The sequence below is a fragment of the Faecalibacterium sp. Marseille-Q4896 genome (assembly GCF_017377615.1).
Lineage (GTDB): Bacteria > Bacillota > Clostridia > Oscillospirales > Ruminococcaceae > Faecalibacterium > Faecalibacterium taiwanense.
This window is the reverse complement of sequence record NZ_JAFREG010000005.1, coordinates 115,344-161,643: the sequence shown is the minus strand read 5'-3', so window position 1 is coordinate 161,643 and position 46,300 is coordinate 115,344. Positions and strand designations below refer to the sequence as shown.

Here is a 46,300-nt window from a genome sequence, read left to right as displayed (position 1 = left end):
GCGCTCATGAAGGTAGCGGGCACAGCGGTGATCCAGTAGTTCTTCTTCTCCTTGAACAGGTACATGGATGCAGCCCACAGAACGATCATGGCCAGCGTCTGGTTGGTCCAGCTGAAGTAGCGCCAGATCACGGTGTAGTTGATGAAGCCCAGTGCGTTGCCGATGCCAAGGAAAGCGCCAACGCCCAGAACCGGAATGCAGAGCTTCAGGCGGTTTGCGTAGCTGTCCTGATCGATCTTGAGCCAGTCGGCCAGGGTCAGACGAGCGGAACGGAACGCGGTATCGCCGGAGGTGACGGGGCAGATGACAACGCCGATCATTGCCAGAGCAATGCCAACGCCGCCCATGGTCTTTGCACACACGTCGTAGATGGCAGCAGACTGACCAGCAGCCAGAGCCTCGGCCAGACCAGCCATCTTGCCGTCGGTGATGGTGTACAGTGCGCAGCCGGCAGCGGCCCAGATCAGAGCGATGACGCCCTCGCAGACCATTGCGCCGTAGAACACGAAGTGGCCCTGCTTCTCACTCTTCATGCAGCGAGCCATCAGAGGCGACTGGGTGGAGTGGAAGCCGGAGATAGCGCCGCAGGCAACGGTGATGAACATGAAGCTCCAAATGGGAGTGCCCGACGGATGCATGTTGCCGAAGTTTGCCCAGATCTCGGGGATGGTGTAGGCGGGGTTGGTAAAGATGCCGAAGATAACGCCCACAGCCATGATGATCAGGCAGATGCCGAACACGGGGTAGATCTTACCGATGATGGCATCAATGGAAATAAAGGTTGCGATGAAGTAGTACACCAGAATGATGATCAGCCAGAACAGGGTGGTGGTCAGCAGACCGGACATGCCGCTGTTCTTGCACAGGGTAACGATCAGGCCTGCGGGGCCCACTGCGAACACGGTACCAACCATGATCAGCAGCACAACAGAGAACACACGCATGATGTTCTGCATGACAGGTCCGAGGTATCTGCCGGTGACCTCAGCGATGGATGCGCCATCGTTGCGCTCACTCATCATACCGGAGAAGTAGTCATGCACACCACCTGCAAAGATGGTGCCGAAGGTGATCCACAGGAACACCACGGGACCCCACAGAGCACCCTGCAGTGCACCAAAGATGGGGCCCAGACCTGCAATGTTCAGCAGCTGGACGAGGAACAGCTTCCACTGGGGCATCACAACGTAGTCAACGCCGTCGTTGATGCGCACAGCAGGAGTTTCGCGGTCGTCCGGTCCGAACGTGTTGTCAACGATCTTGCCATAGACAAAGTAGCCGATGATCAAGAGCGCCAGACAGAGTAAGAAACTAATCATACCAGAAACCTCCTTTTTGATTCAAACCACAGCCAGCATTTTGCGTGCCCAGCTGCGGCTCTGACCAATCTCTGGCTTCATGTTAACACTTTTTTCATAAAGCAGTTAATATTTTTCTGGTATGGTTCCCATATCAAAAAGTATATGGCAAGATGCTTCCGCGGAATACCCGCAAAGAATTTTTATCGCGTTCACGACAAATTTTCTTAATTCCCCGGCAAAGACCTTTCCCGGAACCGGTCAAAGCCGCTGCTGCCAAACTTTCTGGCCTGCTTTTGTGCAAGTTGCTCAATCGTTTTCAATTTTCTCCGCAAATCGTGATTTCTTTGCCTGAAACGCCGCAAAATACAAGGCACCCTCCGCCGAGCCATTTCAGCGGAGGGTGCCTTATTCAGCAGATCATTTGTATATATCTTTGTATATATCGTGTCATGCCTTCTGGGCTGCCTTCTTCGTTGCGTGGAGGAAGACTGCCAGCATTGCAATGGCAAAGATGATGCCGATGGGGTATGCAACGGCGGTGTTGTAGATGGTTGCGCCTTCTGCGGTCTTGGCGTTCAGCAGGCCGCCCAGGCATTCGGGAGCCAGAATGAAGTAGGTGGAAGAGACCGCGCTCATGAAGGTAGCGGGCACAGCGGTGATCCAGTAGTTCTTCTTCTCCTTGAACAGGTACATGGATGCAGCCCACAGAACGATCATGGCCAGCGTCTGGTTGGTCCAGCTGAAGTAGCGCCAGATCACGGTGTAGTTGATGAAGCCCAGTGCGTTGCCGATGCCCAGGAAAGCACCAACGCCCAGCACAGGAACACAGAGCTTCAGGCGGTTTGCGTAGCTGTCCTGATCGATCTTGAACCAGTCGGCCAGAGTCAGACGAGCGGAACGGAACGCGGTATCGCCGGAGGTGATGGGGCAGATGACAACGCCGATCATTGCCAGAGCAATGCCAACGCCGCCCATGGTCTTGGAGCAGACATCATAAATAGCCTTGGACTGGCCCATGGCCAGTGCTTCGGCCAGACCGGTGTTCAGGCCGCCGGTCACCTCGTACAGGCTGCAGCCAGCAGCGGCCCAGATCAGAGCGATGACGCCCTCGCAGACCATTGCGCCGTAGAACACGAAGTGGCCCTGCTTTTCACTCTTCATGCAGCGAGCCATCAGGGGCGACTGGGTGGAGTGGAAGCCGGAGATTGCACCGCAGGCCACCGTGATGAACATGAAGCTCCAGATGGGAGTGCCCGACGGATGCATGCTGCCAAAGTGATCCCAGATCTCCGGGATGGTGTAGGCGGGATTGGTGAAGATGCCGAAGATGACACCGATGGCCATGATGATCAGGCAGATGCCAAAGATGGGGTAGATCTTGCCAATGACGGCATCAATGGAGATAAAGGTTGCAATAAAGTAGTACACCAGAATAATGATGAGCCAGAACAGCAGCGAGGTGAGCACGCCGGAAGCGCCGCTCTGACTGCACAGCTCCACGATCAGGCCTGCGGGACCCACCGCGAACACAGTACCCACCATGATGAGCAGCACCACCGAGAACACACGCATGACGTTCTGCATCACAGGGCCTAAGTACTTGCCGGTGATCTCGGCGATGGAAGCGCCGTCGTTGCGCTCGCTCATCATGCCGGAGAAGTAGTCGTGCACGCCGCCTGCAAAGATGGTGCCGAAGGTGATCCACAGGAACACCACAGGCCCCCACAATGCGCCCTGCATGGCACCAAAGATGGGGCCAAGGCCGGCGATGTTCAGCAGCTGAACGAGGAACAGCTTCCACTGGGGCATCACAACGTAGTCCACACCGTCATTGATGCGCACAGCAGGCGTTTCGCGGTCGTCCGGGCCGAAGGTGTTGTCCACAATCTTACCATAGACAAAGTAGCCCACGATCAGGATCGCCAGACAGAGTAAGAAACTGATCATACCAGAAACCTCCTTTTTCTTTGTGCCGGAATTATGGAAGCATTTTCCATATTTTCCATTCATCCCGGCCAGCTTTCTGGGTCTATGTTAACATATTTTTCATAAAAATGATAATATGCTTCTGGTATGGGGGCATATCAAAGACCATATAGCCGCAAAGTTTTTTAGCCGATGTTTCGTCTCTTTTTCGCTCGATTTATCAGCAAAAAGACAGCCGCAGCGCATAAAGCGCTGCGGCTGTCGGCCAAATTCCTTTGCTTTCCGGTTTTTCCGCATTCCGATGTTTTGCCAGTTCTTAACCGGTTTCGGCGGTCATTTCACGGTCAGCGCCGCCTGCTTGTGCAGCAGCTGCACAAAGGTCTGCTCTTCCGGGCGCAGGGTCCCCCTTTCCGGATAGACCAGAACATCCTTCATGCGCTGGCGCTGGGCCGGGCATTTCCTGAGCACCAGATGGTATTGTTCCAGCGCCCGCTTTGGCATGGGCGAAGCCCACATATAGGCATTGGGCAGGTTCTGTAGGATGGAAAACTGGCTGCACCGCTCATACACATGGATGCGGCGGTTGGGGTTCGTATGCCAGCGCAGGCCGCTGTCCTCACCGCCGGGCAGCTGGAAATCACCGTGCAGGACTTCCATATAGCTGTTCAGCTGGGTGATGTCGGTCACTTCGCACTTTGCCAGCGGGCCTTCGCGGTTGGTCAGCAGCCGGTATTCAAACTCCATCACCGGCTCCCGGTGCAGGCCGTGACGGTCGCAGTAGCGGTGGTAATAATCTTCATCCTCCTCCGCGTAGCGCAGCAGGGCCAGATGATAGCCCCGCCGCAGTACATGGTCCAGCGCTTCCATGGAGCCGGATTCCCGGATATGCACCCGCAGCTGCTGGCTGTCTGCCATCTGCTGCAAAAAATCCACCGTCGCGTAGGAAGCGTAGGTGGCGTGGGGCAGCACCACCCGCAGCTCCGCACAGCTGCTCTGCCGGCTGCGGGCATCCAGATCCAGCCGGTCCACCTCATCCAGCACCCGCTCTGCCTGCCGGATAAAATGCCGTCCCTGTTCGGTGGGGATCATGCCGGTGGACGAGCGCTCAAAGATGCGGATGCCATATTCCTCTTCCAGATTCTTGAGCGCCTTGCTCACATTGGGCTGGGCCGCATACAGCTGCTTTGCCGCCGCGCTCACCGAGCCCCACTTGCGGATGGCCACCAGATAACGCAGTTCCGTAATATTCATGTGACTGCCCCCTGTTCCAAAAATCATTCCTATTTTATCAAGCCGGGCGGCCGGCTGTCAAGCCAAATGCGGTTGACGCGCCCCTCGCAGAGCTTTATAATAAAAATGCTGTATTTACAAAAAGGAGTTTAGCTGCTATGGAGACTACCTACCGCGTTCTGCGCATTGAAGAGCAGATGTATGGCTGCGAGGAGCTGCCCGCCGGTCAGCCGGTGCTGTGCGATGTCACGCTGGCCGATCCCGCCGGGGAGCGGCGCACCCTGCCCTACCCGGACAAAGAGCTCACCCGCCTTGGCATCGACGAGGGCAGCATGGTCGTCCTGACCGCAGACGGAACGCTGAAAAAGGCATAAACACAGGAGGAACACATGAAAAAGATCAAAACCTCTGCCCTGATCGGTCTGGGCGCACTGGGCATCCTGTTCGGCCGCAAAATGCCCGGCGTGCAGGTCATTGCCGATGAGGACCGCATTGCCCGCTACTCTGCCGAACCGGTCGTCTGCAACGGCGAAGCGTGCAGCTTCCGTTACGTCACCCCTGCCGAGGGCAAACCGGTAGACCTGCTTCTGGTGGCCGTCAAGGCTACGGTGCTGGAACAGGCCATTCAGGACATTGCAAAGTTCATTGGCCCGGACACCGTGATCCTCAGCGTGCTGAACGGCATCACCAGCGAGGAGCACATTGATGCAGCCTATCCCGGCCACACCCTGTGGAGCGTTGCCATCGGCATGGATGCCACCCGCACCGGGCGCACGCTGGTGTTCAATCAGGCGGGCAAGATCCAGTTCGGTGAGCGCAGCGGCGAGATGACCGACCGTGTGCAGGCCGTGGCTGACTATCTGGACGAGTGCGGCATTGCCAACGAGCCCTGTGGGGATATCCTTTACAAGCAGTGGAACAAGCTGATGGTGAATGACGGCCTGAATCAGGCCGCAGCCGCCTTTGATCAGCCCTACGGCGGCCTGCGCCAGCCCGGCGAAGCACAGGACATGATGCGCGCGGCCATGCAGGAGGTCATCCGGCTGGCGAACCTTGAGGGCGTGCCCCTGCCGCCGGACAACGATGTGCAGTTCATCGATGCCATGATGCCCACCTTTAACCCCGAGGGCATGCCCAGCATGCGGCAGGATGTGCTGGCAAAGCGCCCCACCGAGGTGGAGGAGTTTGCCGGTGTGGTGCGCCAGCGGGCCAAGAAGTACGGGATGCCCACCCCTGCCAACGACTTTTTCTACACCCGCATCCGCGAGATCGAGGCGGGATACGACCAGTAAGGAGCTACCCATGCATACGCTTTATTTCACCCGCCACGGAGAGACCGTCTGGAACGTTGAAAACAAGATCTGCGGCATGACCGACAGCCCCCTCACCGAGCGGGGCCGCCAGCAGGCCCGGAAGCTGGGCGAAGCCGTCAAAGCCAGCGGGGTGCACATCGATGAGATCCTGTACTCTCCCCTGTCCCGCGCCGCCGACACCGCCATGGCCATTGCCAAGGCCACCGGCCTGCCCGCCCGGTGTGAGCCGCGCCTGCGGGAGCAGTGTTTTGGCAAATACGAGGGCACGCCCCGCAACGGCGGCGAGTTCCGCGTTTCCAAAACCCACTTCGCCGACCGCTACGACGGCGGCGAGAGCATGATGCAGCTGGCCCAGCGCATCTATAATCTGCTGGACGAGCTGAAGGCCGACACCGGCAAGACCTATCTGCTGGTAGCCCACAACGGCATCGCCCGGGTGGTGCAGTCCTATTTCTACGATATGACCAATGAGGAATACGCAGCTGCGGGCATCAAAAACTGCGAACTGGTGGAATATCATTTTGAGTGATATCAGCGGGAAGCAGACGATTTAAAATGCCCTCCGCTTCGCTCTGGGCATCTTTAGCGGAACGATTATTATAGAAAGAAAGCCGGAAAATCTGCGGATTTTCCGGCTTTCGCTTTTCACGGGAGAGGACTGGACGGCAAACGGCAGCGCGGGAGAAAGCAGGCTAGCCTTCTCCGTCAGTTCGTTACACTCACTGCCACCTCTCCCAAAGGGAGAGGCCTTGGCATAGCGGCAAAGTTACTGGCTCGAGTACAAAGCTTACGAGCGCGCCCGCTCCCCTGCGGGGAGCTGCCGCAGCAGCGGCTGAGGGGCCTTGAAATCGGCGTAACACAAAAAATCCTTTAGCGAAGCGACTTGGATTTTTGGTATGGAGCCCATCTTCTTTGGGGTTACTAGGGGCGTGTAGCCCCTAGTTCGTGCCTCCCGCGCCTCGAAAGTAGCGGGTGCTTTTCTGGTTCTCTTTTGGCACGCAAAAGAGAACATACCCGGCGGCGATGCATTTTGCAAAAGGCATCAAACTTTAAACACGCGACCACTCTCTGTGCGGGAAGCATTCCCCGTATCATAAAAATCAGCCTTTATACAGTCCAAACAGCTTGAGCAGCTTCTGCCAGAAGGTCAGGGTCACAGCCGCCGGTTCCGGCTGGGCAGCCGGGGCCGGAGCCGTGATGGCAGTGGTCTGCAGCGCAAACTGCACCGCGCCCACCTCGGTGTTCTCTGCCGAGGTGAAGCTCTGCACCTCCCCGCCGCCGGAAAGACTGTTCAGCAGGCTGTCCAGCTGGGCACCCATGTCGATGCCGGAAACGCTGCTGCGCAGCTCGCCGGTGCCGCCGGTCAGCTGCGATGCACCCTCCGCCAGCTGCGCAACGCCCGCCTTCAGCTGGGCTACACCGTCGGTGTAGGCGTTCAGGCCGTCGTCCAGTTGGACATACTGGGCGGCAAGCTGGTTCACACCGTCGGTGAGCACCGAGAGATTGCCCAGCATCCCAGTAAGCACACCGGCCAGCTGACGCACCCCGGCATCAAACTCGCCGTAGCTGCCGTTCAGGGTGCTGCTGCCCTCGTGCAGCTGGGCAATTCCGCCGTTCACGGTGTCGAGATAGGTCTGCATGGCATCGATGTTGGCCGTAGACCCCTGCAAAAGCAGGATCACATCCTTGAGCTGCGGCATCATCCATACCATGCCCTGCAGCTGCTGGATGGCCTTGGCATTGCCATCCTTTACCACGTCAAGGTCAAGGCCGTTCTCTTTCAGGATGGCCTTGTAGGCTTCAAAGCTCACCTGCTGTTCCAGCTGTGCCGCGCCCTCATCCAGCCGGGCAATGCCGTCCCGGATCTGGGTAGAGGCATCCAGCAGGGTGTTCAGCTCGTCGGTGGAGGCAGAGATGCCGTTCAGCGCGGTCTGCATCTGGGTGAGGGCGGCACGCACCCGGGCTGAGCCGCCGGTCAAGGCACCGGAATTGCCGTTCAGAGTGTCGATGCCCGCCTGCACCTGCGCAATGCCGTCTGCCAGCGCGTTGGCACCATCGTCCAGCTGAACAGAGCCGCTCTGCAGCTGTTCCAGCATCCCGGTCAGGTCCATATCCCCGAGGTCGAGGTTCAGGTTCAGCCGCACGCCGTTCAGGGATACGGCGTCCATGGCAAAGTCCGTCACATCGGCGGTGACGGTCACCTCGCTGTCCGCGCCCGGCAGCAGGATGTAGGAAAGCTGCTTTTTGCTGCCCACATTCGCCACCGTAGCGCCCGGCGCGCTGATGTTCCGGGCAAGGCCGGTGTCCAGACTCATGGTCACCTGCAGCGCGTAGTCGTCAAAAAAGCTGCCGGTGCAGTCCGGGTTGCGGCTCACCTGCAGCCGGATGGAAAGCGCACCGCTTTTGCCGCCCAGCTCGTCGGGGCTGATTTCTGCCCCGTCCAGCGTATAGGTCAGCTTTACCACCCATGGCAGGGCCGTGGCGGCGTCCATGGTGCCCTCATAATAGAGCTTGCCGTCCTCCGTCACATGCACTGTGACCGTATCGCCGCTCTGCTCCACGGCATCGCTCGTAGTCATGTTGCGCACGGCAGTGTAGCTGCCGTGGTCCGCAACGGTGTCCCCCGCCTGCACGGAAAAGCTGTTCACGGCGTACACGCCGGTCACAGCACCGGAGGCCGTAAGATTTGCATAAATGACCTCTTCCTTGGCAGCGGAGGCTGCTGCAAAGGCCGGCAGACTGCTGCCCGCCAGCAGGCAGCCTGCCAGCGCCAGCGCCGACACCCGGCGCACAAATCGATGTTTCATCTCGGTCAAGCCTCCTTCGGCTGTTTTTTCTTTTTTATAATGAGCGGGTCGGCCAGATACAAAAAGCCCGGCAGTGCCGAAAGCACGATGGCCAGTGACACCAGACTGCCCACGCCCAGAAAATTGCCCAGCTGGCCCAGCAGCTGGTTTGTGGAAATGGCTCCCATCAGGAAGCCCACCACCGCCATAGCGCTGCCAGTGGTGCTGACCGAGGTGGTCACAGCGGACACCGTGGCCGCAACGGCTTCTTTGCGGCCCAGCGTCTCGCGGAACTCCTGATAGCGGTCGGAGAAGAGGATGGCGTAATCCACCGTAGCGCCCAGCTGCACCGAGCTGATGATGAGATAGGCAATGTAGAACACGTACTGGCCCCGGAAGTACGGGATGGCCAGATTGATCCAGATGGCGGTCTCGATGCTGAGCACCAGAATGATGGGCAAAAGCAGCTGGCGCTTCATGAGGAGCAGGATCAGGAACACCGCGCCGATGGCCAGCAGGTTCACCTTGACCATGTCAGCCGTGATGGTGTCCATCAGGTCATAGGTGCTCACGCCCTGACCGGCCAGATAATAATTGTCCGGGTAATATTGCTGCACCGTGGCGCGCACCCGCTCCACCAGCGCAAAGGCCCCATCGCCCTCGGTGTCGGCATCCACCGTAAGCACCATGCGGGTGTAGCCGCCGGAGACCAACAGCCCCAGCGTATCCCCGGGCACGAACTCCGGCGGAATGGACGCGCCTGCGTTGTCCACATAGGAAAGGATGCCGGTCACCTCCGGGATGGCGTGCAATGCATCCGAAAGCTTTTGCTGCGTGGCGGTGTCGCCCTCCGGCACCAGTACAACGTAGGTGTCGCTGCGGCCAAAGGTCTCTTCAATGGCGGCGGTGTCCGCACCCAGACGGGTGTTCTCGCCAAACATGTGGGCGGCACCGTAGTAATACTGGTTCGAGTTGGAGGCCAGATAGCTGGGCACCATCAGAATGACCAGCACCAGCGCCATGGGCAGCATGATGCGGGCCACAAAGCGGCCAAACTTGTCAAAGCTGGGCAGCAGGGGCCTGTGGTGGGTCTTATCCATCCACTGATACGCTGCCAGCGTGAGCGCGGGCATAAAGGTGAACACGGTGACAAGGCTCAGCACCACGCCCTTTGCCAGCGCAAGGCCCAGATCCGGGCCGATCTGGAACTGCATGAGCACCAGTGCCAGAAAGCCGATGACGGTGGTCAGGCCGCTGGACAGGATGGAGCCGGTGGATCTGCACAGGGCATCCACCATGCACTCCTCCGGGCTGGCATCCGGGTTTTCAGCCCGGCACTCCGCAAAGCGGTGGATCAGGAACACCGAGTAGTCCAGCGACACCGCCAGCTGCAGGATGCTGCCCGCCGCATTCGTCACAAACGAGATGGTGCCGAAGATGAGGTTCGTGCCGTTGTTGAGCAGGATGGCCGCGCCAAGGCCCGTCAGCACCAGCAGCGGCTCCGCCCAGGAATCGGTGGTCAGGATCAGGATGAACAGCACATACACCACCGCGATGGCGGCGATCTTTGCCACCTCGGTCACGGTGGAGTTGGTGGCAACGGCAGTGGAGACCGCCGCGCCCTCCAGCGCGTTGCCCTCCCCGATCAGCTCCCGCACGGCAGCCACGGCTTCCAGACGCTTCTCGTCCTCCACCGTCACGGTGAACAGGGCGCAGCCATCCTTATAATAGCTCTCCACCGTGGCGGTGTCCTGCATCTGCAAAGGCACCGTCACATCCAGACTGTCGTCCAGCCATGCAACGGAGGACACTCCGTCGATGGCGGCAAGTTTTTCCTTGTACTCCAGCGCCTGCGGCACCGTGACATCCCGCACCATGACCCGCATGTTGGGGATGCCGCCGGTGAAAGCACCGTTCATCACCTCGATGGCGGTGGTGGAGGGGGATTCCGGCGGCAGATAGTCGTTGATATCGTAATCCACCTTTACCTGACGCACAGCGAACACGCTCAGCACAGCCGCCAGTGCAAACACCGCCAGCACCAGCCTGCGGCGGCGCACGATGGCGGTATAAAAACGTTTCATCAAAACAGGAGTTCTCCTTTCCGGATCCATAAAAAAACTTTTATCAGTTTAACAGGTTTGATAAACGTTGGAAAGAGACAGTTTATGAATTTTGACCCTCGAATGCCGATTTTTTGATTTTTCTGCCTTGACAACAAAAATAAATTCTGATATACTCTTTTTTGGTTCATCGGAGGACCGTTTTCAACGTAATTTGAAACGGGCCGGATAAGATGCCGTGCAGACAGCGCCCCGCCGGAGGTTTCGTTGCCGTAGTGACGAAGCAGATCGAGGCCGGGCGTGCACTCACGGACATTTATCCGGCCCGTTTTTTGCACCTTGTGCAGAAAGGAGGACGCCATGTCCAAGCAGCGGATCCAGCTTTCCGACCATTTCACCTATTCCCGCCTTTTGCGGTTCGTACTGCCCTGCATCGGCACCATGCTGTTCACCTCCATCTACGGCATCGTGGACGGCCTGTGTGTCTCCAACTTTGTGGGCAAGACGGCCTTTGCGGCGGTCAACCTCATCATGCCGCTGCCCATGCTGCTGGGCACCATCGGCTTTATGCTGGGCACCGGCGGCAGCGCCATCGTGGGCATCACGCTGGGCGAGGGCGACCAGAAAAAGGCCGACCGCTATTTCACCCTGTTCCTGCTGGCGGCTCTGATCTCGGTCAGTGTGCTGGCGGTGCTGGGCATTGTGTTCCTGCGGCCCATTGCCGTGCTGCTGGGCGCAAAGGGAGAGCTTTTGGACTATGCGGTGCGCTATGGACGCATCCTGATGGTGTCCCTGCCCACCTTTGCGCTGCAGAATATGTTCCAGAGCTTTTTCGTCACCGCCGAAAAGCCGCACCTCGGCTTCTGGTTCACCGTGGGCGCGGGCTGCACCAACATGGTGCTGGATGTGCTGATGGTGGGTATCTGGGGCTGGGGCGTGGAAGGCGCGGCCATTGCCACCTTTATCAGCCAGCTGGTGGGCGGCGTACTGCCGGTGTTCTACTTCATCGACCGCAGCAACTCCAGCCGCCTGCACCTGTGCAAGACCAGTTTTTACAGCAAAGTCCTGCGGGATGCCTGCATCAACGGCTCTTCCGAGCTGATGACCAACCTTTCCATGTCGCTGGTCAATATCCTGTACAACTACCAGCTGCTGCGTCTGGCCGGTGAGAACGGCGTGGCCGCCTACGGTGTCATCATGTACGCGGCCTTCCTGTTCGTGGCGGTGTTCGTGGGCTATGCCGTGGGCAGTGCACCCATCGTCAGCTTCCACTACGGTGCCCGCAACCACGCCGAGGTGCACAACCTCTACCGCAAGAGCCTGCGGCTCATCGCCGTGGTGGCCGTGACCCTGACGCTGGCTTCCATGTTCATCATCCCCTGTGTGGCGCGCATTTTCGTGGGCTACGATGCGGAATTGCTGGCCCTGACCAGCCGGGCCTTCCGGCTGTATGCGCTGAGCTTCCTCATCATGGGCTTCAACGTGTACGCGTCCTCCTTCTTCACGGCGCTGGGCGACGGCGTGACCAGCGCGCTGATCTCCTTTTTGCGCACGCTGGCGTTTCAGGTGATCGCCATTCTCCTGCTGCCGCTGCTGCTGGGCATCGACGGCATCTGGCTGGCCGTCACCGCCGCCGAGCTGGCGGCTCTGGCCGTGAGCGCTGCCATGCTCCTCACCAAGGACAAGGTATTCCATTACCGCAAGGCATGATAAGATCCCCTGCTTTCTGCGAAACGGCGAAAAGCGGGGGATTTTTTTGGTGATTCTGGCTCTGCCGCTGGCAGCAAAATCGTGTTAAAATGGACACAGCCTTTATTCACTTTTTATGAGGAATCATTATGACATTGTTTTTGACCAGCAGCCCCAGCGGCTGCCCCTTTGAGCCGGGGCCGGATATTCCGGTGCTGGACACGCGCAACCACTTTGTGGCGAACCTGCGGGCCGTCTGGCCGGATCACGCCGTGCTGGGCCTTGCCATTGCGGCAGACCCCTATGCCTACGAGCAGAACGACGAGATGTGCCGGGTGTTTGCCCAGAGCTTTGCGAACGCCCACCTGCCCCTGACGGCGCTCATCCCCTGCGATGCCCGCAATGCCGAGGAGATCGGTTCTCTTCTGCCCCAAAGCGGCTTTGTGATGCTGTGCGGCGGGCACGTGCCCACCCAGAACCACTTTTTTGCTCAGCTGGGCCTGCCGGGGCTGTTCCACAACTACCACGGCATCGTGCTGGGCGTGAGTGCCGGCAGCATGAACGCCGCCCACATCGTGTACGCCGCGCCCGAGGAACCGGGCGAAGCCGCCGACCCGCACTACTCCCGCTGGATGAACGGCCTTGGCCTGACCGAGACCCGCATCCTGCCCCACTACCAGTTCATCCGGGATCATGTGCTGGACGGACAGAAGGTGGAGGATATCGCCCTTGCCGACAGCAAAAAGCGGCATTTTCTCGCTTTGCCGGACGGCTCGTATATCCTGTGCGCCGACGGCAGCGAGGCGCTGTACGGCAGAGGCTGGTACTTTGCGGACGGGATGATGGAAGAGATCAACGAAGATGAAGATGTGCTTCCACTGCGGTAGCAATAAAAAAGAAGCACGCAGATGCGTGCTTCTTTTTTTATGATGTTCTGCTGCGCAGAAATGAGGTTGCTGCGCAAAATGATGTGTGCTATCGCACATTCTATCATGCCCCGCAGGCAGACATCATTGCGCATACAATGCGCACATCATTCCGCCGCAAGGCGGACAAAGGGCGCTATGGCGTTGGTGTCGCCGTGGCGGACGATGGAGTAGGTGATGTCGCAGTAGGGCTGGATGGCGGTACTCTTTTCCACGGTGGAGATGAGCAGCACCTGCAGCTGCAGGCGGCGGAACAGCTCCATCATGGGGCGGATGCGGTCGCTGGTCATCTTGCTGAAGGCTTCGTCCAGCAGCACAAGACGGATGCTGTTCTCGCTCTTCTCATAAATTTGCAGCAGAGACGCGCAGATGGCCACATAGAAGGGGGCCTGATTCTCGCCGCCGGAGGAGTCGCGGCTGACGCGGGACAGATACGCCTGCTGGCCGGTGACCCGGTTCGTCACCTTGATGTCATAGTCCAGATAGGTGCGGTAGTCCACATAGTCCGAGAGGGTCACGCCGCCGGTGCGGCCCTCCTGCCGGGCGCGGGTGTTCTCGTCCACATCCGCCATGATCTTTTCCATCAGCTCGTCCACCTGACGCTCATAAGCAGGGTCGGCGGTGGCGGCAAGGTTGTCCAGCGAGTCGCCCTCGGTCATCTGCTGGTTGCCCTTGTCCACGATGACCTGATAGAAGGCCGCCAGCTGCGGGTCACGGCTGGGCTCCAGCTCAAAGCGGTAGACCTCCTCGCCGTAGGTCAACTGCTCCATCACCTTGTTCAGCTCCCGGAACTGCCGCCGTGCGTTGAAGATATCGTCCTTCATGCGGAACAGGATATCCTTGCGGAAGCGGTCCTTGCAGTCCCGCTGGGCCTGTTCCAGACGGGCGGCGTAGCGTTCCAGATCGATGCGCACAAGGCTCTCGTGCTGGGCGCGGTACTGGTCCAACCCCGCAAGGCCCAGCGGATAATCGCACACATAGTGCTCGTTGTAGGCTTTCTGGGCCGGTTCCAGCGTGCCGGTCAGATAGACGGCCAGCGCATCGTCCAGCTTGGCCTGCGCCTTTTCCGCAGCCTGTGCGGCGGCGCGGGGCTTATCTGCCGGGGCCAGCGCCAGCATCCGGGTGCGGGCCAGCGGCTCCACCAGCGGATGCGCCGCAAAGAAGCTCCGGGCAGCATCGGCGCTCTGCCGGGCCGTTTCCCCTGCCTTTTTCTGCTCTGCTTCGCAGGAGGCGATCTGCTTTTGGCACACGCGGATGTCACCGCCCGCCTGCTCCACGGCGGCGCGGGCAGTCTCCCACGCGGCTTCGCGGGCTTCTTCCTCCTTGTAAAGCTGCTGCAGCAGCGGGTTCTCGCGGCACTCGGTGAGCTTTGCTTCCTGTTCGGTCACAGCATTCTGTGCGGCAGTCAGTGCGGCGCGGGCATCCCACAGCGCAGCCAGCTCGTCCAGTGCCGTGCCCCGCAGCAGGGTCTGGTACTGGTTATAGGCGGCTTTCAGGTTCTGTTCTGTCTGGGCGGCAGCACGGGCGCTTTCCCCCAGAGCTTCCAGCTCGGCCGCCAGCGCCCCGGCGCGGGCGCGGCGTGCGTCCAGACCGATATACCGCTGCGGGGTGCGCAGCCGTTCCAGCCGGAAGGGGTGGTGGCGCAGAAGGTCGCGGGTGGCGCTGTCGGGATGCTGTTCCAGCGTATCGGGGGTGTCGCAGCAGACGATGCGGCCCAGAATGGTCTGGGCATACTGTGCAGCCAGCGGGTTTTCGCTGCTCACCTGCGCGGCAAGGCTGTCCGGGCCGTACTTGTCGGCGCGGCGGTTGGCCTTGCGGATGCCCGGGGGGTCCAGCAGGCTGATGGGCCCGACTTTGTCCTTCAGAGCCACAAAGGCGCTCTTGGCGGCTTCGTAGTGGGCGGGCGGCACAAGGATGTCAAAGCGGCGGTCCCCAAGGCAGGCTTCCACGCAGTCCTGCCAGCTTTCGTCCTCCACGTTCAACAGTTCACAGAAAATTTTCGCATCCGGCTGCATGCCCCGGCTCTTGAGTTCCGCATTCACGGCATCCCGCACCCGGGTGGCGGCATCGCCGTGGGGGTAGACCCACTTGCCGCCGGACACGGCGTCCAGCTCGGCGCGCTTGCCGGCCTGCTCCTTCTGCAAAGCAGCAGTGTTCTGGCGGGCAGCAAAATAGGCTTCCTCCAGCGGTTTTTCCTGCGCGGAGAGCCATGCGGTGAGCTGCGGCAGAGTGTCCGCCGTCAGCTCTTCGGCCTTGATGCCGGCAGCAAAGCCGCTGCGGCGCAGCACAGCCAGCAGGCTCTGGGTGCGGGCAAGGGCACTTTCTGCCTTTTCGGCTTTGCGTGCGGCGGTATCCAGCGCCGTTTTGCGGCGGGAAAGCTCCTCGGTCAGGGTGTCCAGTGCCCGGCCCTCGCCGCTGGCGCTGGCGGCACCGTGGGCGGAAAGATAGGCCCGGCGGGCTTCCGCTTCGGCATTTTTGGCCTCGGCATAGCGGGCGTTCAGCTGTTCCAGCTGGCGGCGGCCCGCATCCAGATGCTCCTGCCAGACGGTCTGTTCGCTGCCGTCGGCAGCGGCGCGGGCCAGCAGCGCCGCGCCCCGGTTCACAAGGGTCTGGGTCTGCTTTTCGGCAGCTTCGCGGCCAAAATCCACGATCTCTTCCAGCGCGTTGGCGCGGGTCTGTGCTTCGGCCAGCACGGCGTGCAGATTTTCCAGTTCCAGCCGGTCGCCCTGCAAAGCGTCCAGATCCAGCTCCGGCTGGGGCAGGATATACTGGTACAAAAACTCCCGGAAGTTGGGGATCTCGTCCATGCTGGTGCCCATCTGGAACACCTCGTTGAACTTTTTGCCCAAGGGGCTGGAGGCGCGCCCGATGCCCAGCGCACGGCAGATGCGGTCCCGCGCTTCGCTGGGGCTGCGGGTGTAGGAGAGACGGCCCGTTGCGGGCTTGAAGTCCTCCTTTGCGCTGGGTGCACCGGTCTTGGGGTCGATGAAGGGCAGCTGTTCCAGCGTGCAGCCGTCCTCCGAAAGATACCATGTCTGATCGCCGGGGTGCAGCTCCTGCATGGGGCCTTCGGACTCCACCCGCACCGCGATGACGAAGGGGGTGCGCTTGACGCTGTCCCAGAACTCCGCCCCGATGTAGGCCACAGTATGGCCCGGGCGGCGGTAGGCGTTCTCGCCGCGCTGCTTTGCGTGCACCGAACCCTGCAGGGTGCGGCCGCTCTTTTTATTGCCCAGCGCATTGAAATTGCGGTTGGTGGTCAGGCAGTAGCGGATGGCATCCAGAATGGTGGTCTTGCCCACGGCGTTCACGCCGATCATATAGGTGAGCCGTGCGCAGTCGAAGGTGACATTTTCAAAGTTGTGCCAGTTGATAAGCTTCAGCCGTTTGAGTTCGATCATTCTTCACCCTCCCCTGCTTCTTCCGGTCGTTCATAAAGGCCAAGCTCTGTGCGGGTGCGCCCGCTCTCGGCGGCGGCGTCCGCAAGGTCGGCATCCGGCAGGGCCAGCAGCACAGTGGGAAATACCTCAATGCGGCTGTCCAGCCCGGAAAGCCGCCCCACAGGCCGCGCCAGATTGTACCGGCGCAGGGTGCGCATGAGGTTTTCCAGCGTTTTCTGGTCCAGACGGCGGGGCAGATTCATCTTCTGCAGTTCGGTCTGCACCTCTTCCACCGTCACCAGCACCTCGTCGGCATTGGCCGCAAGGCTCTCGCGCTTTTGCAGGTACAAAAGCCGCAATACCAAAAGCAGGATGCTCTCGTATTTCAGCAGCCGGGCCTGACTGCCCTCGTGGCCGTTGACCAAAGCCGCTGCCTGCAGGGGTGCCGGGTACAGCAATACAGAATAGCCCAGCGGGGCGAACACAGCGCGCACCTCGTCCAGATGGTCCTGCACATAAAGATATTTTGCCCGCTGATCCTCCACGCTGCCCAGCACGAAGCAGTGGTTCAGCAGGTAATTCGCGGTTTCTTCCAGTATGTTAATGGTTGCCATTTTCTTCCTCCCTGCGGCGGGTGAGGACAAAGTCCTCAAAGCGGAAACCGCCGCGCTCCACCCAATTGCCGGTGAGCTGAATGTCATAATCCCGGTGCGGCGACTGCGAGTAGGTGTGCAGGCCGATGATGCGGGCAAAATCGTTCGGGTATTCGTCTGCCAGAAGTGCCGCGTTCACCTGCGGGCGGGCGGCAAGGGCCTGTCGGGCCAGCAGGGCCACGTTCTCCTCGGTAACGGCAAGGCGGGCGTAATCCAGCAGCAATTGCTGCTCTTTTTTGAGCTGTTCCGGATCGAATACTTCGGCGCGCACCGGGGCCAGCGGCTCGGCGGTGCGCTGGGCAGCGGGCGGGTACAGAAATTTTTCCCCGAACACTGCCGCCGGGTACAGATGCAGCCGCTTTGCCACCGGGCCGTCGTCCGGCTCAAACAGCTGCTCCGGGGTGCGGATGTCCTCGGCGTAGCGGCGCAGCAGGGCGGTGACGCTGCCCTGCGAAGAACGGTCGCTCAGCAGCAGGAACTGTGCCCGCTGCACAGCCCGCTTGCGGTAGCGGATGTGGCTTGCATCGATCTCGCGCATGAGCAGGCTCATCTCTTCCAGCGCGTCCCGCTGCTTCTGGATGAGTGCACGCACGGCAGGTGTCGCTTCGTTCGGGGCACAGCGCTCCACCCGGGCATAATCAAAGGCCAGCTGCGGCAGGTAGTTCTCCTCGCAGTCGTCCAGCTCCTCTTCCAGATAGGCGCGGTAGTTGAACAGGTTGTCGCTGGTCTTGAAGCGGTGGTAGGCCGCCGCCACCACCTTTTCCTCGTACTGGTCGAACAGTTCCAGCACCTCCTGCGGGGTGCGGTTGCGGGTGAGCCGGTCGATATAGTGGCCGATGGAGGCATTGAGTGCCCGGAGAGAGCGGTTCAGCGCGTCAAGGTCTGCGTCCACCTCCCGCAGAACGTTCTCATAGGGGCTTTTTTCCTGCCCGATGCTGCCCAGCAGCTGCCATGCCTTGTACAGCTTGCCGGTATAGGTAACTACGCGGGGGTTCAATATTTCTTCCAGCGCTTCCAGCAGCGGCGTTACCTCCGGCACAAAGGCAAGGGACGCTTCTCCCTCGTAGCTGCCGGGCTGCTCTTCCAGCCAGCCGGTGCGGCGCAGCCGCAGCAGAAAGCCCACGGCCAGCGTGTGAGGGTCGCGGGTGGGCTGCTCTTCTTCATCGCCCGCACCGTCGGCATCCAGCGCAAGGGGCTTTGCCAGTGCGGCAAAGTAATCCTCGGCACGCCAGACGGCCTCCGCACGGGAAATGCTGTAATCCGCCGTGTGGCGGCACTCCTCCCAGAGCAGAAGCAGCAATTCTGCATAAAAAGCCCGGTTCGGCCCCGCCAGCGGGCGGAACAGCCGCGGGGACACCAGTTCAAACAGCTGCATGGAAACGTCCTTTCCTGTTCACATCAGAATACGTTTTTATTGTACCACAAAACGACACGGTTTGACAGAGAAACCATTCAGAATTGCCGCCGGGAGGGGCGGGGCAGACTCCTTCCGTCAAACCCTTCGGGTTTGCCACCTCCCTCAGTGAGGGAGGCTCTGGCGAAACCGGAAGCTTTGCACCTGAGCCGGAAGCTTTGCCGATGCGAAAGGCTCCCTCTTTGAGGGGGCTGTCGCCGCAGGCGACTGGGGGAGTTTGCCCTAAACGCAAAAAAGCCCCGGGGAGCGGGGTGCTCCTCGGGGCAAGTCAATTCTTCAATTTTGCGAATTAAGCTTTACGACACAGACTGGACAATTTCCATTGCTATTGCTGCGTAGGTTTTGCCATTGATTACTTTAGTGGCAATACCGATTTTCTTAAGTGCCCGCAGAGCTTCTACAACATCAGCACCAGCACTATCTGTGGTAATTTCATCCAAGGATTCGGCGGTGATTTCTTTTGCCTGACACACACCCTTATCGGGTTCGCCCTTCGTTCCTACGCTAATCACTACAGCTGTTACAGATTTTCCATCAGCATTGGGCGTTACAATAGAAGTGTTTGCATCAATAGCCGCAATCGTGCCATCATCCTTGATTTTCTGCAACTGAGCCAGAGCCTTGTTACGCAGGTCGGTATCATTTTCCAGTTTTTCTGCATTCTCGCCACGGAGAGTGTTAATCGCTGCGATGTATTTGTTTTCAAATTTCTCGCCAATCGTGGATGCACCAGAACCAGCGCCACCGCCGCAGGCGGTGAGCATTGCCAGAACCATCACGCCGGCCAGAAGGGCGGCTGCGAAACGTTTGAACATTTTCATTGTAATGTTCCTCCTGTTTTCAAATTCTGACGGTTTGGGCGACCCCAAATCGCTTTACCCGTCTGAATTTATTTTATCCATACCCCCCCCCCCCCGCATGTCAACAGGCAGATCGCCCAAATTCCGCCCTTCTTTTTGGCAATTGTCCCCAAACACAAAAAAGCCCCGGGGCAGGGCGAACTCCTTCCGTCAAACCCTGCGGGTTTGCCACCTCCCTCAGCGAGGGAGGCAACCCTCTCAGTCATCGCTGCGCGATGCCAGCTCCCCCGAGAGGGGGAGCTTATTTGCTGCAAACCGTCAGATGCCTAAAAGCTCCCCCCTTTGGGGGAGCTGGCACGCCGTAAGGCGTGACTGAGAGGGTTCAAACGCAAAAAAGCCCCGAAGGGCGGCCTTGCGGCCACGCTCCGGGGGAAAAAGGTGAGGAGTTTTAGTTTTTGGGGTATGCAAAGTTCTTGAGCTGGAGTGCCACGGCCAAATAGGTGCCCTTCTCATCGCTCTGAACAACAACGGCAACCTTGGTCCAGCAACCATTCGCATTTACATCGACATTCGTACCGGGATACATTCTATCAATGTAGTTGGTAATCATCTTAATCAAGTCTTGCAAGCGCTCACCGTACCGGTAATCCGTCATTACCTTGATTGTAATGTTTTTGTCTGGGGGGCTAATACCCGTCACCTTAACGTCGCTCTTGAATCTGCCAGTATTAAGCTGAGCATTCAGATCCGTCAGCAGCGTATTGCGAAGCTCCGGATCATTGGTTTTAGCGGTTTCGCTGCACTGAGAACTACTCGTGAGCGCCGTCAGCATTGCCGCCTCTTTCTGTTCATCTGTGGAGCCGCCGCCACCGCCGCAGGCCGTCAGCAGGGCCAGAGCCATCACACCCACCAGAAGCAAGGCAGCAAATTTCTTCAGCTTTTTCATTGTAAAGCGCCTCCTGTCATTTCAAGATTTTGTTGATTTGTCTCATTTCAGTGCTGTGTTTTCGCACTACAGAACGGGTGTCGTTCTGGCCTGATTATATCCGACAGCAGTTGGTTTTGTCAATCGAGAAGATGCATAAAGTTTCCGAAACATTTTCGTTCAAAATCAATGAAACAGCGATTTTTTTGTTGCAGTATTGAGATACACTGTCCTTACTTCGCAAAGGTTCTTTACCGTGCTGGAAAATCTTCTTCCGGCCGGAAGCTCCATGCTGTTTTTTTCCGGGGCACAGTCCTTCCCGGTTTGAACAGATGTTGTGTTCCGATCCATCCTTCAGAATTCTTTCAAAAAATTACGATTTTACACAATTCTACCATTTTTGCATGGTAAAATAAGGTCGTAGAAAAAACAAAGGATGTGGCTCAATATGCAACACTGTCCCGCCCGCGCGGCACAGCGGCTGGCGGCGGCAGTTCTGGCGCTGTGCCTTGTGCTGGCTCTGGCCGTTCCCCACGCACACGCAGCTGCCCTGCAGGAAACGCACGGCATCCGGATGCTGGACTTCAGCACCAGCCAGATCCTTTCCATCGGCAACCAGACCTCCGGCAAATGCAGCTGGTACGCCTTGCGCTATGCACGCACCATTCTGGATGGAAAAGTTTCCTCCGGCAGCGGCATGTGGTCAAACGGTGCGGTCTGGTCTGCGGGCGGCTACTACGGTTATTCCGGCAGCCTGTCCGAGTGCCTGCAGAAGCTTTACACCGAGCTTTCCGCCGGGAAGCCGGTGATCGTGCATCTGAAAAACACTGCGGTGAGCGGTGTAAAACGGCACACGAACCGCACCTCCAGCTATGAATACCACCTGACCAGTTCCGGCTGGAACAAGGTCAATTACCCGCACATCGCCACCAGCGCCGCCTATGGCCACTGGGTCTGCGTGGTGGGCATCCGCCCGGATGCAGACCCCGCGAACCTGAAGGAAAGCGATTTCTACGCGCTGGACCCGGCCCGTGTTTCCGCAAACGGCACTCTGGCTGTGACCCGGCTGCTGGACGGCACCATCTGGACAGACAATTCCCCGCTAAAAACAGCAGGTTGATAAATTTAGAAAGAGCAAAAAAGCTGACGCTTTCGCGTCAGCTTTTTTGTTTGTACGAACCCTCTCAGTCTCGCTTTGCTCGACAGCTCTCCCGAAGGGCGAGCTTTATAAGCGGGGATCATTCAAGATCCTCTTCCCGAGAGGCAGTGCTTGCCAAAAAATGTCAAAAAGCTCCCCCATCGGGGGAGCTGGCAAAGCCGACAGGCTTTGACTGAGAGGGTCTCGCATCAATACCCTTTTACCGAGAAGCCCCGCTCCCATGGGTCGGGCGGCAGATCCTTCTGGCGGATGCCGGTGATCTGGATATAATCGCTTTTCTGGATCATGGCGAACAGCCGCAGGAACTTTTCCGGGTCGCCCTGCACTTCCAGCGTCACGCTGCCGTCGTCCTCGTTCTCCACCCAGCCGGTCAGTTCCAGCGTCTGGGCCGCATAGCGGGCGCGGTAGCGGAAGCCCACACCCTGCACCTGCCCTTCGATGGAGTAGCGGCGGCGCACAGTGCCTTCCGGCAGGGCGGGCGGCGTGGCATCCTGTGCTTTTTTATGCAGAAAATCAAACATCTTACAGCTCCTGATAGGCGGTCATCAGCGCCGGGATGAACTGCTTTTTGCGGCTCACCACACCGGGCAGGGTAAAGCTGCCGTCCTCGGCAGGCTGGGTCTCAAAGCCGTCCGAGAGCACCTCGGAAGCATAGCGGCCATCGCTGATGACCACGCTCTCCTCCTTGGGCACGTCGGTGAGCAGCATGTAGATATCTTCCACGTTCTGCTTGTTGCGGGCTTCTTCCAGATAGGGCTGCAGCAGCGCTTCGGCGGCAAGCAGGTTCTTGCGGGTCATGTAGCTGCCCTGCGCCACGCCAAAGCGGATATCGCCGCACATGAACACCTTGAAGTCCTGCAGGAACACCTCCTCGGCGGTCTTGCCGTCCAGCTTTTCGCCTGCTTCAAACATCTCGCTGGCAAACTCGTCAATGTCCACACCGGCAATTTTTGCCAGACGCTTTGCAAGGGCCTCATCCAGCGGGGTGCAGGTGGGGCTGCGGAACACCAGCGTATCCGAAAGGATGGCCGCCAGCAGAAGGCCTGCGATCTGCGGCGGGATCTCCATACCGTTCTCGTCGTACATCTGGGTGATGATGGTGGCCGTGCAGCCCACCGGCTGGTTGCGGAAGTACACCGGGCCGCTGGTCTCCAGACTGCCGATGCGGTGGTGATCGATGATCTCCAGAATTTCGGCCTGATCGAAGCCCTCCACGGCCTGCGTTGCTTCGTTGTGGTCCACCAGAATGATGCGGCGTTTTTGCAGATTGATGATGTTGCGGCGGCTGACCATGCCGCAGTATTTGCCGTCCTCGTCCAGGATGGGGAAATAGCGGTGGCGCACCTTGGCCATCACACGGGTGACGTCTGCCACCGGGGTGACGAGGGTGAACTTCATGATGTCGCTGCGGGTCATATAGTAGGAGATGGGAGCGCACTGGCTGATCAGCTTACCGGCGGCGTAGGTGTCCACCGGGGCCGACATGATGGCCACGCCCATTTCCTCGGCAATGCGCTGGATGGTGCGGCCCACCTTGGAGCCGTTGCAGATGATGAGCAGCGACGCTTCTTTTTCAATGGCGCACAGCTGGCTTTCGTAGCGGTTGGTCAGGATGACGATGTCGCCTTTTTCCACGGTATTTTCCAGCATTTCGGGCGTGGCGGTGCCGATGCGGATGTGGCCGGTGGTGCACACGTCGTCCTCGCGGCCCACCACCATGGTGCCGCCCAGCGTTTCCAAAATATTGCGGTAGGTGGTCTGGCTCTTGGCCAGGATGCCGGTGTCGAACACGTCCATGTTGGCGGTGGCGATATCCTTCACGGTGATCACGCCCTCCAGCTCGTTGTCCGGGCTGGTGACCGGCAGGGTGTCGATCTGCTTGTCACGCATGATCTCCCACGCCTTGCGCAGGCTGGTGGAGCCGGGGATGCCGGGCATCTCGCGGTAGTCCACATCGCGGATCTTCGGGTTCACGTCCGTGCACATGCGCGGGGGCTTTACCCCGAACTTTTTGAGCACGAACTCGGTCTCCTGATTCATTTTGCCTGCACGGCGGGGCTCACAGACCAGATCACTGGTCTTGTTTTTCAACTCTGCATAGGCAATGGCCGAGCAGATGGAATCGGTATCCGGGTTGCGGTGGCCGATCACGACCACCTTATGGGCTGCTTTTGGCATATTGTTCCCCCTTTGGGTTCTGATTTACCTTTTATTTCTTATCTCATTTACCACAGTGCACTCCCCTCTCCTGCAAAGCGCAGTGCACCTCAGGTTTATTTTAGCACAATTGCCTGCACGGGTAAAGTGGAACAAACACGCTGCGGCGCGGCTTTTCCGCCTGCCGCAGTCCTTGACAGACCCTGCAAAAAACGGTAAGCTTTACCTGAAAAAAAAAACACAAATGGAGTCATCTATGAAAAAACAGTTTTTCCGCATCCTCTCCTGCTGCGTGCTGCTGGCCTGCCTGTGCGCCCTGCCCGCCTACGCACAGGAACCCAAGGCCGCACAGCCCGCCGCAAAAGAGGATAAGGTGGTAACAGACGTCACCGGTTCTGCCGACCTGATGCGCAATGTCGTTGGCTTTACCACCAACTTTGGCGGGCCGTACCACTTTGCGCAGGCAGACCACAAGTCCCCTGCGCAGGCCTACGGTGATGCCCCTGCCGAGGGAGCCGTTGCAGTACTGCGGCTTTTTGCCCGCGCCGATGACCACGGCGATGTTCCCCTCAACACCAGCGGACACAGTTTCCTCACCATCACCAATGTCTCGGAGCAGGATATCAATGTGGGCGGACTGCTCATTGCGCCGGATACGTCCATCACCGTAAGCACCCGCGGCAACCGCTGTGAGCATTCCGGCATCTGGTACAATCTGGAGGGCTACTACAAGTATTACCTGAACGCTTCTTACTATCAGAATCTTTACGGCATTCAGGTCTCACTGGACCAGAGCCAGCTAGACACTGTAAATCAGGCATTGGCCAACGCAGACCACTGGTCGGCCATTTACAACTGCGCCTCGTTCTCTGCGGGCCTCTGGAATGCCGTGTGCTCCGATACGCTCTGCGCCGGTGTGCCCGAGACCCCGGCCGACCTGAAAGCGGACATGCTGAGGAAGTACCCAGACAAGACGGTATTCGGGCCGACCGTCCCGTATGATTATATCGTATATTACGGCACCAGCCTGACCCCCAGTCAGGAATTTTCCTGACAGAAGATTTTCTCTTGTAATTCTGCGCGTTCCGCTGTATGATATAGGTCATGTATCCAAGTGTATCTTGTCACCGTTACGGAGGAACCTATGACAGCAACCAAAACGCCCGCGTTCCATAAGCCGCCGCTGTTCACCCGGCAGCAGCTCATTGCCCTGCTGCTGCCGCTGATCGCAGAGCAGGCGCTCAGCGTGACCATCGGTCTGGCCGACACGCTGATGGTCTCCTCGGTGGGGGAAGCCGCTGTTTCCGGCGTGAGCCTTGTGGACAGCTTCAACACCCTGATGATCCAGATCATGAGCGCCCTTGCCACCGGCGGCGCGGTGGTCACCAGCCAGTACATCGGCCGGCAGGAGCCAAAGGATGCCAAGAATGCAGCGGCGCAGATCCTGTTCATCCTGTCCAGCTTCAGCCTGCTGGTGGCCGCCGTTGTGGTGGCGGGCCGCCATGCCATCCTGCGCGGCATCTTCGGCTCCATCGACGTGGACGTGATGCGCTATGCCGAGACCTACTTCCTGCTCTCGGCCCTGAGCTACCCGTTCATCGGCCTGTACAACGCCGGTGCGGCCCTGTTCCGGGCGCAGGGCAACAGCAAGATCAGCATGATGTCCAGCCTTGTAATGAATGTGGTGAACATTGGCGGCAACGCCGTTCTGATCTACGGCTTCAAAATGGGCGTGATGGGTGCCGCACTGGCCAGCCTTGTGTCCCGCGCCATTGCCTGCGTGGCTGTGCTGTACCTGCTGCAGCGGCCCGCCTGCCCGCTGCGGGTGGACGGCCTGCAGGCCCTTGCCCCGAAGGCACGGCTCATCCAGCAGATCCTGCGGGTGGGCATCCCTGCCGGTATTGAAAACGGCATGTTCCAGATCGGCAAGCTGTCCGTTTCCAGCTTGACCTCCACTCTGGGCACCGCCGCCATTGCGGCCAACGCCGTGGCAAACACCACCACCACCTTTTTGAACATCCCGGCCAACGCCGTGGGCATGGCTGCGCTGACCGTGGTGGGCCAGTGCCTTGGCGCAGGCGAAAAAGATCAGGCCGTGTATTACTCCCGCCGCCTGATGCTGTTTGCCTACTGCGGCGCATGGTTCATGAACCTTTCGGCCTTCCTGTTTGCCAACAAATTTGCACTGGGCCTGTTCAGCCTCTCGCCGGAAGCCTACGCCATGGCGCTGGAAGTGATGGTGTGGTTCAACATTGTTTCGCTGTTCATCTGGCCTTCCAGCTTTACCATGCCCAACATCCTGCGTGCGGCAGGCGATGCCCGCTTTACCATGACCGTGAGCATCGTGTCCATGTGGGCCTTCCGGGTGGGCTTCTGCTACCTGTGTGTGCTGGCCTTCCGCGGCGGCCTGCTGGCCATCTGGATGGGCATGTATCTGGACTGGGCGTTCCGCTCCCTGTGCTTCTTTGTACGCTTCGTGCGCGGCAAGTGGCTGGAACAGCAGGTCATCTGAATCTTTCCTCTGCATTTTATAAGAGCCTGCCGCGAAGGCAGGCTCTTTTTTACGCAATACGCACAAATAATTTATCTGTTTTTCAGCAATGTTGTCTGCTTTCATTCTTGTTTTTGTCACATTCCCGGCGTATAATTTCACAGTGCTAAGAGCTTTCACTTCTGCAAAAAGGAGGCTTTTTCAATGAAACGCAGTTGGTTTTCGCGCCATCCGCTTTGCTTCATGGCGCTGTATCTCATACTTTATCTTTCCGCATTCAATTTCCTGAACACCCAGATCCATATGCCGCACATCCTCGTGCACTGCCGGCTGGACGATCTGATTCCCTTCTGCAAATATGCGGTCATCCCCTATTTTGCATGGTTTCTATGGATCCCGTTCACCCTGTTCTTCCTTCTGTGGAAGGCACCCCGGGAGGACTTCTGGCGGCTGTGTATGCCGCTGTTCAGCGGTATGACCATTGCGCTGGCCTGCTACGTGATCCTGCCCACCGGGCTGAATCTGCGCCCCTGCTATGTGCCGGGCACAGACATCTTCGCCCGTGCGGTGCGGTTCCTGTACAGCACCGACACACCCATCAATGTCTGCCCGTCCATCCATGTGTTCAACTCGGTCACGCTGATGCTGGCCTATCACCGCTGCCGCATCTTTGAGCAGCCCCGGTTCCGCTGGATGCGCCCGGCCGCTGATGTGCTGTGCATCTCCATTGTATGCTCCACCATGCTGCTCAAGCAGCACAGCTGCATCGATGCAGCGCTGGGCGCTTTGCTGGCGCTGGCACTGGATACCGCGTTCAGCCGTATGATGGACACCAACGATCTGCCGCAGATGCGCCGCATCTGAATCTCTATAAAAAAGAAATGCGCTGTCATCAGGGGCAGCGCATTTCTTTTTTTGTTCAGAACAGATCCTCCGGCAGGCAGACATCCTGCTTTGGCACCTTTGCCCAGGAAAAGTCCTTAATCAGGCTTTCCGGTGTGCGGGGCGCAGGCTCCGGCTGCAGGCCGTAGGCGTAGGCAAGCTTGCCCACGATCTCCTGCGCGATATACTTTTCCCGCAGGTTTTCCAGACTCTGGTCGCCGTCGCGCTTGGAGAGCCGCCGCCCATCCGGGGCCAGCAGCAGCGGGCAGTGGGCAAACCCCGGTGCCTGCAGGCCCAGCAGGCGGTACAAATACAGCTGCCGTGCCGTGGACGAAAGCAGGTCTGAACCGCGCACCACTTCGGTAACGCCCATGCGGGCATCGTCCACCACCACGGCCAACTGATAGGCGAACACGCCATCTGCCCGGCGCAGGTAGAAGTCACCGCAGTCGTGCAAAAGATTTTCGGTGTGCGGGCCCATGCAGCCATCCACAAATGTGATGTCCTCGTCCGGCACCATCAGACGGTAGGCAGGGGCCTTCTTTTTGCGTTTTTCCTCAATTTCGGCAGCGGTCAGGCCGCGGCAGGTGCCCGGATAGACCACGTTGCCGTCCGAGGTATGGGGCGCGCTGGCCGCGTGCAGCTGGGCGCGGGAGCAAAAACACGGGTACACAAGGCCGCGCTCTTCCAGCTTTTTGTAGCTTGCGGTGTAGATCTCCGCGCACTCACTCTGGTAATAGGGGCCGTTCGGCCCGCCGGTGCTGCCGCCCTCGTCCCACGCAAGGCCCAGCCAGTCCAGATCCTGTTCCAGCAGGTCAGCATAGATGCGCGGGCAGCGCTCGGCATCCAGATCCTCAATGCGCAGCACGATGCGCCCGCCCTGACTTTTTGCGCTGAGCCACGCCAGCAGGCTGCAGGCCAGATTGCCAAGATGCAGCCGCCCGCTGGGGCTGGGGGCAAAGCGGCCGGTTGGCGGTACAGGCTCTGTTTTTTGCGTAAAAACTGCTTGTTCTTGCATGTGTATCCTTTCAGCCGCCGGACGATTTAAAATTGCCGACGCGTTCGCTTTGGCAATATCAGCGGAAATATTATTTTTAAATTTGTAACTCCGAAACGACTGCGGTCGTTTCGGAGTTACTTTTTCACGGGAAAAGTCGTAACGGGAAACGGCATGTTGCTGCTGTCGGCTTATCGCCGTCGCGCAGCGACTATAAATCGGTGGAACACAAAAAATCCTTTCGCTCTGCGCGGGAAGCCGCTTTTTCCCTATTATAGTTGCCCGTCCGCCAAAGGTCAACAGACCACCCTGTTCAGCCGCCGCTCCACCGCCTGCCGCACCTCCGGCGCGCGGATGCCGTACACGATCTGCACATCGCAGCCGCTTTGCACCACACCGCTGCAGGGCAGGGCTTTCAGGGCCTGCTCCTTGACGAAGTCCGGGTCGTTCACCGTGACACGCAGGCGGGTAAAGCAGTTATCCACCGTGCGGATGTTCTCCCGCCCGCCAAAGGCTGCAATGAGCTTTTCTACTCCCTGCTCGTCCAGCGGCAGGGCCTTTTCCGGCCGGGACGGCTCTTCCGGGCGGCGGCCCGGCGTGGGCAGGTCCAGCGCCTTGATGAGCACAGTGAACACCACAAAATACACCGCGATCTGGGCAAGGCCCAGCAGATACAGCACCGGGTAGTTCGTGCGGGCCGCACCAGCGGAAAGGTTCATCACAAGCGACCCCAGAAGGTTCGAGGTAAACGCCGTGACTCCGCACAGGTGCAGCAGCACGATGAAGCTGCCGGAGATGGCTGCGTGCGCCAGCCACAAAACCGGTGCCGAGAAGCAGAACAGAAAATCCAGCGGCTCCGTAATGGAAGCCAGCGATGCCGTAAAGGCCAGCGGCAGCAGCTGAAGGGCAGTCTTTTTGCGGCTGCCCCGTCGGGCACAGAAGATGAATGCCGCCGCAATGCCAAAGTAGCCGAAGGTCTTGGTAAAGCCGGTGTACATCCACACGATGCCATCCGAAAACGGCAGGCCGAGGTTATATTCGGTCATCATGACCACATAGGCACCGGTATAGGTGACGCTGCCCACCATAAGCTGACCGCCCAGCTGCGAGAACTGGAACGGCATATACACCAGATGATGCAGTCCTGTAGGGATGAGCAGCCGTTCCAGAAAGCCGTACAAAAACAACCCGATATTGCCGGAAGCGGCAATGAAGCCGGTGACGGCCGCAATGGCCTTCTGGATAGGCGGCCAGACAAAGCAGGCCCCACAGCCCAGCACCGCCGCCAGTGCCGCCACGCAGGCAAAGGACCACCGCACGCCGGAGAACACACCGCCCAGAATGCCGCGGTGGGCTTTTTCGCAGGTGCGGTCATACACAAAGGCGGTGAGCAGGCCCAGCAGAATGCCGCCGAACACGCCGGTGTCCACAGTCTGGATGCCCAGCACCATGGTCTGGCCTGCGCTGTACAGGCCGGTAAGCGCATCCGGCTGCGCCAGCAGGCCCAACTCGGTCAGCGTTACATTGCCCGCTGTCAGGTAGACAAGATAGCTCATCAGGGCGATGAACGCCGCCTGATGCTTTTCCCGCTTTGCCAGCGCCGCCGCAAGACCGGTGCAGAATAGCACGCTCAGATTTGAAATGACCGCCGTGAGGCATTTGTAAATGATCCTGCCCGCCAGCTGCACCGGCTCCCACCGCAAAAAGGGCAGCACCCCGGCCAGCGGCGCACTGGTAAGCAATGCGCCCACCACCAGCAGCAGGCCCGCCGCCGAAAGATAGCTCAGCGGTGCCAGCATTGCGCGGGAGAACCGCTCCAATGCGGCTGTGATGCGGTGCTTCATGGGCGTTTCCTTCCTTTCCGGCTGACGTGGGCAGACACTATACTTGTAGTCAACCGATTTTTGCAAAAAATGTCAAGAATGCAAAGTTCCCAAAAATGCGTTTTTTCTTTGTGCAGGGTGCATATTTCCCGCTTGAAATTCGTTCTGCGCTGTCCGATTGACAACCGCCGCGGCAGAACGTATACTTAAGGTGTATCGTTTTGAAGTGCTGCGGCCCGGCTGCGGCACCGCTCAAGGAGGACACTACTATGAAATTGAGATATACCCGCATCCTCTCGCTGCTGCTCTGCGCAGCGCTGGCCTGCAGCATTCTGGCAGGCTGCGGCGGCTCAACCGCCAGCAGTTCCGAAGCGCCAAGCTCTGCCAGCAGTTCTGCAAGCTCCGCTGCTTCCGGCGAAGACCTGCCTGATTCCACCACCCGGGCCGACACCTCCGGCCTGAACCCCGGCGATTTTGACGAGAACTCCATCTTCTCCATCACCGGCACCGCTGCCGCCTTTGAGCCTTGTCTGGGCTGGGGGCCGGGTGTTTCCGGCTGCTCGCTCAAATCGGTGATCGCAGCGGCATCCCTGCTGCAGTGGGCAGAAAACGCCCGCCTTGCCTCCCGCACCCCGGAAGCCGTGCAGGAAGCTTTCTACAGCTGGTACGACACACTGGACGCTGATGAGCAGGAAAGCTTTGCCGAAGCCTGGACGATGATCGAGCCGGACGCGCTGAGCCTTTTGAGCGACAAGGACAGCATGGCTGGCCGCATTGAGGATGCCGGCCTTGACCCGGACACCCTGCCCGGCTGCACCCTGAAGAACTGGCAGGCCCTGCAGACCGTGCTGGACGACTGCGTGCCGGAGACAAACGGCGAGGCTTAATAAAACAAAAAAGCATCTGCAGCCATCGCTTCTGAATTTCAGAATCAGCGATTTTGTTGCAGATGCTTTTTTCTTTAGCGGGCTCGCCCTCTCAGGCTCACATTCGTTCGCCAGCTCCCCCAAAGTGGGAGCCCTTGGCAGTCCACGCAAAGTCCATTTCTTTGCCAAGGCCTCTCCCTTTGGGAGAGGTGGCACCGTAGGTGACGGAGAGGGCGAGGATGCTGACCATGTGCAGCATTCCTTCTGTTTCTGATTTTTATACCTTCTTCAGCACATACTGGCGGGTGCCCATGCCGATCTTTTCGGCCTGCTCCAGCGTGGCCTTCCACTCGATATTGGGGTTGGAATCCTTGAAGTTGTCGTGGTGGCAGTTCCAGCCGGGCTTTGCAAGGTTCTGGCCCAGCTGGCTGTTCGGCAGCGGCTGTGCATTCAGGCAGGCGTCCGCGCAGGCCTGATCCAGCGCCACCGGGTCAAAGGACGCAAAGATGCCGATATCCGGCAGGATGGGAGCATCGTTCTCGCAGTGGCAGTCGCAGTTGGGGCTGATGTCCTGCACCAGAGAAATATGGAAGCAGGGACGGCCGGCGCACACGGCAGCCGCATACTCGGCCATCTTGCGGTCCAGCATCTCATTGGCGCTGTCGCACTGGGAATAGATAGCGTCAAAGTTGCAGGCACCGATGCAGCGGCCGCAGCCCTTGCACTTGGTCTGGTCAATGACGGCCTTGTTGTTTGCATCGTAGGTAATGGCATCGGAGCCGCACTCCTTGGCGCAGCGGTGGCAGCCGCGGCACAGGCTCTGCTGCACCTCCGGATGTCCGGCGGCGTGCTGTATCATCTTGCCCGCGCGGGAGCCGCAGCCCATGCCGATGTTCTTGAGAGTACCGCCGAAGCCGGTGGATTCGTGGCCCTTGAAATGGGTCAGGCTGATAAAGATATCTGCATCCATGATGGCGCGGCCGATCTTTGCCGTCTTGCAGTATTCGCCGTTCGGCACCGGCACCTCTGCTTCATCGGTGCCGCGCAGGCCGTCCGCAATGATGACCTGACAGCCGGTGGTCATGGGCCAGAAACCGTTCAGCTGGGCGCAGGTGAGGTGCTCCAGTGCGTTCTTGCGGCTGCCCGGATACAGGGTGTTGCAGTCGGTCAGAAACGGCAGACCGCCCTGCTCCTTGCACAGATCGGCCACCACCTTGGCGTAGTTGGGGCGCAGGAATGCCAGATTGCCCAGCTCACCGAAATGCATCTTGATGGCAACGAATTTGCCATCCATATCAATATCCTTGATCCCGGCAGCAATACACACGCGGCGCAGCTTGTCCAGCAGGCTGGTGCCCACGGGACAGCGGAAATCTGTATAATAGACCTTGGATGCTTCCATAGCAGTTTCCTCCATTTTGTTTGCGCGGCACGCTGCCGCATACTCTCTTATTTTGTAGTATAGCACATCTTTTTGCAAAGAAAAAGTGCGGCGTAGGTCGGCAGGTGCGCCCTCTGCGTCCCACGATCAAAATGGCCTCCTCTGATGCTCTGGCCATATTTAGCGGAACTATCATTTCCTAACGAAAGAAAGCCGGAAATCTGCGGATTTCCGGCTTTCTTTTTTCACGGGAAAGAATCGTGGCGGGCAGCGGCATCTTGCAGCGCCGGCTCCCTGCGGAAGCGTTCGCGTAGCAGAAAATGCACAAGCTTATCCGCACGGCTCGTCGCGCAAGCGACTCAAAATCGGCGGAACACAAAAAATCCTTTAGCGGAGCGGCTTGGATTTTTTGTATGGAGCCCAACAGCTTTGGGGTCACTAGGGGCGAGCAGCCCCTAGTTCGTGCCTCCCGCGCCTCGAAAGTAGCGGGTGCTTTTCTGGTTCTCTTTTGGCACGCAAAAGAGAACATCCCCGGCGGCGATGCATCTTGCAAAAGGCATGAAGCCCGCCCCACACGAATGCGCTCTGTGCGGGAAGCATTCCAAATCAGAAGATTGCCGTCGCAGCCGCCACTGCCAGCACGATGATGCCCAGCACGATGCGGTAGGCACCAAAGAACTTGAAATCGTGGCGCTTGACGTAATCCATCAGGAAGCGGATGGCGGCAAGGCTCATGCCAAAGGCCACCACACAGCCCACTGCCAGCACAGCCACCTCGGTGCCGGTCATCACAGAACCGCCGACAACGAACTTGACCACCTTGAGCAGGGATGCGCCCGCCATGACCGGAATGGCCAGATAGAAGGTGAACTCTGCCACACAGGCGCGGGACAGGCCCAGCAGCAGGCCGCCCACAATGGTGGCACCGGAGCGGGAGGTGCCCGGAATGATGGCCAGACACTGCCACAGGCCAATGATGATGGCATCGCGGTAGGTGATCTGCTCCAGCCGGCTCACGTGCGGCGCGGCGCGGCGGTTCTCCACAACAAAGAACAGCGCGCCGTACAGAATGAGCATCGCGGCAACCGTGATGTAATTGTAGAAGTGAGCTTCCATCCAGTCGTCCAGCGGGCTGATGATGAGCACCGGGATCGTAGCCGCTACCACCTTGAACCACAGGTTCCACACGCTGGGCTTGGAAATGACTCTGCCCTGCTTCATGCCAAAGGGCCACAGCTTGCCCCAGAACAGCACCACCACGGCCATGATGGCACCCAGCTGGATGACCACACGGAACATGGACATGAACTCTTCGCTTGCGTTGAATTTGATGATCTGTTCCAGCAGGATCATATGACCGGTGGACGAAATGGGAAGCCACTCGGTAATGCCCTCCACAATGCCCATCAGGATGGCTTTGATGATCTCAAAAAACGTAAGTACCCCTCCTTGTGCACAAAGGCACAGCAGCTTATTTTCTTCCAGTATACCATACTATGTCTCTGCACGCACGCAGAATGCGAAAATTTTTACGCCCGCCGCCACTTTTGCCCTGCAGGCTGTTACTGCGCTGGGAAATGTGTTATACTGATGCAAAGACCCTTTTCCTTCTATTTTATCCGCAAATCAAAACAGAGTTTAAACACCCTTGGTATTTTTGTTGAACCATTCTACAACGAGGTGAATCCATATGAATATTCTGGTGATCGGCTGCGACCAGGTGGGCGCTTCCCTCATCCGCGATCTGGAACGCATCGGCCATGATATCTCGCTGATCGAAAAGGATCCCGAACAGCTCAAGCGTCTGGATGCCTTTGACGACTACAGCTTTGGCGGCACGGCTCTGGTGGGCGACCCCACCGACCCGGATACCCTGCGGCAGGGCGGCATTGACAGCTGCGATGCCGTGGCCGCTGTGAGCGAGGACGACTCGGTAAACCTGATGGCGGCACAGATCGCAAAAAGCATCTTCCGCCGTGAGAAGGTGATCTGCCGCGTATCCGACCCGCACCTGCAGGTGCTGTACCACAAGGCTTATGAGATCGACACCATCTGCCCCACGGTGCTCACCGAGCAATCGGTGTTCCGCGCACTGGCAAAGTAAAAAGTGAGGGAAGCATATGAAAGTTTGTATCGCAGGCGGCGGCAAGGTTGGTATGTATCTGGCCCAGAGCCTGCTGGCCCACCGCCACAAAGTGACCATCATTGAACCGCAGGAAATGCTGTGCCGTTCGCTGGCCGATTCGCTGGATATCCCGGTGATCTGCGGCGATGCCATCAGCTTTGACACCATGCGCACGGCCGACGTTGCCAGCTGCGATGCCTTTGTGGCCGTGACCGGTGCGGACGAGAACAACCTTGTTGCCTGCCAGATCGCAAAGCGGGAATTTGGCGTGAACCGCACTGTGGCCCGGGCCTCCAACCCCAAGAATCGCGAGCTGCTGCACACCTTAGGTGTGGACACCGTAGTGTGCGGCACCGACAACCTGAGCCACATTCTTGAGCGCGAGATCGAGACGGATACCATCCGCCAGCTGCTCTCGCTGGGCGGCGGCACTGCCAGCCTGAACGAAATTTTGCTGCCGGAGAACTTCAAGTTTGCAGGGCAGGCGGTCAAGGACATTCCCATGCCGGGCGACGTCATTCTGGTGTGCATCACCCGCGATGCGGAGTTCATCATCCCCCACGGCAACACCACCTTACTGCCGTGGGACCGCATCCTCTGCCTGACGCAGGATGACACCCTGCACCTGCTGATGGATGCCTGGGGCCTTTCCGGCAAATGACCGAACGTGACCTGCTGCGCACGGCGCTGATCATCCCGCCCAAGGGCCGGGCCGTGCTGTGCGTCTGGGCCGCTGTTCCCGGCGTGTTCTGCGCGCCTTTTGTGTTCTGGCAGAGCCTGTTTGCCGGGTGTATTTTCTGTGCCCTGTGGGCGTGCCTTGTGTTCGCCGCGTGGGCAAGAGCCTGCAGCTTTACCGCAGTGCTCACCGCCCGGAACACTGCCGTGCGGGCCGGTATCGCCGTTCCCATCACACGGCAGCTTCCCCGCCGGGCCGTGACTGGCGTGTGGACCCTGCGCACGCCGCTTCTGTGGCTGGCCGGGTGCAGCGTGCTGGTGGTGCACGGCCCGGGCGTACAGCTGTTCCTGCCGGGCGTGGATGCCCTGCAGGCGCAGGCTCTTGCCGCTGTGCTGATGGAGGAAATGCCATGACCGAACGCGGCTTCCACCCGTTTGCGGTGCTGCATTTTCTGCGCAAGACCATCCTGCTCTACCTGCTGCCGCTTTTGCAGGTGCTGTTTGCCCGCAACTGGGCGGCGCTGCGCACGGCTCTGGTGCAGGGCGCGGCGCTGCTGACAGTGCTTGCCGCTGTGAGCGCCGCCGTGCTGCACGCAGGCCGCTGGCGGGTGGATGCACAGGGAACCCTGCGGGTGCGCTGGCGGCTGGGCGTGCGGCTGGACCGCTGCCTGAAAGCCAGCCAGCTGGCAGCGCTCACCATCGAGCGGCCCCTGCTCTACCGGCTGGCCGGTGCCAGCCGGGTGGTGCTGTACCCTGCCGGGCAGAAGCGCACCCTGACCCTGCTTTTGAGCGCGCAGAACGCGCAGTTTTTAGCTGACCGCATGATGCCGCGCCGGGATGCTGTGGCCCACACCCCGCGCGGCGGCGAAAAGCTGGCCTTTGCGGTGCTGGGTGCCAACGGCCTTTCCACCCTTGCTTTGCTGGCGCTGGCCATCAAACAGAGCAGGCCCTATGCGCCGGATGCCCAGACGGCGGCCTTTGCCCACCTGAACCGCATTGCGGCGTGGGCGGCGCGCTGGCTGCCCATGGGCACAGCATGGCTGCTGGTGCTGGGCGGTGTGCTGTTCTGCGCAAGCCTTGTGCGCAGTGCGGCCCATGCGGCCCATTACACCGTGTGGCGCACCGAGAGTCACCTTGGCAGCAGGGGCGGCTTTGTGCGCCGGTATGAGATGCGCCTTGCGCTGGAACATCTGAGCTATGCGGACCTGCGCTGCTCGCCTGCCACATGGGCGCTGGGCTGCTGCCCGGTGTTCGTTACAGCAGGCAGCTGCCAGCCGGAGATCCCGTTGCTGGTCTGGCGAGAGGACGGCCCTTTTCTACAGGAGCTGCTGCCCGGCTTTGCCCTGCCGCCAAAAGCCCCGGTGGACACCGCAGGCCGCAGCATCCCGGCGTTTTTTCTGCCTGCCGGCATCCCCTGCGGGCTGTGCCTGCTGCTGACAGCGGTATCCCGCTACACCCTGCCCGCCCTCACGGTGCCGCTGCTGGTGGTCGCCGCTGTGTTTGCGGCCCTGCTGGTGGGTGCGTACAACGGCTGGCGCAAAGAGGGCATCTGGCTGCAAAACGGCCGCCTGACCCTGCGCTGGCAGCACGGCTTCCATCTGCACGACATCTGCGTGCTCTGCCCTGTTCCGGCCCTGACGGCCATGCAGTCGCCATGGGCCGCGGCGGTGGGGCGCACCAATCTCACCCTCACCTTTCCGGGCGGGGTGAAGTGCAAGGTGCGCAGCGTAAAGTGCAGCGAACTGCCTTTTTTGCTTTTCTGAAACTGTAAGGAGTCTTTTTCTGTGATAAAAACTGTATTATTCGATCTGGACGGCACCCTTCTGAACACCATCGACGACCTTGCCGATGCAGGCAACTGGGTGTGTGCACAGCATGGCTGGCCCACCTTTACGGTGGAACAGTTCAAGCACATGGTGGGCAACGGCATCCCGAAGCTGGTGGAGCGCTTCTCGCCGGAAAATGCCCGCACGCCGGAGCAGCTGGCGGCCACACTGGCTGAATTCACTGCCCGGTACGACGCCCACAAGGAGGACAAGACGGCTCCCTATCCCGGCATCCCGGAGCTGCTGGACGAGCTGCGGGCACAGGGTGTTCAGTGCGCAGTGTTCTCCAACAAGGCCGACCCGCTCTGCGGCAAGATCATCGCCCACTATTTCGGCACAGGCCGCTTTGACGCTGTGCGCGGCAGCAGGCCCGGCGTGCCCACCAAACCGGACCCCGCCGGGCTGTATGCGCTGATGGACGAGATCGGTGCAGACCGCTCTGCCACCCTTTTTGTGGGCGACAGCGATGTGGACATCCTCACCGGACACAATGCCGGACTGCCCGCCATGGGCGCGCTGTGGGGCTTCCGGGGCCGCGCAGAACTGACCGCTGCCGGTGCGGATGCACTGGCAGCGGTGCCGGAGGATATTTTTACCTATATCCAGAAGGGTTGACGATTTAGAATGCCCTCCGTTTTACTCTGGGCATGTTTAGCGGAAAATTTATTTTTATTTGCAGCTCAGAAAAATCTGCGGATTTTTCTGAGCTGCTTTTTCACGGGGTAGGGTCGTGGCGGGAAGCGGCATCTGCTGCTGTCGGCCTGCGGCCGTCGCGCAGCGACTTCTGATTGGCGGAACCTCAAAAAGCGGTTAAGAGATCTTCACGCCGAACAGGCGGGAATCTCCAACTTTTTGGGGTGGAGCCTACTGCTTTGGGATTATTAAGGGCGAGTAGCCCTTAATTCGTGCCTCCCGCGCTTCGAAAGTAGCGGGTGCTTTTCTGGTTCTCTTTTGGCACGCAAAAGAGAACATACCCGGCGGAGAACGACTTCATAAAAGCCACACAGCCTATCCCCTACTCGAATACGCTCTGCACGGGAAGCAACACGCAAAAAGGCGAGCCGCCCAATGGGCGGCTCGCCTTTTGTGTTCTTCGGGGTAATTTTATCAGCCCAGAGTGACTTCCTGGATCTTGGAGGAAGCGAACTCGAAGGGCCAGACGGTCTTCCACTCCTGATCCTGCACCTGTGCGATAGCAACAGAAGCGTAGGTGTTGTCACGGTAGTGCTTTGCGCCGCCGATCTCGTACTCGGGAGCGAACTCGATCTTGGAGTAGGGCAGAACGATCTTGCGGCCGCCCTCGAATGCACCGTCGATGGACAGCTCTGCCAGAGCGTCGCGGACGGCGGCACCGTCGGTGGAGCCAGCCTTCTCGATGGCGGTCTTGAACAGCCACACAACGGTGTAGGACTCAGCAGAGTGACCGTTCATGTTGACGTTGTAGACCTTCTTGAAGTCCTCGTTGATCTCCACGCCGTTGGTCAGGTCGGGGTTGAACTCGACAACAGAAGCCACGCCGTTTGCGGATGCGCCCAGGTTCGGGATGAAGGAAGGATCGGTGAAGCCGTTTGCCTTGGCAACGATCATCTTGGGCTTGTAGTTCTGCTCCTTCAGGGTCTGGACGAACAGAGTAGCGTCGCCGATGTAAGAGTCGCACAGGATGGCATCGGGATCAGCCTGCTTCAGAGCCAGCACCTGAGAGGACAGATCGGTCGCGTTGGAGCTGTAGTCCACTTCGGCCACAACATCCAGACCGTAGTCGGGTGCGAACAGGTTGACGCAGCGGATCAGCTCCTGACCGATGGCAGCCTTATCGGTGAAGATGGCGACCTTCTTGATCTCGTTGCCGGTCTGCTCCTTGGAGTCCTGCAGATACTTCAGCATATCTTCCACGTAGACAGAGTTCAGCGGGCACAGACGGAAGAAGTAATCGTAGTCCTTGTGGTCCTCGTCGGTCAGACGGTCCAGCGTGGAGATAGCGGTGATCATAGGAATGCCGTACTGCTGGCAGACCTGAGCCACGACCTCGGTAACAACGGACATGTGGCAGCCCATAATGACGTTGACACCTTCCTGAGTGATCAGGCGCTCTGCCTCAGACTTACCGGTGGCTGCGTCGCCTGCGTGATCACCGCGGACAACTTCCAGCATCTGACCGTTCACGCCGCCTGCCTTGTTGATCTCATCCACTGCGAAGTCGATGCCGCGCAGGATGTTCTCGCCGATGGCTGCGTTGCCGCCGGACATTGCGTAGATGGTGCCGATCTTGATGGTATCACCGCTGGCTGCTGCAGTGCTGCCGGATGCTGCGGTGCTGGTAGATGCTGCAGTGCTGGTGGAAGCGGAAGAGCCGCCGCAGGCGGTCAGTGCAGCTGCGCTGCCCAGAACAGCGGATGCCTTCAGGAAGCTTCTGCGAGAGATCTTTTTCATAATTGTCCTCCAATTCTGTTTGTGAAAACAGCTTGTTAATCCGAGATGCCCCGCCGCACCGTGTGAAGTAGTGCCCGCCGGACATCCAGTTTCCAAAATCAGATGCCGAGGTACGCCTTCTTGACGTGCTCGTTTGCCGAAAGCTCGGCGGCGGTGCCTTCCAGCGCCACGCGGCCATTCTCAATAACATAGCCGCGGTCAGCCGCTGCAAGGGCTTTGGTGATATCCTGCTCCACCAGCAGCACCGAGATGCCGTCATTCTTCACCATGGTCTTGGCCACTTCCAGAATGTCGTCCACGATGTTGGGGGCAAGGCCCAGACTGGGCTCGTCCAGGATCAGCAGCTTGGGCATACCGATCAGCGCACGGGCCACGGCCACCATCTGCTGCTCGCCGCCGGACAGGGTGCCGGCAGCCTGCTTTGCGCGCTCGCGCAGTTTGGGGAACCAGTTATAGCACTTTTCCAGATTTTCTGCAAAATGTGCCTTGGTCTCCTTATTGAATGCACCCAGTTCCAGATTTTCCAGCACGGTCATCTCGGTAAAGAGCTGACGGCCTTCCGGCACCTGCACGATGCCGCTGTCCAGAATAACGCGGGAGCTTTTGCCGGAGAGGTCCTCCCCGTTGAACTCCACCTTGCCGGAGCTGGCCTTGACCATGCCTGTGATGGTGCGCACCATGGTGGTCTTACCGGCACCGTTGGAGCCAAGGATGGCAACGATCTCGCCATCCTTCACCTCAAAGCCGATGTCCCACAGGATGTTCACAGAGCCGTAACCGGCGTTCAGACCTTCAACTTTAAGCACTTGCGCCCTCCTTTTTGGTGCCCAGGTACACCTCCATGACGTAAGGATCGTTCATGACCTGCTCGGGCGTGCCCTCAGCGATCTTTTCGCCGTGGTGAAGGACGATGACCTTCTCGCACAGGCTCACGACCGCCTTCATGATGTGCTCGATGAGCAGGATGGTGACACCGGACTCGTTGATCTTGCGGATCAGCTGGATGGCCTCTTCGGTCTCAGCCGGGTTCAAGCCTGCCATGTTCTCGTCCAGAAACAGCACTTCGGGCTTGGTGGCCAGAGCGCGGGCCATCTCCAGACGCTTCTGGTCCGGCGTGCCCATGTCCTTGGAGATCACATGACGCTTTTCGTACAGGCCGGTGAAGTGCAGCACCTCCATGGCGCGCTCCTTGGCCTCTTTTTCGCTCTTTGCACCGGCGTGGCCGAAGTAGGCGGCGGCGGTGACGTTATCCAGAACGCTCAGGTTCTTCAGAGGCTTCATGATCTGGAAGGTGCGGGCGATCTTCATGTTGGTGTACTCATACGCCTTTTTGTTGGTGATGTCCTCACCATTGTAGAAGATCTTGCCTTCGGTGGGCGGGTAGTAGCCGCAGATCATGTTGAAGGTGGTGGATTTACCAGCACCGTTGGGGCCGATCATGCCGGTGATGGAGCCTTTCTCCACCGAGAAAGAAACATCATGCACGGCGGTCAGACCCTTGAACCGCTTGGTCAGGCCCTGGACTTCAATAATAGGCTTTTCTGCCATGATTACTTCCCTCCCTTGTCTGCCATCAGCTCATACTCTTCCAGCACGTCCAGAGACGGCTTTTTGAGGATCTTTTCATCGATGAAGGTCTTGACCTTCGAGTTCATGTACCAGCCCAGAATACCGGACGGACGGAAGCGGATGACCACGATCAGCACGATGGCATACATCAGCATGTTGATGCCGGGCAGGATGGCGGCAAAGTTTGCACGCAGCAGTTCGCTCAGCGGGATCATGATGAGGCCGCCGATCAGCGGGCCTTCGATGTAGGCAGCGCCGCCCACGACTGCCGGCAGCACGATCTCAGTGGACTTGGACTGGATCATAATATCGGGGTCGATGTAGCGGATGTAGCTGACGTAGAAGAAGCCGACCAGACCGGCAATGATAGCCGAAATGACAACGGCAATGACCTTGTACTTGGTGGGGTTGATGCCGATGGCGGCGGCTGCGTCCTCATCCTCGCGGATGGTGCGCAGCGCAAAGCCCAGCTTGGAGCGGCCGATCTTCTTCATGATGAGGTAAACGCCCACCATCATGACGAAGCCAATGTAGTAGTACGGCACCTTGCTGGTAAAGCGGAACTGCGCAAAGGAGTCCTTGCCGAAGGGCAGGCCCACACCGGATGCACGGCCGAAGAACTCCGAGTTGATGATGAACTGACGGATGGACTCGGCAAATGCGATGGACACCAGCGTGAAGTAGGGGCCGCGCAGGATCAGGCTGGGGAAGAAGATGACACCGGCCACAACGCCCACAACGAGCATATCCAGCACAGCGGCCACCCATGGGTTCATGCCCGTCTTTGTGACCACCAGACAGCACACATAGGCACCCAGACCCATGTAAGCGGCCAGACCCAGCGAGTTCTGGCCGGTGATGCCGCCCAGAATGTTCCATGCCATGGACAGGGTGGACATATAGAAGGTGAGAACGAAAATGTTGATGATGTAAGGTTTATCCACGACCAGCGGGATCGCTGCGAAGATGGCGATGATGATAGCCAGAACGATCGCCAGATTGCGGTGATAGGTTTTAACTGCTTTTCTGGTATCCATCTTATCGCCTCCTCAGAATCATGACCTGACGCACGACCAGAATGATGATGAAGGTGACGAACACGATCATATCACTGTAGGACGGGCTGATGAACAATGCACTCATCTGCTCCAGCAGGCCCAGGAAAATACCGGCGAAGAATGCGCCGGGGATGGAGCCCAGACCGCCCACGACCACGACGATCAGTGCGCGGAAGCCGAAGCTTGCGCCTGCGGTGGGATAGATGGTGTAGAACTGGGTCAGCAGAGAGCCGGCGATACCGGCCAGAGCAACGCCCAGACCATAGGTCAGGATGTAAATTTTCTTGACGTTGATGCCCACGACCTCAGCACCAATGGGGTTCTGGGATACGGCGCGGATCTGCTTGCCGGTGGTGGAATACTTGAGGAAGGCAAACAGTGCAATGGCGACCACGATCAGGATCAGGAAGCTGACCAGACGCGGCAGCGCAATGGTGACCGGGCCAAGCGGGATGTAGGTCTGCGAATAAGGGGTAATGATCTTATAATAGGTGGAACCAAAGATGACCAGAGCGCCGTTGGTGAGCAGCAGGCCCAGACCGACGGTGAGGAACAGCAGGTTCGTAAAGCTCTTGGTCTTGAGCGAAGGGGTGATCAGAGTGGACTGGATCAGCGCACCCAGACCGAACATGAGCACTGCAACGATGGGAAGGGCTACATAGGGGTCCACCCCAAAGTAGGTATACAGAACATAGGTGATGTACATGCCCACCATCAACATTTCGCCGTGGCAGAAGTTGACGATGTTCATAACACCGAAAATGATGTTCTGGCCCATACCCATCAGGGAGTAGAAACCGCCCAGCAGGATCCCGTTTACCAGTGCTTGCAAAAAGACTTCCATTGACATCCTCCCGTTCTAAGCATCAGGCGATGGGAACAGATGATGCAAAAACTGCACGCTGCATCCGCCACCGGCCTGTACTCGTGATTGAAAATTGCCCTTGTGGACTCCATTTCCTCCCTTCTGCTCGTACAATTGGTATATCATCTGTATTGTAACGTAAGTGCAGCCTGTATACAAGATATTATTTCTACCAAACTTTGTCATAAATTTATATGGAAAGTGCCAGAATATCCCGGATTTTTTGGTATGCAAGTCAATTTTCGCAGTTAAAAATGGAGGATTGATGTCTTATTGACATAATTTTGTTACTATTTCAGGCCGGAAATTTACGGAAAATGCAGAAAAACCCGGCAGAAGAACACCTGAACGTGTTCCTCTGCCGGGCTTTTTATCCATAAAATGGCATGTGGTATTCAAGATGAAGGCGCACCGCCGCCCTGTCCCGGGTTGTGGTTCCCAGCGTATGCTTCACGCCTTGGAACGGCGTTCGCATCCCGCTGACCACGGCCCCAGCTTTGCTTCCCTGTACTCCCCTTTTTGTCGCTATGCGACATCTTCCCCCGACCGGGGGAAGTCTTTGCTCGCTGGCGGCGGTCAGCTCAGCTGCAATTCCCGTACGGGTCAAATTAAAAATCCCCCGAGCGAATGCAGCGGCAGCAACCACATTAGACATTCCTACAGGATGGGACTTGCAACAACGACGACCGCGGCCAGTGGCCGATGCAGGGAGGAGTTGTTGGGGCAGCGGCCAGCAAGACGCACGTGCCGCCCAAGGCACGCGCGGATGCTGGGAGCCGCAACCCGAAGCATTAAAAAAGAGCCCACTGGGCTCTTTTTTGCCGCCTGCGGGCGGCCGTGTTCCTTCGATTCCTCGTACGGGTTGCATGAAACAGCTACCACATTAGACGTTCCTAGTCGTTGGGACCCGCGCACTAAGCAACAGCCCACTGGGCTGATTGCTTACCCTGCTGCGCAGGGCCGTGCTGTTCGATTCCCGTACGGGTCAAATTAAAAACGCCCTTGCGCAATGCGCAAAGGCGTTTTTATGACCCGTACGGGAATCGAACCCATGTTACAGCCGTGAAAGGGCCGTGTCTTAACCGCTTGACCAACGGGCCTTAGAAATACAGAGCTTCGCTAAAACCTCCGACTTCCATCGTCCACTACTGCAGACGACCGTCCCCCTAACCTTAGCGAAACTCTGTAAAAGTGGTAGCGGTAACTGGATTTGAACCGGTGACACTTCGGGTATGAACCGAATGCTCTAGCCAACTGAGCTATACCGCCACATATTGTTTGTGCACTTGAACAGTGCTCTATTATTATACCCACAGATACCCCTTTTGTCAACACATATTTTTAAAAAAATCATATTTTTTCGTGTCGTCCAAAATACAAACGAAGATACGCAAAAATCCCGCTTTCCATTGAATAGAAAGCGGGATTTTTCAACCATTTATCCGAGCCTTGTGGAAAAGCCGGTCAATTCTTCAGCCCTTCTTGTGGGTGGGAACCATAACCTTCAGGCCGCCCATATACGGCTGCAGCACTTCGGGGATGGTCACGGTGCCGTCGGCCTGCAGATGGTTCTCCAGGAAGGCGATCAGCATACGCGGAGGTGCCACGCAGGTGTTGTTCAGGGTGTGGGCCAGATAGGTCTTGCCGTCCTTGCCCTTCACGCGGATGTGCAGGCGGCGTGCCTGTGCATCGCCCAGATTGGAGCAGGAGCAGACCTCGAAGTACTTCTGCTGGCGGGGGCTCCATGCTTCGATATCGCAGCTCTTCACCTTCAGGTCGGCCAGGTCGCCGGAGCAGCAGTTCAGCTGACGCACCGGGATCTCCATGCTGCGGAACAGCTCCACAGAGTTCTTCCACAGCTTCTCGTACCAGTCAGCGCTCTCGTCGGGGCGGCAGACCACGATCATTTCCTGCTTCTCGAACTGATGGATGCGGTAAATGCCGCGCTCCTCGATGCCGTGAGCGCCCTTTTCCTTGCGGAAGCAGGGGCTGTAGGAGGTCAGGGTCAGGGGCAGAGTGGCCTCGTCCAGAGTCTGGTCGATGAAGCGGCCGATCATGGTGTGCTCGCTGGTACCGATCAGGTACAGGTCCTCACCCTCGATCTTATACATCATGGCATCCATTTCCGGGAAGGACATGACACCCTGCACCACGTTGCCGTGCATCATGAAGGGAGGGATCACATAGGTGAAGCCCTTGTTGATCATAAAGTCGCGGGCATAGGCCAGCACAGCCTCGTGCAGGCGGGCGATGTTGCCCAGCAGATAGTAGAAACCGTTGCCGGCCACGCGGCCTGCAGCGTCCATATCGATGCCGTCGAAGCTCTCCATGATCTCGGTGTGGTACGGAATGGGGAAATCGGGCACCACAGGCTCACCAAAGCGCTGTGCTTCCACGTTATAGGTATCATCCGGGCCGATGGGCACGCTGGGATCGATCATCTGCGGGATGGTGTACATGATCTCCTGAATGCGTGCGGACAGGGTCTCTTCTTCCTTTTCCAGCTCAGCCATCTTGTCGGCGTCGGCCTTGACGGCGGCATTGTTGGCATCGATCTGAGCCTGCAGCTCAGCCTTCTGTGCCTCATCGGTGCACTTCTTCAGCTGGCCGAACAGGGGACCGTTGGCCTTGCTCAGCTTGTTGCGGGCAGCCTTGAGGGCTTCCACTTCCTTCAGGCATGCGCGGTACTTGGCATCCTTCTCGATGACCTCATCCACCAGCGGCAGCTTTGCGTCCTGGAACTTCTTCTTGATGTTTTCCTTGACAGCGTCCGGGTTTTCACGGACAAATTTGATATCAAGCATGATTGACTCTCCTTGCTCTATTTCGGTTCGCACAGAAGATCCCCTCCCCTGTGCCGTTCAAAGACGGTCGCCCGCCTTGGATCGCTTTATTCTTCGTTCTGGTACTGTCCCAGCAGGTTGGCAAAGGCCCGCAGCTGCTCGTCTGAATAGAAATGCACGGTCAGCCTGCCCTTGCCGTCGTGGTAGGCCACGTTCACCTCGCTGCCCAGCACCTGCTTGAGGCTTTCTTCCACCTCCACCGGCAGGGTGCCCCGCGGCTGAGGTTCTCTGGGCTCCTTTGCGGGCTTTGCCAGCTTTTTGCACAGCGCCTCGGCCTGACGCACGTTCAGCTGGTTGTCCGCAATGATCTGCGCCGCCTGCTCCTGCAACTCCGGTGTGGGCAGGCTCAGGATCACCTTTGCGTGGCCGATATTGATAAAGCCGCTTTTCAGCAGTTCCAGCACGTTTTCCGGCAGGTTCAGCAGGCGCAGGCTGTTGGCCAGTGCGCTGCGGCTCTTGCCCAGCTTCTGTGCCGCCTGCTCCTGCGTCAGGCCGCAGCGGGTCATCAGCTCCCGGATGCCGGTTGCTTCTTCCACCGGGTCCAGATCCTCGCGCTGCAGATTTTCCACCAGAGCCAGCTCCATGGCCTGCTCGTCGCTGACTTCCTTGATGACCACCGGCACATCGTTCAGCCCTGCCATGCGGCAGGCACGCCAGCGGCGCTCACCCGCCACGATGCTGTAGCCGCCGCGCGGGCGCGGACGCACCGCGATGGGCTGCAGCAGACCATGCTCTGCAATGCTGGCC

39 protein-coding genes and 2 tRNA genes (1 of these 41 running past the window's edge) are annotated in these 46,300 nt (G+C 58.9%); 15 read left to right on the top strand and 26 right to left on the bottom strand.

Annotated features, from left to right (window positions below; all coding sequences use genetic code 11):
• The 3 genes from J3348_RS10100 to J3348_RS10090 all read right to left on the bottom strand — a co-directional run.
• Nucleotides 1–1,319, bottom strand: a 1,319-nt coding sequence (locus tag J3348_RS10100) for a carbon starvation CstA family protein (protein ID WP_097782254.1), incomplete at its 3' end; no start/stop codon positions are given.
• Between the two features lie 429 nt (nt 1,320–1,748).
• On the bottom strand, nt 1,749–3,248 hold the full coding sequence (locus J3348_RS10095; protein ID WP_097781033.1) for a carbon starvation CstA family protein: 1,500 nt from the start codon (nt 3,246–3,248) through the stop codon (nt 1,749–1,751).
• A gap of 312 nt (nt 3,249–3,560) precedes the next feature.
• Nucleotides 3,561–4,478: a LysR family transcriptional regulator gene (locus J3348_RS10090; protein ID WP_207698904.1), complete on the bottom strand. Its 918-nt coding sequence runs from the start codon at nt 4,476–4,478 to the stop codon at nt 3,561–3,563.
• A 137-nt stretch (nt 4,479–4,615) separates the two neighbouring features.
• On the opposite strand from J3348_RS10090, the gene J3348_RS10085 reads away from it, so the two are divergent.
• Genes J3348_RS10085 through J3348_RS10075 form a run of 3 tightly spaced genes read left to right on the top strand, consistent with a single transcriptional unit; the run spans nt 4,616 to nt 6,299 of the window.
• Nucleotides 4,616–4,831, top strand: a complete 216-nt coding sequence (locus tag J3348_RS10085; protein ID WP_005938496.1) for a hypothetical protein — start codon at nt 4,616–4,618, stop codon at nt 4,829–4,831.
• A 15-nt stretch (nt 4,832–4,846) separates the two neighbouring features.
• Nucleotides 4,847–5,749, top strand: a complete 903-nt coding sequence (locus J3348_RS10080; RefSeq protein WP_207698903.1) for a 2-dehydropantoate 2-reductase — start codon at nt 4,847–4,849, stop codon at nt 5,747–5,749.
• A gap of 10 nt (nt 5,750–5,759) precedes the next feature.
• The gene (locus J3348_RS10075; protein ID WP_207698902.1) at nt 5,760–6,299 is read left to right on the top strand and encodes a histidine phosphatase family protein; all 540 of its coding nucleotides are present in this window, start codon (nt 5,760–5,762) and stop codon (nt 6,297–6,299) included.
• A gap of 571 nt (nt 6,300–6,870) precedes the next feature.
• On the opposite strand, the gene J3348_RS10070 is transcribed toward J3348_RS10075, so the two are convergent.
• Both J3348_RS10070 and J3348_RS10065 read right to left on the bottom strand, forming a co-directional pair.
• On the bottom strand, nt 6,871–8,577 hold the full coding sequence (locus J3348_RS10070) for a hypothetical protein (protein WP_207698901.1): 1,707 nt from the start codon (nt 8,575–8,577) through the stop codon (nt 6,871–6,873).
• A 5-nt stretch (nt 8,578–8,582) separates the two neighbouring features.
• Nucleotides 8,583–10,640 carry an MMPL family transporter gene (locus J3348_RS10065; protein WP_207698900.1) on the bottom strand — a complete coding sequence of 686 codons (2,058 nt, stop codon included), beginning with the start codon at nt 10,638–10,640 and terminating at the stop codon, nt 8,583–8,585.
• A 339-nt stretch (nt 10,641–10,979) separates the two neighbouring features.
• On the opposite strand from J3348_RS10065, the gene J3348_RS10060 reads away from it, so the two are divergent.
• Nucleotides 10,980–12,329: an MATE family efflux transporter gene (locus J3348_RS10060; RefSeq protein ID WP_207698899.1), complete on the top strand. Its 1,350-nt coding sequence runs from the start codon at nt 10,980–10,982 to the stop codon at nt 12,327–12,329.
• Nucleotides 12,330–12,457: 128 nt separating this feature from the next.
• Complete coding sequence (locus tag J3348_RS10055; protein ID WP_005937502.1) at nt 12,458–13,195, top strand: Type 1 glutamine amidotransferase-like domain-containing protein; 738 nt, start codon at nt 12,458–12,460, stop codon at nt 13,193–13,195.
• A 146-nt stretch (nt 13,196–13,341) separates the two neighbouring features.
• On the opposite strand, the gene J3348_RS10050 is transcribed toward J3348_RS10055, so the two are convergent.
• The 5 genes from J3348_RS10050 to J3348_RS10030 all read right to left on the bottom strand — a co-directional run bounded on the left by J3348_RS10050 (nt 13,342) and on the right by J3348_RS10030 (nt 20,427).
• Complete coding sequence (locus J3348_RS10050; RefSeq protein WP_207698898.1) at nt 13,342–16,635, bottom strand: SbcC/MukB-like Walker B domain-containing protein; 3,294 nt, start codon at nt 16,633–16,635, stop codon at nt 13,342–13,344.
• The gene (locus J3348_RS10045) at nt 16,632–17,228 is read right to left on the bottom strand and encodes a DUF4194 domain-containing protein (protein ID WP_207698897.1); all 597 of its coding nucleotides are present in this window, start codon (nt 17,226–17,228) and stop codon (nt 16,632–16,634) included. Before J3348_RS10045 ends, J3348_RS10050 begins: the two co-directional genes overlap by 4 nt.
• Complete coding sequence (locus J3348_RS10040) at nt 17,215–18,642, bottom strand: Wadjet anti-phage system protein JetA family protein (protein ID WP_207698896.1); 1,428 nt, start codon at nt 18,640–18,642, stop codon at nt 17,215–17,217. Before J3348_RS10040 ends, J3348_RS10045 begins: the two co-directional genes overlap by 14 nt.
• A 335-nt stretch (nt 18,643–18,977) precedes the next feature.
• Complete coding sequence (locus J3348_RS10035; RefSeq protein WP_207698895.1) at nt 18,978–19,502, bottom strand: hypothetical protein; 525 nt, start codon at nt 19,500–19,502, stop codon at nt 18,978–18,980.
• A 427-nt stretch (nt 19,503–19,929) separates the two neighbouring features.
• Nucleotides 19,930–20,427 (bottom strand): hypothetical protein, encoded by a 498-nt coding sequence (locus tag J3348_RS10030; protein ID WP_207698894.1) that lies wholly within the window; start codon nt 20,425–20,427, stop codon nt 19,930–19,932.
• Nucleotides 20,428–20,854: 427 nt separating this feature from the next.
• On the opposite strand from J3348_RS10030, the gene J3348_RS10025 reads away from it, so the two are divergent.
• On the top strand, nt 20,855–21,526 hold the full coding sequence (locus J3348_RS10025) for a hypothetical protein (protein ID WP_207698893.1): 672 nt from the start codon (nt 20,855–20,857) through the stop codon (nt 21,524–21,526).
• 227 nt (nt 21,527–21,753) lie between these two features.
• Here the strand turns inward: J3348_RS10025 and J3348_RS10020 are convergent, their stop codons facing one another.
• Nucleotides 21,754–22,086 carry an acylphosphatase gene (locus J3348_RS10020; RefSeq protein WP_097774075.1) on the bottom strand — a complete coding sequence of 111 codons (333 nt, stop codon included), beginning with the start codon at nt 22,084–22,086 and terminating at the stop codon, nt 21,754–21,756.
• A gap of 1 nt (nt 22,087) precedes the next feature.
• Nucleotides 22,088–23,743 carry a putative manganese-dependent inorganic diphosphatase gene (locus J3348_RS10015; RefSeq protein WP_097774076.1) on the bottom strand — a complete coding sequence of 552 codons (1,656 nt, stop codon included), beginning with the start codon at nt 23,741–23,743 and terminating at the stop codon, nt 22,088–22,090.
• Between the two features lie 235 nt (nt 23,744–23,978).
• Between J3348_RS10015 and J3348_RS10010 the strand changes: the two genes are divergently transcribed.
• The 3 genes from J3348_RS10010 to J3348_RS10000 all read left to right on the top strand — a co-directional run bounded on the left by J3348_RS10010 (nt 23,979) and on the right by J3348_RS10000 (nt 27,077).
• Nucleotides 23,979–24,776, top strand: coding sequence for a hypothetical protein (locus J3348_RS10010; RefSeq protein ID WP_242702949.1), 798 nt, complete (start codon nt 23,979–23,981; stop codon nt 24,774–24,776).
• Nucleotides 24,777–24,866: 90 nt separating this feature from the next.
• Complete coding sequence (locus tag J3348_RS10005) at nt 24,867–26,234, top strand: MATE family efflux transporter (RefSeq protein ID WP_207698891.1); 1,368 nt, start codon at nt 24,867–24,869, stop codon at nt 26,232–26,234.
• A gap of 183 nt (nt 26,235–26,417) precedes the next feature.
• The gene (locus J3348_RS10000; protein ID WP_207698890.1) at nt 26,418–27,077 is read left to right on the top strand and encodes a phosphatase PAP2 family protein; all 660 of its coding nucleotides are present in this window, start codon (nt 26,418–26,420) and stop codon (nt 27,075–27,077) included.
• Between the two features lie 55 nt (nt 27,078–27,132).
• Here the strand turns inward: J3348_RS10000 and gluQRS are convergent, their stop codons facing one another.
• Both gluQRS and J3348_RS09990 read right to left on the bottom strand, forming a co-directional pair.
• Complete coding sequence (gene gluQRS / locus J3348_RS09995) at nt 27,133–28,113, bottom strand: tRNA glutamyl-Q(34) synthetase GluQRS (RefSeq protein ID WP_207698889.1); 981 nt, start codon at nt 28,111–28,113, stop codon at nt 27,133–27,135.
• Between the two features lie 275 nt (nt 28,114–28,388).
• The gene (locus tag J3348_RS09990) at nt 28,389–29,936 is read right to left on the bottom strand and encodes a PTS transporter subunit EIIC (protein WP_207698888.1); all 1,548 of its coding nucleotides are present in this window, start codon (nt 29,934–29,936) and stop codon (nt 28,389–28,391) included.
• A 248-nt stretch (nt 29,937–30,184) separates the two neighbouring features.
• On the opposite strand from J3348_RS09990, the gene J3348_RS14255 reads away from it, so the two are divergent.
• Nucleotides 30,185–30,802 (top strand): hypothetical protein, encoded by a 618-nt coding sequence (locus J3348_RS14255; protein ID WP_242702948.1) that lies wholly within the window; start codon nt 30,185–30,187, stop codon nt 30,800–30,802.
• Nucleotides 30,803–30,899: 97 nt separating this feature from the next.
• On the opposite strand, the gene J3348_RS14390 is transcribed toward J3348_RS14255, so the two are convergent.
• From J3348_RS14390 to J3348_RS09975, 3 genes are all read right to left on the bottom strand, one after another.
• Nucleotides 30,900–31,031 (bottom strand): hypothetical protein, encoded by a 132-nt coding sequence (locus J3348_RS14390; RefSeq protein WP_256372190.1) that lies wholly within the window; start codon nt 31,029–31,031, stop codon nt 30,900–30,902.
• Nucleotides 31,032–31,058: 27 nt separating this feature from the next.
• Complete coding sequence (locus J3348_RS09980; protein WP_120081270.1) at nt 31,059–32,183, bottom strand: DUF362 domain-containing protein; 1,125 nt, start codon at nt 32,181–32,183, stop codon at nt 31,059–31,061.
• Between the two features lie 585 nt (nt 32,184–32,768).
• A complete protein-coding gene (locus tag J3348_RS09975) occupies nt 32,769–33,629 on the bottom strand; it encodes an undecaprenyl-diphosphate phosphatase (protein ID WP_256372191.1) in 861 nt (286 codons plus the stop codon).
• Between the two features lie 223 nt (nt 33,630–33,852).
• Between J3348_RS09975 and J3348_RS09970 the strand changes: the two genes are divergently transcribed.
• From J3348_RS09970 to J3348_RS09950, 5 genes are read left to right on the top strand one after another with little or no spacing between them, the layout of a single operon-like run.
• Nucleotides 33,853–34,266 (top strand): TrkA family potassium uptake protein, encoded by a 414-nt coding sequence (locus J3348_RS09970; RefSeq protein WP_005937093.1) that lies wholly within the window; start codon nt 33,853–33,855, stop codon nt 34,264–34,266.
• Nucleotides 34,267–34,282: 16 nt separating this feature from the next.
• Nucleotides 34,283–34,948: an NAD-binding protein gene (locus tag J3348_RS09965; RefSeq protein WP_097774084.1), complete on the top strand. Its 666-nt coding sequence runs from the start codon at nt 34,283–34,285 to the stop codon at nt 34,946–34,948.
• The gene (locus tag J3348_RS09960) at nt 34,945–35,376 is read left to right on the top strand and encodes a hypothetical protein (protein ID WP_120081272.1); all 432 of its coding nucleotides are present in this window, start codon (nt 34,945–34,947) and stop codon (nt 35,374–35,376) included. The genes J3348_RS09965 and J3348_RS09960 overlap by 4 nt, the downstream gene beginning before the upstream one ends.
• Entirely contained in the window at nt 35,373–36,725 is a 1,353-nt protein-coding gene (locus J3348_RS09955) for a PH domain-containing protein (RefSeq protein ID WP_207698887.1), read from the top strand. Before J3348_RS09960 ends, J3348_RS09955 begins: the two co-directional genes overlap by 4 nt.
• Before the next feature lie 21 nt (nt 36,726–36,746).
• On the top strand, nt 36,747–37,403 hold the full coding sequence (locus tag J3348_RS09950) for an HAD family hydrolase (RefSeq protein WP_207698886.1): 657 nt from the start codon (nt 36,747–36,749) through the stop codon (nt 37,401–37,403).
• A gap of 492 nt (nt 37,404–37,895) precedes the next feature.
• Here J3348_RS09950 and J3348_RS09945 read toward each other — a convergent pair whose 3' ends face one another.
• The 9 genes from J3348_RS09945 to J3348_RS09905 form a co-directional block, all read right to left on the bottom strand.
• The gene (locus J3348_RS09945) at nt 37,896–39,218 is read right to left on the bottom strand and encodes an ABC transporter substrate-binding protein (RefSeq protein ID WP_097774088.1); all 1,323 of its coding nucleotides are present in this window, start codon (nt 39,216–39,218) and stop codon (nt 37,896–37,898) included.
• 98 nt (nt 39,219–39,316) lie between these two features.
• Nucleotides 39,317–40,024 carry an ABC transporter ATP-binding protein gene (locus J3348_RS09940; protein WP_005937160.1) on the bottom strand — a complete coding sequence of 236 codons (708 nt, stop codon included), beginning with the start codon at nt 40,022–40,024 and terminating at the stop codon, nt 39,317–39,319.
• On the bottom strand, nt 40,017–40,766 hold the full coding sequence (locus J3348_RS09935) for an ABC transporter ATP-binding protein (protein ID WP_005937157.1): 750 nt from the start codon (nt 40,764–40,766) through the stop codon (nt 40,017–40,019). The genes J3348_RS09940 and J3348_RS09935 overlap by 8 nt, the downstream gene beginning before the upstream one ends.
• A gap of 2 nt (nt 40,767–40,768) precedes the next feature.
• Nucleotides 40,769–41,824, bottom strand: coding sequence for a branched-chain amino acid ABC transporter permease (locus J3348_RS09930; protein WP_097774089.1), 1,056 nt, complete (start codon nt 41,822–41,824; stop codon nt 40,769–40,771).
• Between the two features lies 1 nt (nt 41,825).
• A complete protein-coding gene (locus J3348_RS09925; protein ID WP_005937151.1) occupies nt 41,826–42,689 on the bottom strand; it encodes a branched-chain amino acid ABC transporter permease in 864 nt (287 codons plus the stop codon).
• Nucleotides 42,690–43,738: 1,049 nt separating this feature from the next.
• Nucleotides 43,739–43,810 (bottom strand) — tRNA-Glu (locus J3348_RS09920).
• A gap of 92 nt (nt 43,811–43,902) precedes the next feature.
• Nucleotides 43,903–43,979, bottom strand: a tRNA-Met gene (locus tag J3348_RS09915).
• Nucleotides 43,980–44,182: 203 nt separating this feature from the next.
• On the bottom strand, nt 44,183–45,514 hold the full coding sequence (gene serS, locus J3348_RS09910; protein ID WP_005937144.1) for a serine--tRNA ligase: 1,332 nt from the start codon (nt 45,512–45,514) through the stop codon (nt 44,183–44,185).
• Between the two features lie 86 nt (nt 45,515–45,600).
• Nucleotides 45,601–46,300: the 3' portion of a ParB/RepB/Spo0J family partition protein gene (locus J3348_RS09905; protein WP_005937142.1), read on the bottom strand. Its footprint extends 170 nt past the window's final position; the window shows 700 of its 870 coding nt (coding positions 171–870); its start codon lies off the right edge, out of view; it ends in the stop codon at nt 45,601–45,603.

Excerpts from the sequence above, each read along its gene's own strand:
- J3348_RS10015 (WP_097774076.1), bottom strand. The coding sequence starts at position 23,743 with ATGCCAAAAGCAGCCCATAAGGTGGTCGTGATCGGCCACCGCAACCCG.
- J3348_RS09990 (WP_207698888.1), bottom strand. The coding sequence starts at position 29,936 with ATGAAGCACCGCATCACAGCCGCATTGGAGCGGTTCTCCCGCGCAATG.
- J3348_RS09930 (WP_097774089.1), bottom strand. The coding sequence starts at position 41,824 with ATGGATACCAGAAAAGCAGTTAAAACCTATCACCGCAATCTGGCGATC.
- J3348_RS09935 (WP_005937157.1), bottom strand. The coding sequence starts at position 40,766 with ATGGCAGAAAAGCCTATTATTGAAGTCCAGGGCCTGACCAAGCGGTTC.
- J3348_RS10050 (WP_207698898.1), bottom strand. The coding sequence starts at position 16,635 with ATGATCGAACTCAAACGGCTGAAGCTTATCAACTGGCACAACTTTGAA.
- J3348_RS10035 (WP_207698895.1), bottom strand. The coding sequence starts at position 19,502 with ATGAAAATGTTCAAACGTTTCGCAGCCGCCCTTCTGGCCGGCGTGATG.
- J3348_RS10065 (WP_207698900.1), bottom strand. The coding sequence starts at position 10,640 with ATGAAACGTTTTTATACCGCCATCGTGCGCCGCCGCAGGCTGGTGCTG.
- J3348_RS09955 (WP_207698887.1), top strand. The coding sequence starts at position 35,373 with ATGACCGAACGCGGCTTCCACCCGTTTGCGGTGCTGCATTTTCTGCGC.
- J3348_RS10045 (WP_207698897.1), bottom strand. The coding sequence starts at position 17,228 with ATGGCAACCATTAACATACTGGAAGAAACCGCGAATTACCTGCTGAAC.
- J3348_RS10060 (WP_207698899.1), top strand. The coding sequence starts at position 10,980 with ATGTCCAAGCAGCGGATCCAGCTTTCCGACCATTTCACCTATTCCCGC.
- J3348_RS10025 (WP_207698893.1), top strand. The coding sequence starts at position 20,855 with ATGCAACACTGTCCCGCCCGCGCGGCACAGCGGCTGGCGGCGGCAGTT.
- J3348_RS09925 (WP_005937151.1), bottom strand. The coding sequence starts at position 42,689 with ATGGAAGTCTTTTTGCAAGCACTGGTAAACGGGATCCTGCTGGGCGGT.
- J3348_RS14255 (WP_242702948.1), top strand. The coding sequence starts at position 30,185 with ATGAAATTGAGATATACCCGCATCCTCTCGCTGCTGCTCTGCGCAGCG.
- J3348_RS09960 (WP_120081272.1), top strand. The coding sequence starts at position 34,945 with ATGACCGAACGTGACCTGCTGCGCACGGCGCTGATCATCCCGCCCAAG.
- J3348_RS09945 (WP_097774088.1), bottom strand. The coding sequence starts at position 39,218 with ATGAAAAAGATCTCTCGCAGAAGCTTCCTGAAGGCATCCGCTGTTCTG.
- J3348_RS10075 (WP_207698902.1), top strand. The coding sequence starts at position 5,760 with ATGCATACGCTTTATTTCACCCGCCACGGAGAGACCGTCTGGAACGTT.
- J3348_RS09970 (WP_005937093.1), top strand. The coding sequence starts at position 33,853 with ATGAATATTCTGGTGATCGGCTGCGACCAGGTGGGCGCTTCCCTCATC.
- J3348_RS10030 (WP_207698894.1), bottom strand. The coding sequence starts at position 20,427 with ATGAAAAAGCTGAAGAAATTTGCTGCCTTGCTTCTGGTGGGTGTGATG.
- J3348_RS09965 (WP_097774084.1), top strand. The coding sequence starts at position 34,283 with ATGAAAGTTTGTATCGCAGGCGGCGGCAAGGTTGGTATGTATCTGGCC.
- J3348_RS09980 (WP_120081270.1), bottom strand. The coding sequence starts at position 32,183 with ATGGAAGCATCCAAGGTCTATTATACAGATTTCCGCTGTCCCGTGGGC.
- J3348_RS10000 (WP_207698890.1), top strand. The coding sequence starts at position 26,418 with ATGAAACGCAGTTGGTTTTCGCGCCATCCGCTTTGCTTCATGGCGCTG.
- J3348_RS10040 (WP_207698896.1), bottom strand. The coding sequence starts at position 18,642 with ATGCAGCTGTTTGAACTGGTGTCCCCGCGGCTGTTCCGCCCGCTGGCG.
- J3348_RS14390 (WP_256372190.1), bottom strand. The coding sequence starts at position 31,031 with ATGGTCAGCATCCTCGCCCTCTCCGTCACCTACGGTGCCACCTCTCCC.
- gluQRS (WP_207698889.1), bottom strand. The coding sequence starts at position 28,113 with ATGCAAGAACAAGCAGTTTTTACGCAAAAAACAGAGCCTGTACCGCCA.
- J3348_RS10085 (WP_005938496.1), top strand. The coding sequence starts at position 4,616 with ATGGAGACTACCTACCGCGTTCTGCGCATTGAAGAGCAGATGTATGGC.
- J3348_RS10020 (WP_097774075.1), bottom strand. The coding sequence starts at position 22,086 with ATGTTTGATTTTCTGCATAAAAAAGCACAGGATGCCACGCCGCCCGCC.
- J3348_RS10090 (WP_207698904.1), bottom strand. The coding sequence starts at position 4,478 with ATGAATATTACGGAACTGCGTTATCTGGTGGCCATCCGCAAGTGGGGC.
- serS (WP_005937144.1), bottom strand. The coding sequence starts at position 45,514 with ATGCTTGATATCAAATTTGTCCGTGAAAACCCGGACGCTGTCAAGGAA.
- J3348_RS10095 (WP_097781033.1), bottom strand. The coding sequence starts at position 3,248 with ATGATCAGTTTCTTACTCTGTCTGGCGATCCTGATCGTGGGCTACTTT.
- J3348_RS10010 (WP_242702949.1), top strand. The coding sequence starts at position 23,979 with ATGAAAAAACAGTTTTTCCGCATCCTCTCCTGCTGCGTGCTGCTGGCC.
- J3348_RS10055 (WP_005937502.1), top strand. The coding sequence starts at position 12,458 with ATGACATTGTTTTTGACCAGCAGCCCCAGCGGCTGCCCCTTTGAGCCG.
- J3348_RS10070 (WP_207698901.1), bottom strand. The coding sequence starts at position 8,577 with ATGAAACATCGATTTGTGCGCCGGGTGTCGGCGCTGGCGCTGGCAGGC.
- J3348_RS10080 (WP_207698903.1), top strand. The coding sequence starts at position 4,847 with ATGAAAAAGATCAAAACCTCTGCCCTGATCGGTCTGGGCGCACTGGGC.
- J3348_RS10005 (WP_207698891.1), top strand. The coding sequence starts at position 24,867 with ATGACAGCAACCAAAACGCCCGCGTTCCATAAGCCGCCGCTGTTCACC.